Raw genomic sequence first — 57,671 nt, 5'->3', positions numbered from 1 at the left:
CGACCGGGCGAGCGCGGTCGCCTACGTCCAGGGCGCCGACACCCGCAAGAAGGGCTGGGAGGCCCTCAACCGGCCGTACGCGATGAGCGCGACCGGCTCCACCGGGATGTCGCTGTTCGCGCCCGAGTTCGACGCCGGGATCAGGGCGTTCACGCTGGGCCCGCAGGAGGCGCTGTACGACACGTTCGGGCAGGACGGGCGCAGCGCGCCGAGCGCCGCCTCCCTGGACGCGGCCCGTAAACTCGCCGCCGCGCTGAAGGGCAAGAGCCCGGCGGGCGACGACCAGTTGGCCGACTTCACGCTCCACCCGAGCAACGTCGAGGGCCCCTTCAACCCGACCACCTCCAGTGACGTCGCCCGTTACCTGCGCCAGGGCGGCTTCCCGGTGCAGGCGCCGGCCGCCGGCTCGCCCGAGTACCGCACCGAGGTCGAGACCCTCAAGGTCTCCTGGTCCGCCTGCGACAGCTGGAACCCCCAGGACCCGCGCCGCGTCCTCGCCCCGGTGACCGCCGACGCGTACGCCGAGTGGGAGCAGGAGTACACGGCCCAGGCCAAGCCGCGCGCCGACATCATGGCCGCCGAGACGGCCGCCGCCGCGCAGGCGCAGAAGGCCACCGACGCGATGATCGAGTCGATCGGCCAGGCGTGGCTGGCGGACCAGATCCTCACCTGGCAGAAGTTCTGGGCCGGCAAGCCCGCGAACGACCCGAACCGCCCCGCGAAGGCCCTGTTCACGCAGGCCGGCACCGACCTCACCAAGGCCCGCGACAAGGCCGCCGCCCAGGTCACCCTGGCCAACGCCGCCGTCACGGCCGCCAAGACCGCCGCCGACAAGGCGTCCGCCGCGCAGACCAGCGCGTACGCCATCGCCGACACCGCGAAGACGCCGCGCGGCCGGGGCCTGCTCTACGCCCAGCAGTCCGCGCAGGTCGTGAAGGCGTCGTACGCCGCGACCCAGGCCGCCGCGAAGGCCACGCTGACCGCGCTGAACGCGGCGAAGGCGACCGTCGCCGACAGCAAGGCGCAGCTCGCGCTGTCGCAGACGCAGGCGCACGCCATCAACACCGAGTTCCGGCGGGCCGCCGCCGAGGAGGCGGCGGCTCAGGCGAAGGCCGCCGCCGACGCGGCCGACGCGCAGGCCAAGGAGGCCGCCGCCAACGCGGCCAAGGCCAAGACGGCGCAGACCACCGCCGAGGCCGCCGAGAAGACCGCCCAGTCGGGGGCGGCGACCGCGAAGGCCGCCCGCGCGACCGCCGAGTCCGCGTCCGCGACGGCCCAGGCCGAGCACGCCAACGCGACGCGCGAGCGCGGCAAGGCACAGGCCGCCGAGGCACGCGCCCAGCAGGACGCGGCGACCGCGGCGACCGCACGCTCCGCCGCCGACGCCTCGGGCGCCACCGCCGAGGACGGGTACACGACCGCGATCGAGGCCCAGCAGCGGGCGTACGAGGCCAAGAACCGGGCCAAGGACGCCCAGCGCGACAAGCAGGCCGCGCTGTCCCGGGCCGCCGCGATGGAGGCCGCCGCAGCCGCCGCCGAGGGTACGGCCGCCGCGCAGGAGACACGGGCCGCGGCCACCGAGGCGCGGGCCGCCGCGAACACCGCGACCTCCGCCGCCGCGAGCGCCCAGCAGGAGGCCGCCACGGCGACCACGGCGGCCGTCGCCGCGCGCGCCGCGTCCGTCCGGGCCGACGCCGCCGCCTACCGGGCGGAGTCCGCCGCCGCGACCGCGCAGGCCGCCGCGCGGACCACCCACGCGGCAGCGGTCACCGCGCACGCCGCGGCCGCCACGGCGATCGAGGCGTCCAAGGCGGCGCAGAGGAACGCCGAGAACGCGGAGGCAGAGGCCAAGAAGGCCGCCGCGGCCGCCGTCAAGGCGCGCACCGAGGCGACCGCCGCCCGCTCCGAGGCCGACAGGACGGCGTCCTGGGCGGCCGTCACCGCCGGGTACGCGTACGCCGCCGCCGAACACGCCACCGCCGCCCGCGACTCGGCGGCCGAGGTGATCAAACCGGCCAACGAGGCGATCAACATCGGCACCGCGTACAAGGAGACCGACTCCTCCGCCGCGTACGCCGTCCTGATCGGCCAGACCTCGCTGACGCTCGCCGAGCAGCAGGCCGCCGCCGCGAAGGCCAAGTCCGACGACGCCGCGAAGGCCGCCGCCACCGCGAAGGCCCTCGCCGACAAGGCCGCAGCCGACGCGAAGGCGGCGGCCAAGGCAGCGGCGGCAGCGGCAGCCGACGCCGCCCGCGCCGCAGCGGCCGTCACCGCCGCCCGGGCCTCCGCGGCGGCCGCCGCCAAGTCCGCCGAGGCCGCGAAGAAGGCCGACGCGAACGCCCAGGCGTACGACGCCCAGGCCGGCTCCGACGCCTCCGCCGCCCAGTCCGCCGCGTACACCGCGCGCTCCGAGGCGAACGCCGCCGACGGCGAGGCCACCGAGGCCGAGCGGAACGCGGCCGGGGCGCGGGAGGCCGCCGCTGCCGCCGAGAGCGACGCGGCGAGCGCGCGGGCCACCGCGACCGAGGCCGAGAGCGACGCCACCGGCGCCGAGGCCGCCGCCAAGGACGCGCAGGGCTCCGCCAAGGACGCCGACGCCGCCGCCGACGCGGCCGAGGAGGAGTACCGCAAGCGGATCGAGGCGGACCGCGCGTCCACCGCGACCGGCGGCCCCGACACCGGGCCCGGCCTGAACGCGAGCGACGAGGCGCTGCTGCTCAAGGAGTGCGGGCAGTCCTGCGTGGACGACTACCGCGCCGCGAAGGCCCTCGCCTCGATGGACGTCATCGACTGGGTCAAGCAGAACGGCGCGGACATCCTCCTGGAGTTCATCGGCGAGAAGGACCTCAAGCGCTGCCTGGGCTCCGGCGACGTCGAGAGCTGCCTGTGGACCATCGTCAACGGCCTCGGCCTGGTCTTCGCCGTCGGCAAGCTCCCGGCGCTCGGCAAGGCGATCGTCAAGGTCAGCAGCGGCATCGCGAAGTTCCTGGACGACGTCGTCCAGGCCAAGCACACCCTCGACCGGCTGCGGAAGCTGCTGGAGACCCTGAAGAAGGGGCAGACGGTCGCGCAGTGCCTGCTGACCCTCGCGGACGCCACCGTGGGGTTCACCGCGAAGGCGGCGGCTGCTCCGGCCAAGTTCTGCATGAAGTCGGCGATCAACAAGGACAAGCGGCTGACGGACCTCGCCGAGCTGTCGACCAAGAACCAGCAGGTCCAGGCCGAGATGAACGACATGTTCAGGAAACTGATGGAGGGCAACCTGAACCCCGGCAAGCACACCAAGGGGCTTCCGGGCGCGGGGGGCGTCCAGTACGCCCGCGGCCAGAAGGGCGCGCGGCTGTTCTTCCGGGTGAAGGACGACACGATCGAGATCGTCGGCAAGTCCGACAAGAAGTACGAGACCAAGGTCATCGACAGGCTCAAGGAGCTGTATGGAAATTGAGGTCGACGAGCCGTTCTGGACCGTCCGGCGGCCCGCGCTCACCTTCAGGTTCACGCTGGGCGTGGGTGAGGAGCCCGAGACGCTCACGGACGGGGACGTGCTCATCGAAGGGCCCGGCGGCAAGCGTTGGTTCGCGGTTCTCCAGACGATGGACCTGATCCGCGAGATCATGGACCGCGAACGCGCCGCCGGCGATTCCCTGGGCGGCGCCTACTTCTGGACGAAGGGCCTCGTCATCGTCCGGGAACCGGGCATGGAGGGCATGATCAGGGCCGTCGAGGACCTGTACGACCACTACGGCGACCTCGACGACATCCTGCCCGTGATCACCCCCGACGAGGACGAGTGACCCGGCGCCCGCCCCCACCCCGGGGGCGGGCGCCCCTCATATCACCTTGAACCGCACCAGCGCCCCCAGCGTCACCGCCCCCGGCACCAACGGCACCCACACCGTGATCACCCGGTACGTCAGCACGACCGCCGTCGTCAGCGCCGGCGGCCCCCCCGCCGCCACCAGCGCGATCACCAGCGCCGCCTCCACCGACCCGATGCCGCCCGGCGTGGGCACCATCGCGACGGCCACGGTCGCCGCGAGATACGCGAGCGCCATGTGCAGAGCCGGCACCGGCAGCCCGAGCGCCCGCCCCACGGCGACGAGCCCGGCGGCCTGGAGCAGCGGGAAGGCCAGCGAACCGCCCCACAGCGCCAGCGCCCGCCCGGGACACGTGTGCACGGACCGCGCCTCGGTGAGAGCGGCCCGCAGGAACGTCACGACGGACGCGCGCAGCCGCCGTACGAAGGACAGCGCGACCCCGGTGACGGCCAGGCCGGCGGTGACGGCCGCGAGGAGCGGGCCCGCGTCCGTGTCGGGGAGGAGGGCGCCCAGGCGCAGGGCGCCGGGGAAGGCGAACAACAGGGCGGCCAGCAGGGCGACGCGGGCGACGCTCTCCGCGAGGAGGTACAGCGCGAGGGCAGCCGAGGAGCGGGCCGGCGGCACCCCGCACACGGTCATGAACCGGAGGTTGACCGCGCCCGCGCCGAGGCCGGTCGGCAGCAGGTGGTTGGCGGCGCCGGCCGCGAACTGGGTCGCCAGCAGCCGCAGCCGGGGCAGGCGCTCTGACACCGCGCCCTGCCGGGTGACGGCGGCGGCGACCCAGGTCAGACAGGTCGCCCCGGCGGCGGCGAGCAGCCAGGGCCACTCGGCGTCGTGGAGGTGCCCGAACCCCTCGGCGAGGACGTCACGGTGGCGGACCGCGACGACGGCGACGAGGACGACGGGGACCAGACAGAGGAGTTGGCGCAGGGGAAGGCGCCCGGGTGCGATGGGGACGGTCACGTCGGCAGAGCGTTTCCACCCCGGCACAACAGCGGGTTGCGGACGCGCGGACACCGCATGACGAACGCCCGGCACGCCCTTGACCTCAAGATTGGTCGAGGTCCTACGGTCGTCCCCATGAGCATGGAGATCACCGCCTGGGCGCAGTTGCAGAGCGCCATGTCGGCCCAGGCACAGTCCAAGAACCGCCCCTTCGACCGGGCCACCCTGCGCCGCATCGGCGCCTTCGCCCGCCCGCACCGCAAGAGGATCGCGCTCTTCGTCGTGCTCGGGATGGTGACCGCGCTCCTCGCGGTCGCCGGACCCGTCCTCGCCGGCCGCGTCGTCGACACGATCGTGTCGCACGGCGACCCCGCCACCGTCGTCCGCCTCGCCCTGCTCATCGCCGCCATCGCGATCCTCGAAGCGGCCCTCGGCATCCTAGGCCGGCGGCTCTCGGCGACGCTCGGGGAGGGACTCATCCTGGATCTGCGCACGGCCGTGTTCGATCACGTGCAGCGCATGCCGGTCGCGTTCTTCACCCGGACCCGTACGGGAGCGCTGGTCTCCCGGCTCAACAACGACGTGATCGGCGCCCAGCGCGCCTTCAGCAACACCCTCTCCGGCGTCGTCAGCAACCTCGTCACCCTCCTGCTCACACTCGCCGTCATGCTCACCCTGTCCTGGCAGGTCACACTCCTCGCGCTGGCCCTGCTGCCGGTGTTCGTGATCCCCGCCCGCCGGATGGGCGCGAAGATGGCCGGAATGCAGCGCGAGGCCGCGACCCTCAACGCCGCGATGGGCACCCGCATGACCGAGCGCTTCTCCGCGCCCGGCGCGACCCTCGTCAAACTCTTCGGCCGCCCCGAGGAGGAGTCCGCCCAGTTCGCCGAACGAGCGTCCCGCGTCCGCGACATCGGCGTCCGCACGGCCACCGCCCAGTCCGTCTTCATCACCGCCCTCACCCTGGTCTCCGCCCTGGCCCTGGCCCTCGTGTACGGCCTCGGCGGGCGCCTCGCCCTCGGCGGCACCCTGGAGCCCGGCGCCGTCGTCTCCCTCGCGCTGCTCCTCACCCGCCTGTACGCGCCGCTCACCTCCCTCGCGGGGGCGCGCGTCGAGGTGATGAGCGCCCTGGTGAGCTTCGAGCGCGTCTTCGAGGTCCTGGACCTGAAACCGCTGATCGAGGAGAAACCCGACGCCGGTGACCTCCCGCCCGGCCCGCTCTCCGTGGAGTTCGACGACGTCCGCTTCGGCTACCCCGCCGCCGACCGCGTCTCCCTCGCCTCCCTGGAGGAGGTCGCGGCCCTCGACACCCGGGGCGGCACGGAGGTCCTGCACGGCCTGACGTTCCGCGCGGAACCGGGCCGGACCGTCGCCCTCGTCGGCTCCTCCGGCGCCGGGAAGTCGACGATCGCGCAGCTCCTGCCGCGCCTGTACGACGTCGACTCCGGCGCCGTACGCGTCGGCGGCGTCGACGTCCGCGACGTCACCGCGCGCTCCCTGCGCGAAACCGTCGGCATGGTCACCCAGGACGGGCACCTCTTCCACGACACCGTCCGCGCGAACCTGCTCCTCGCCGCGCCCGGCGCGAGCGACGCCGACCTGTGGGACGCCCTGCGCCGGGCCCGCCTCGACACGCTGGTCCGGGACCTGCCCGACGCCCTCGACACCGTCGTCGGCGAACGCGGCTACCGGCTCTCCGGCGGCGAACGCCAGCGCATGACCATCGCCCGCCTCCTTCTCGCCCGCCAGCGCGTCGTCATCCTCGACGAGGCCACCGCCCACCTGGACAACACCTCCGAGGCGGCCGTCCAGGAGGCCCTGGCCGAAGCCCTCGCCGACCGCACGGCCCTGGTCATCGCCCACCGCCTGTCCACCGTCCGCACGGCCGACGTGATCCTCGTCCTGGAAGCCGGCCGCATCGTCGAACAGGGCACGCACGAAGGGCTGCTGGCGGCGGACGGACGGTACGCGGAGCTGTACCGGACCCAGTTCGAGGGGCGCGAGGAGGAGAACAAGACGGAGGCGGCCGTCGTGCGATGACGCGTCAGCACCCCGCCCGGGGCCCGAACGCCCCCTCCCACGCCCCCCGCGCCACCACGTCCCCGCACACCTCCACCAGCCGCTCCACGTCCCGCGCGTCCGTCGCCACCCCCATCGACGCCCGCACCGCCCCCTGCGCCTGGACGGTGAGCCGGTGGAGGTAGGCGTCGACGTCGGCCGGGTCCCCCCGCACGAGGGCCTCCCGGACCACCTCCGGCGTCATCCCGTTGGCCTCCTCGGCGACACCGGGATTGCAGAAGCAGCCGGTGCGCAGGCTGATCCGGGCCTCGGCGGCGGCCAGCTGGAGGACGCGTTCGTCGACGGGGGAGCCGTCGGGGCGCAGCAGGTTGAAGGCGACCGTGGGACCCCGGTCCTCGGTGGACAGGGGCCCCAGGACCCGGACCGCCGGCTCCCCGCCCGGGTGACGCAGGGCCGTGAGGCCCGCCAGGAGCCGCGCCGTGAGCCGGGTGACGTGGTGGTGGACGGCGTCGTACCCGATCGCGCGATGCCAGGCGACCGCCGCCGTCACGTCGGGCAGCGCCAGGAACGGGAGGGTGCCGTCCTCGAAGCCCTCCGGCGCGGGCGCGGGGAGGTGCCAGTCCGTGTGGGAGGACGAGGCGAGGACCGTGCCGCCCGCGAACCAGGGCCGGCGCAGCCCCGCCAGGGCGTCACGGCGGGCGACCAGGCAGCCCACGCCGGCCGGGAAACCGCTGATCTTGTACCAGGACAGCGCGACGAAGTCCGCCGGGACGGCCGTCAGGTCCAGCGGACCGCTCGGCAGATACGCGGCCGCGTCCAGCAGCACCCGCCACCCCCGGCGCCGCGCCTCACCCACCCACTCCAGCGGATGCCGCACGCCCGTCGCGTTCGACTGCGCCGGGAACGCGAACAGCCCCCGCCCGCCCGCCTCCAGACACGCCGTCACCGCCGCCGACTCCGTACGGAACCCCGGCCCCAGCGGCACCACCCGCACCGGGGCGCCCGCCCGGCGCGCGTACCGGCGCATCCCCAGCACCGAGTTGTGGTCGTCCCCGAGGAACACCAGCGGCGTACGGGGCCCGAACGGGTACGCCTCGGCGACCAGCCGCACGGCCGCCGTCGCGTTCGGCGTGAAGACGACTGTGTACGCCTCGGGCCCCTCCGGCGACGCCCCGCAGAACGCGAGCACCGCCTCCCGGGCCTCCTCCACCAGCCGGGTCGAGGCGAGCGAGGCCGGGCTCGCCGTGTGCGGATTGCCGTACACCCCCGAGGCGAGCCGGGCCGCGCTGCCCCGGATCAGCGAGAGCGGGGCCAGGGCCGCGCCCGTGTAGTCGAGATAGGCGTGGGCCGACGCGTCCAGATACGGGAATTCCCTCTCCCGCAGGGCATCGACCTGACACGAACGGTCCGCCACGGAAGTGGTCGGCATCTCGGAACCTCCTCACCCCGTTCCCGAAAATTCTTCCGAGAACGGGCCGATAAAACCCACGGAAAATGATCCGACGTGATGCAAGAAAGCATGGTCCGTATTTCGCCCCCTTCCGAGTGAAACATGCGCCGGGGAACACTCCGTCCAGCGGAAACGGGCCGTCGGCGGCCACCCGCTCGTGGCAACCTGCGACGCGGGAACGATAGGGACCATTATGGGCCGCGTTCCTTCGCCACGGACAAAGACAACGGTCCGCCCAGCCACTCCCTCCGCAATTCGAACCGGGACATCGCCATGCCGATCGATCTGCGCGCGGAACTCGAACCCCGCGTCGCCCGCCGACTGGACCAGCACCTGACGGACGTACGGGACTGGATGCCGCACGACCTCGTCCCCTGGTCCCTCGCCTGGGATTTCGACAGCTCCCCCTGGCACCCCGGACAGTCCCGGCTGCCCGAGCCCGCCCGCACCGCCCTCACGGAACTCCTCGCCACCGAGGAGGACCTCCCCCGCCGGCACGCGGCCCTCGCCGCCGTCTACGGCCACCGGGGCGCCTGGGCGCGCTGGCTGCACCGCTGGACCGCCGAGGAACAGCGGCACGCCACCGCCCTGCGCGACTACCTCCTCACCAGCCGCGCCGCCGACCCGGCGGAACTGGAGCGGGCCCGGCTGCGGACCCTGTGCGAGGTCCGCGGCGAACCCGCGCCCGACCTCGCCCGCGCCCTCGCGCGGCTCGCCGTCCGCGAACAGGCCGCCGCCGTCCGCTACCGGGCCGTCACCGACGTACCCGACTGCTGCGCCGCACTCCTCGCACGCATCGCCGACGACAAGGAACTCCACGCCCGCTTCCACCGTTCCCTTCTCGACGACGCCCTCCTGATCGCCCCCTCCCGCACGGCGACCGCGATCTGCGCCGAACTCCTCGCGCCCGAGCTGTCCGACGGGTACGGCCTCGGCGTCCACCTCGACCAGGTCGTCCGGCCCCTCCTCGGACACTGGAACCTGCCCGCACTGCCGGGACTCGACGCCGACGCGCTGCGCTACCTCGACGCGGTCGACGCGCTGCTCACCACCCGGCTGCCCGCGCCCGCCGAGCCGCCCCTCACCGTCGGCGGCCGGCCGTGACCGTGACCCTCCGCACCGGGCACACCGGCGACTACGACGCCGTCCGCGCGCTGCATGTGCGCTGCTCCGTCGCCACCCGGGCGCGGCGCTACCACACCGGGACGCCGCAGCTCACCCGCGGCGCGTGGGAGCGAATGAGCGCGCCCCGGGCCGGGTGCACGCTCCTCGCGACGCCCTTCGGCCTGCCCGAGCGGGTCGTCGCCGTCGGGCACCTCCTCTACGAACGCCACCCCGACGTCGCCGAGCTGGCCGTCCTCGTCGAGGACACCTGGCAGTCCCACGGGCTCGGCGGCGTCCTCTCCCGGCGGCTGTACGGGCTCGCCCACTTCATGGGCGTGCGCACCGTCGTCGCCTACGTCGCCGCCGACAACATCCGCGCCCGCCGCATGGTCCAGGGCCTCGCCCGCCTCGCCGGCGGCCACGGGCCCGACGTCCACCTGCTCTCCGACTCCGACGTCCTCGAAACAGTCCTGTCCTGACCGACCCCTCACCGACACGGAAGGTGTCCGATGGCCTCGCTCCGGCCTGCTCGCATGCTCACGGTCTGGTACGCGCGGGTGTTCCTGCGCTCGCTCCGGCATCTGGACCCGCGGGGGGTCCACCGGGTCAACGGGGTGTACACGCCCGGGGGGACGGGGGCGGGGGCGGAGACAGGGGTGAGGGGGCGGCTGCGGCCGGGGGAGGGCGGGGCGGCGGTGGCGGCGGTGCACACGGGGAGCGCCGCCGGGCAGACCGAATCCGCCTGCGGGCAGGCGGGGTTCTCCCCCGCGTCCCTCGCGCCTGGTGGTGACGAGATCCGGCTCGTGGTCGTCGGGGACTCCACCGCGCTGGGGATCGGGGTGGGGCATGCGGGGCAGGCGCCCGGGGCCGTGCTGGGTCAGTGGCTCGCGGAGGAGACCGGGCGGGCCGTACGGGTGTGGGTGTACGGGCGGTTCGGGGCCACGACGGTCTCGCTCGCCGGGAAGGTCGAGCAGGCGGCGCGGGTGCGGCCGGATCTCGTGGTCGTGCTCACGGGGGCCAACGACAGCCTGCTGCCGGTGCCGCTCGGGCGGGCCGCGCGGGCGCTCGGGCGGCATGTGCGGCGGCTCGTGGGGGAGGGGGCGGCCGTCGTCGCGGCGGTCAGCCCGGACGCCGGGTGCGGGGACGCGCTCCCCGGGCCGCTGGGCCGGTTCCTGTCGATGCGGTGCCGCCGGCTCGGGCGGCTCCAGGCACGCCACGCGCTCAGGGCGGGCGCGCGGATCGTGTCGTTCCGCGACGACGACTTCCGTACGCACCGGTCCCGGCTGATCGCCGACGACGGCTTCCACCCCTCCGCCGCCGGGTACGAACTCCACGCGGGACGCCTGATGCACGCCATGCTGGCGTCCCTCCCGGCGCCTCAACTCCCTGCGGTCCACGCGGCCCTGTGCCGACGCCGGCTCAACTCGCTGCGGGCGGCCGCACGGTGGATCGCGCGCACCCCCAACTCCCATGCGGCACCGGCCGCTTCGAGCGGCGAGTACGAGGTGCAGGTCCTCCCGCCGAAACGCCGGCGCCTGTGGAGGACGCCCGAGGGCGGGGTTTCACGCCGGCGGGCGGAGCGGAACAGGGCGGTGCACGCGGAGAGTTGAGGACGTCGGTGTTTCGGGGTGGCCGAGGGGCGGCGGCCCGGGGTGGTCGAGTGCGCCGGTGCCCCGAGAGGCGGGCGAGACGGCAGCTCCCGGGCCGCTCCTCTTGCCCGCACTTTCGTCTCGTCCCGGGCCGTGGGCCGAACCGGCAGCGTCCCGGGGCGGTTGAGGGCGCCGGCGTCCGGGGACGGCCGGGCTCGGCGGCAGCTCCGGATCCCTCGTCCCACCCGCACCTTCGTCCTGCGCCCGCCTTCGTCTCGCCCCGGCTGCCGGCTGGACCCGGTGACTCGTGGCTCCCTCACCTCATCCCGCCTTCGTTTCACCCCGAGCCTTCGGCCGAACCGGCGGCTTCCGGCCCTCTCACCCCACCCGCACCTTCCCCTCGCCCCGAGCCTTCGGCAGGGCCGGCAGTCCCCGGGCCCGGGACAGGCAGCCCTCCGGGTCGGGGTGGGTCTGGAGGGCCGGGAGGAGCAGGCGCCACATGTCGGTGACGGCTTCCTCGACGTCGGCGCGGCGGGTGAGGGCGTCGGAGACCGTGTGGGTGCCGAAGAAGGCGCCGATGACGGTGCGGGCGGCCCTGGGGATGTCGACGGCGGGGGAGAGCTCACCGGCGGCGCGGGACTGCGCGAGGATCTCGGCGACCGTGGTGATCCAGCCCACGAACGGCGGCGGCAACTGCGTGGAGATCGCGTGCCGTTCGTTCCACAGCCGGTTGCCCGCGCGCACGACGTGGTTGTCGCGGAACTCCCGGGCGACCTCGAAGCTCAGCAGGACGAGCCGCTCCAGGGCGCTGCCGTCGCGCTCCAGGCAGTCGGCGACGACGGGCGGCCAGTGCGTGAAGTGGGCCTCGACGACACTGCGCGCGAGGTCCTCCTTGCTGCCGAAGTGGAAATAGAGCGCCCCGCTCGTGTACCCGCTGGCACGCGCCACGTCGGAAATGCTCGTGCCCGCGTATCCGTACTCCTCGAAGAGCCGCGAGGCCGCGACGAGAACGGCCTTCCTGGTCGTCTCCGCGCGTTCCTGCATCCTTCGCCTCCGGGTCCTGGGAAAGCTCATCGGCCTTTCAGGTGATCTATAGGCGGTGGCGGGAAATGTCAGCAGCGACACGGCGAATCGTTGTTCTCATGATTTTATGTCTGAAACTCTTGTCGTTCCGCCCGCCGTCGCCGCAGTCCAGCAGACCTCTCAGGCCCCGGCCTGGGACCGCACGGTCTCCCGCCATCTGGTCCACCGCCGCTCGGTGGCCGAGGTCCTGCTCACGGACGCGCTCAGAGTCTCGGACACCCGCTTCCTGGTCGCCGCGCAGTGGCCGCTGCGCCACTCCACGTTCCGCCCCGACCCGGAGGGCCGCCACGACCCGGTGTTCGCGGCGGAGACGATCCGTCAGATCGGCCTGCTGATCCCCCGTCTGTTCCTGGGCAGCCCCCCGGAGACCCGCCTCCTCATCAGGACCGTGGGCTTCGCGCTCGACCCCGGCGCCGAACCCCGCGCGGCGTTCGGCGCGAGCGACGTCCTGTGCGAGGCCCGCCTCTCCGACGTCCGCCAAGTCCCCTCCCGCCCGGGCCCGTTGTCGCTGTCGATGCGGGTCGCGTTCTCCTGCGGCGGCGTCCCCTTCGGCCATGCGGAGGGCCGGCTGCGCACCCTGACCCCGCAGCAGTACGAGGCGCTGCGCACCGGCCGCGTCCAGTGCCCGCCCCTCGCGCCCGCCGGGGAGCGGCCCGCGCCCGCCGAGGTCGGGGTGGGCGGCGAGGGCGGGGTCCTGGTGAGCCGCGCCGCCGACGGCACCGTACGCGTCGATCCCGCCGATCTGAGTCACCCCCTCTTCTTCGACCACCCCAGCGACCACGTCCCCGGCATGGTGCTGCTGGAGTCCGCGCGGCAGGCCGTGTGTCTCGCGCTCGGGCGCGGGGCCCGGCTCCTCGGCGCGGATCTGACGGCGACCGGCTTCACGGAGTGGGCGCCCGCGGCGCGCGTCGAGTGCGTGCCGGGGGAGGGGAGTTGGGGGTTCAGGGTGGTGCAGGACGGGACGGCCACCGCGTCGGGGACGCTGGCCTTCGGGCGATGATCACCGTCGACTACGCTCGGCCCGTACCCCTCACACCGGGAGCGTGCCCATGAGTGACTTCGAGATCCGCGACGACCGTACGGCGGGCCGCCTGGAGGCGCTGCACGCGGACGGCGAACTCCTCGGCCACATCGCCTACTTCACGCTGGACACGCCCGAACCGGCCCTGGTCCCGGTGCACACGGTCGTGGAGCCGGCCCATGAGGGCAAGGGCGTCGCGGGCTCCCTGGCGGGGAGGCTGTACGAGATCGCCGCCGAGGAGGGCAGGAAGGTCGCCCCTCTCTGCCCGTACGTCGTCTCCTGGGCGGCCCGCCACCCCGACCAGGCCCCGCCCGCGAGCCCCGAACTCCTGCGCGCGGCGAAGGCGTGGCTGAAGGAGCACCCCGAGGCCCGCTGAGTGGCACGAGCGGGCCCTCATAAGGTCACCGCATGCGCCTCGCCCTCCTGCACACGTCCCCCGCCCACATCCCCGTCTTCGACGCCCTGCGCGACGAGCACCACCCCGCCCTGGTCCTGCGTCACCACGTGGACGAGAGCCTCCTCGCGCGGGCCCGTGCCGAGGGGCCGGAGGCGGTCGCGCCCGCGGTGCGGGAGGCGCTGGAGCGGGCCGTCGCGGAGGGCGTGGACGCGGTGCTGTGCACGTGCTCGTCGATCGGCGGGGTCGCGGAGGCGCAGGGCGAGGGGCTCGCCGTCCCCGTCGTCAGGGTGGACCGGCCGATGGCCGCCGAGGCGGTCGCCGCCGGGGACCGGGTCGTCGTCCTCGGGACGGTCGCCAGCACGCTGGAGCCGACCGCCGCTCTGGTGGCCGAGGAGGCGGGCGGGCGTCCGGTCGCCGTACGGACGGTCCTCGTCGAGGGTGCCTGGGAGCTGTTCGAGGCCGGGGACGCCGAGGGGTACGCCCGGGCGGTCGCGGACGCGGTGGACGCGGTGACGGACGCCGACGCGATCGTGCTGGCGCAGGCGTCGATGACCCCGGCGCAGGGGCTCGCCCGGACGCCGGTCCCGGTGTTCTCCAGCCCCCGGCCGGGGCTCGCGGCGGCCGCCGAGCTGTGCACCTGACCGATGTGCTTGAGAACACAAGTACTCGGCGATCAAGATCGTCCTAATATGAGCCTCAGATCCACTTGATGCCCTTTCAGGCCGCCCTCACCATGGCCCGAAAGACCGGACGAGGCGAGGCACATGACCCCCACACCCTCCCGACGCACCCTGCTCCAGGGCCTGGCCGCGGGCTCCGCCGTGGTCGCGTTCGACCCCTTCACCCGCACCTGGGCCGCGACCGCGCACAGCACCTTCGCCGAGGTCCCGCCCCTGGACGGCACCCTCCTCACCGACCCCGCCTCCCTCGCGGCGGCGGCCGACGACTACGGCCACATCGTGCACCGCACCCCGGCCGCCGTCCTGCGCCCCGGCTCGGTCGACGACGTCGTCAAGATGATCCGCTTCTGCAACACCCACGCCCTCGACGTCGCCCCGCGCGGCCAGGGCCACGGCACCTTCGGCCAGGCCCAGGTGCCGGGCGGCGTGATCATCGAGACGACCCCGCTGAACCACATCGGCACCCCCGCGCACGGCAAGGTCACCGTCGGCGCGGGCGCCGTGTGGATCGACGTCCTGCGCGCCACCCTCGAACACGGCCTCACCCCGCCCGTGTTCACCGACTACATCGAACTCTCCGTCGGCGGCACCCTCTCCGTCGGCGGCATCGGCGGCCAGACCCACCGGCACGGCGCCCAGGTCGACAACGTCCTCGCCCTCGACGTCGTCACCGGCGCGGGCGAACTGGTCCACTGCTCCCCGACCCGCCGCGCCGACCTCTTCCACGCCGTCCTCGCGGGCCTCGGCCAGTGCGCGGTCATCGTCTCCGCGACCCTGCGCCTGGTCCCGGCGCCCACCGCCGCGACGGTCCGCCACTACCTCCTCCCCTACACCGACCTCGACACCTTCCTCGCCGACCAGCGCACCCTCACCCAGGAGCGCCGCTTCGACTACGTCGAGGGCCAGGTCACCGCCGACAAGAACGGCGCCTTCACGGCGTACGTCCTGGAGGCGGTCTCCTACGACGCCGAGGTCCCGGAAGCGGCGCTGCTCGCGGGACTGTCGTACGACCCGGCGGGCGTGCAGCGGACCACGCCGACGTACTTCGACTTCGTCAACCGGGTCGGGCCGGTCGCCGAGGAGCTGAAGAAGTCCGGGATCTGGGCGTACGCGCACCCCTGGCTGAACCTGCTGGTCCCGGGCGAGCGGACCGCCGAGGTGACCCGGGAGATCCTCGCCGGGACCACCGCCGCCGACGTCGGCGCCGGGCTGATCCTCCTCTACCCGCTCGACCGCGCCCGCCTGCACGCACCCCTGCTGCCCATGCCGGACGACCCGGTTCCGTACCTGTTCGCGATCCTCGCGGCGACCCCGCCCGCCGACACGGCCACGGTCGACCGGCTCCTCGCCGCCAACCGCGCGGCGTACGAGCGGACCGCGGCGGCCGGCGGGACGCAGTACCCGGTGGGGTCCATCCCGTTTCGGCCGCAGGACTGGCGGACCCACTTCGGGGCGGCGTGGCCGCAGCTCGTGGCCGCGAAACGCACCTACGACCCCAAGGGCGTCCTCGTGCCGGGGCAGGGCGTCTTCGGCTGAAACGCGGTGACATGAGAGGAACCGATCGGGGTAGGACAGCGGCTGATTCGCGGTCTTGTCCTGGCCGGTTCCCTCCCCTTACTTTTTCCCCTCCTGACGCCTGTACAGGGGGTTCACCATGGCCGTACGCGGCCGGCACCGCCGATACCAGCCGACCCGGATCAACCGCGCCTCGCTCACCGTCACCGCAGGTGGCGCCGGGATGGCGCTGCCCCTCATAGGCGCCGGCACCGCGCACGCCGCCGACGTCCACACCTGGGACAAGGTCGCGGCCTGCGAGTCCTCGAACAACTGGCACATCAACACCGGCAACGGCTACTACGGCGGCCTCCAGTTCACCCAGTCCACCTGGGAGGCGTACGGCGGTCTGCGGTACGCGGGGCGCGCGGATCTGGCCACCAAGGACCAGCAGATCGCGGTGGCCGAGAAGGTCCTCAAGGGCCAGGGGCCCGGCGCGTGGCCGGTGTGCTCGGTACGGGCGGGGCTCACGCGGGGCGGGGACGCGCCGGACATCGACCCGGTGCCGGTGGCGCAGAAGAAGGCGGCCCCCCAGAAGGCGGCTCCGAAGAAGGCCGCCCCGAAGGCCGAGGCGCCCGACGTCCGGCCGCAGGCCACCCCGCAGTCCCGTGCCGGGCGGACCGAGATGTACACCGTCGTCCGCGGTGACACGCTCTCCGAGATCGCGGACGAGAAGGACGTCAGAGGCGGCTGGCGGGGGCTGTACGCCGCGAACCGGAAGACCATCGGCTCCGATCCGGACCTGATCATGCCGGGGCAGCGGCTGAGCCTGGACGGGAAGAAGACGCCCCGGGCCAAGGCTCCGGCGCAGACCAAACCGCAGACCAAGCCCCAGGCCAAGGCCAAGCCCAAGGCGAGCAAGCCGAAGCCGGCGTCGAGCGGGCGCGACGGCTCCCTCGTCGCCCCGGTCAACGCCGACACCGGCACCCGCTACCACGCCACGGGGTCGTCCTGGTCGAAGGGCTACCACACGGGCGTCGACTTCCCCGTCCCCACCGGGACCTCCGTCAAGGCGGTCGGTGCGGGCGAGGTCGTCACCGCCGGGTGGGGCGGCTCCTTCGGCTACCAGGTGGTCATCCGGCACGCCGACGGCCGCTACACCCAGTACGCCCACCTCTCGGCGATCTCCGTCAGGGACGGGCAGTCGGTCGCCACGGGCCAGCGCATCGGCCGGTCCGGGTCCACGGGCAACAGCACGGGCCCGCATCTGCACTTCGAGGTGCGGACGGGGCCCGGCTTCGGCTCGGACATCGACCCGGTGGCCTACCTGCGGGCCGGGGGCGTCAGGATCTGACCTTCGTGCGGTGCCGGTCGGGCCGTCTCAGGGCCAGTGACAGGCCGTCGTAGTAGAGCCGGTACGTGCCGTCCGCGAGGTGGGCGGCATCGGCCGGCACCCACGAGGGAGGACTGTCCGGCACCTGCACGGGGGGTGCCTTCGGCAGCTCCTTCGCCTGCGCGACGGGGAGTGCCTCAGGGAGCTCCTCATGGGCCGGAGCCGACTGTGCGGGCAGCTCCGGCAGGGGGCCGGCGCCGGTGTCCCGCCCCGGCTCGGCCGTCTCCTGCGCGTGCTCGCGGGCCAGCCGCTCGGTCGTCAGCAGGATCAGCCCGCCCGCCGCGACGACGCCGCAGCCGAGCGCGAGGGCGGTGCCCGTCGCGCCGTAGCGGAACGTCTCGCCGAACATCGTGATGCCGACGGCCGCCGCGACCACCGGGTTGACGACGGTCAGCGTGGACAGGGGGGCCGCGAGGCCCGCGCCGCGGTAGGACGCCTGGGACAGGAGCATCCCGGCGGTGGCGAGGACGCCGATCAGGGCCAGCGTGGGCACGTCACCCGCGGTGACGCCGCCCGACCAGTCCACGGCGACCGTCTTCGTGAACACCGACGACATGCCGAAGGCGATACCGGAGGCCGTCGCGAGGAGCATCGCGCGCACCGCCGGGTGCCGGTGCACCGCGCGGGCGGCGACCATCAGGGCGGCCACCGCGCCGGCCGTGGCCGTCGCGACCGCGATCCGCTCGGGCGTCGACAGGGACTGCGAGTCGGCGGCGCCGACCAGCGCCAGCAGGCCCGCGAGGCCGATCGTCGCCATCAGGGCGCCCCGCCAGGCCGTCGCCCCCGCGCGCTGCTTCACGAACAGGGCCGCCATCGGCAGCGCGAACACGATCGTCAGCGCGCCCAGCGGCTGCACCAGGCTCAGCGGGCCGTACGCCAGCGCCACCACGTGCAGCACCCCGCCCAGGCCGTTCAGCGCGACCGCGCCCCACCACGCCGGGCGGCGCAGCGGAGCGTACTGCCCGCTGGAGGCGCCCGGGGAGGAGAGCGCCACCTGTTCCTGCACGATCGCGCCCGCGGCGTACGCCACGGCGGAGATCAGCGACAGGACCACGGACAACGCGAGGGCGCTCATGAGCTGCTCCTCTGCGTGAGGCGGGGGCGCGGGGCCCGGCGCGGCGAACGGTCGGCCTTCATGTCAACAACGATGCCCTGTCGATCTGTTCCTGTCGTCGTACCTGAGCACTCATTGCGTCGTACTCCCGATGGAGTACGAAAGGACCACAGTCCACCTCAGGGTGGTGGTGCCGCAGTGTCGAGCCGAGTCTCCCTCTCCGGCCGTTCTTGGTACTACTGCTTTTCGTGGACCCCGAAACCGGCCTCGACCCCGCCCTCGCCGCCCTCCGCCCGCTCGGCGGCTTCTTCGTCCTGCGCACCCTCCTACCGGGGGCAGGAGACCCACTGCCGACCCTCGCCGACGCGTACGGAAGTCCCTCGTCGGATGTTTACGGACATCCGCTGATTTTCCGTGTCCGCAAGGTCGCCGAGAGTGTCCGCGCCCCCGAGGACCGGGTCGCCGCCTCCCTCGCCCACCAGTCCCTGGCCTCCCGCCTCTGGTCCGTCGCCCTGGGCTCCGCCGCCCTGTACGGCCGCCTCCCCGACCTCGACCCCGCCCTCCTGCGCTGGGACGCGGACGCCTCCGCCCCGGACGACCTGTGGCTCACGGAGGTCCGCCCGCGCCCGGTGGACGACCTCGCCGCCCTGGTCCTCGACGCCCACCTCGAACCGCTGGCCGAGGCACTGCACGCCCGCTTCCGGGTCGCCCCCGGCCTCCTGCGCGGCAACGCCGGCTCCGCCCTCGCCGGCAGCGCACGCCAGCTCATCCTCTGGGCCCGGCAGCACGGCCGCAGCGACGTGGCCGCCGGCACGCGCGCGCTCACCGCCCGCCTCTTCACCCACCCGCTCCTCGCCGGCACCGGCACGTTCACCGGACCCCGGTTCCGGCGCAGCAGCTGCTGCCTGTACTACCGGGTGCCCGGCGGGGGCCTGTGCGGCGACTGTTGCCTCGACGCTCTTCCCCGCGCGCCCCGTCTGGGTGACCATGAGGGCACTGGCCGCTGAGAAGGGGGCTTCGGTTGCGAGTGGGGCTGCTGACCCGCGAGTACCCGCCGGACGTGTACGGCGGCGCGGGCGTCCATGTGGAGTTCCTGGCACGGGAGTTGAGGCCGCTCGTCGACCTCGACGTGCACTGCTGGGGCGAGGGCCGTACCGACGGCGTGCTGCGCCACCGCCCCTGGCCGGTGCTCGACGGCGCGAACGACGCGCTGCGCACCTTCTCCGTCGACCTCGCCATGGCCGCCGGACTCGAAGGCCGCCAGCTCGTCCACTCCCACACCTGGTACGCCAACCTCGCGGGCCACTTCGCGAAGCTCCTGCACGGTGTGCCGCACGTGATGACCGCGCACTCCCTGGAGCCCCTGCGCCCCTGGAAGGCCGAGCAGCTCGGCGGCGGATACGCCCTGTCGAGCTGGGCCGAGCGCACCGCGATCGAGTCCGCCGACGCCGTGATCGCCGTCTCCGGCGCGATGCGCGAGGACATCCTCGCCTGCTACCCCGCGCTCGACCCCGCCCGCGTGCACGTCGTCCACAACGGCATCGACACCGCGCTGTACCGCCCCGACCACGGCACCGAGGCCCTCGTGCGCGCGGGAATCGACCCCGACCGGCCCTACGTCCTGTTCGTCGGCCGCATCACCCGGCAGAAGGGCGTCCCCCATCTCCTGCGCGCCGTACGGGACATCGACCCGCGCGCGCAGGTCGTGCTGTGCGCGGGCGCCCCCGACACCCCGGAGATCGACCGCGAGTTCCGGGAGCTGTACGAGGAGTTGAGCGGCGTCCGGGACGGCGTGCACTGGATCCCGAAGATGCTCCCGCGCCCCGAGGTCATCCAACTCCTCACGCACGCCGCCGTGTTCGTGTGCCCGTCGGTCTACGAGCCGCTGGGCATCGTCAACCTGGAGGCGATGGCGTGCGGGACGCCGGTCGTCGCCTCGCGGGTCGGCGGGATTCCCGAGGTCGTCGACCACGGGCGTACGGGACTGCTGGTCGATGTGGACGGTGACTTCGAGGCCGGGCTCGCCCGCGCGATCGACTCCGTGCTCGCCGATCCGGACGCGGCGCGCGCGTTGGGGGAGGCCGGACGGGTGCGTGCGGTGGGGGAGTTCGGGTGGGACGCGGTGGCCCGGCGCACTGTCGCGCTCTACGCGGAGATCCTCGAACAGGGTTGAGGCGACGCCCCGTTGGGCAATCAAGGGGAACCATAGGGTGAGGGGAGCGGCCATGCGTCGTGGTGGACCTTCGGTGCTCGGGATCGTCCTGGCGGGCGGTGAGGGCAAACGGCTGATGCCCCTGACGGCGGACCGGGCGAAACCCGCGGTCACCTTCGGCGGGACGTACCGGCTGGTGGACTTCGTCCTGTCGAACCTCGTCAACGCCGACATCCTGCGCATCTGCGTGCTGACGCAGTACAAGTCGCACTCGCTGGACCGGCACATCACCACCACCTGGCGGATGTCGAGCCTGCTCGGCAACTACGTCACCCCGGTCCCCGCGCAGCAGCGGCTGGGCCCGCGCTGGTACCTCGGCAGCGCCGACGCGCTGCTCCAGTCGCTGAACCTCGTCCACGACGAACGGCCCGAGTACGTCGCGGTGTTCGGCGCGGACCACGTCTACCGGATGGACCCACGGCAGATGCTCGCGCAGCACATGGAGTCCGGGGCGGGCGTCACCGTCGCGGGGATCCGCGTCCCGCGCGCCGAGTCCTCGTCCTTCGGGGTGATCACCCCGGGCAGCGACGGGCAGGTCGTCGAACGGTTCCTGGAGAAGCCGCTCGACCCGCCAGGGCTCGCGGACGACCCCGACACCGTGTTCGCCTCCATGGGCAACTACATCTTCACCACCAAGACCCTCATCGAAGCGCTCCAGCGCGACGCCGAGGACGAGAACTCCGTGCACGACATGGGCGGTTCGATCCTCCCGCAGCTCACCGCGCGCGGGGAGGCGTACCTGTACGACTTCAGCCAGAACCACGTCCCCGGCGAGACCAGCCGCGACCGGGGGTACTGGCGGGACGTCGGGACGCTCGACGCGTACTACGACGCGCACATGGACCTGATCGCCGAGCGGCCCGCGTTCAACCTCTTCAACCGGAACTGGCCCATCTACACGCACTCCGGCCAGCTCTCCCCGGCGCGCTTCAACGCGGGCGGCATGGCCAGCGAGTCGATCATCAGCGCCGGGTGCCTGATACGGGGGCAGGTCACGCGGTCCGTGCTGTCGCCGGGGGTCGTGGTCGACCCCGGGGCGGTGGTGCAGGGGGCCGTGCTGCACGACAACGTGCGGATCGGGCGCGGGGCCGTGGTGCGGGGCGCGGTGCTGGACAAGAACGTGGAGGTCCCGCCGGGGGCGACGATCGGGGTGAACCCGGAGCGGGACGGGGAGCTGTACACGGTGTCCAAGGGCGGGGTGATCGCGCTGGGGAAGGGGCAGATCGTGAGCTGAGGGGTGCGAGGGGCCGGAGTGGCGACTTAATCCGTTGTTAACTGAGCGTAGCTTGATCGTACTTGACCGTAATCGGTCGAACGGGTTTGACTGCTGCTCCACCCGTCGCCGACGCGAGGCAAGCCCTTGACTGCCGACCTGCTCGCCCCCCTCGACCTGGCGTTCTGGAACCTGGAGACCGCCGAGCACCCCATGCACCTCGGCGCCCTCGGCGTCTTCTCCGCGCACTCGCCCACCGCCGGCGCCCACGCCGCCGACCTCCTCGCCGCGCGCGCCGCCGGAGTCCCCGGCCTGCGCATGCGCATCCGCGACACCTGGCACCCCCTCTCCTTCGGCGCCGCCGTCCGCGAACCCGCCCCCTCCTTCGACCCCCTCCACCACGTCCTCCTCCATGCCCCCACCCCCGACTTCCAGGCCGAGGCGGGCCGCCTCATGGGGCGCCCCCTCGACCGCACCCGGCCCCCGTGGGAGGCCCACGTCCTGCCCGGCGAGGACGGGGTGACGTTCGCCGTCCTGTTCAAGTTCCACCACGCCCTCGCCGACGGCCTGCGCGCCCTGACGCTGGCGGCGGCGGTACTGGACCCGATGGAGGGCCCGGCGCCCCGCGGGCTGACCGCGCGCGAGGAGCCGCCGACGGGGGTACGCCGCCTGCTGAACGGCACGGTCGGGCTGGCCACCGCACTCCCCGCCCGCCTCCGCGACACCCTCTCCGGCGCCGGACGCGCCCTCGACATCGGCGCCTCCCTCGCCGTGTCCGGACTCGCCGTGCGCTCAAGCCCGGCCCTCACCTCCGACGCCACCGGCACCCGCCGTACCGCCGGGGTCGTCATCGACGTCGACGACGTGCACCGGGTGCGCAAGGCCGTCGGCGGGACCGTCAACGACGTACTGATCGGCGTCGTCGCGGGAGCGCTGCGGCGGTGGCTCGACGAGCGCGGGGACGGCACGGACGTCACCCCGCGCGCGCTCGTGCCGGTGTCCCAGCGCCGCCCCCGGACCGCGCACCCGCAGGGGAACCGGCTCTCCGGGTACCTCGTACGCCTCCCCGTGCACCAGCCGGAGCCCCTCGTGCGGCTGGCGGACGTACGGGCCGCCATGGACCGCAACAAGGACGCCGGGCCCGGGCGGGGCGCGGGGGCCGTCGCGCTGCTCGCCGATCATGTGCCGGCGCTCGGGCACCGGGTCGGGGGACCGCTGGCCCGGCAGGCCGCCCGGCTCTGGTTCGACGTCCTCGTGACCAGCGTGCCCCTGCCCGGGGTGGGGCTCAGGCTCGGCGGGCACCCGGTCGTCGAGGTGTTCCCGTACGCGCCCCTCGCGCGCGGGCAGGCCCTCGCGGTGGCCCTGTCCAGCTACCGCGGGCGCGTGCATGTGGGGCTCGTCGCCGACGGCGCCGCCGTACCCGATCTCGACCGGCTCGCCGCCGCCGTGACCGCCGAGGTGGAGACGCTGGTCACGGCGGCAGCGGCGGGTTTGGAGGACGGGCCGGGCGCTCCGTAGAATCACCCGTTCGAAAGCGGACGCGACCGGAGCGCCGCACGGCGAGTCGAGGAACACAGCGCGATGACGGTGACAGAGGACGGCGAGGTCGCGTACGGCCCCGGGATCGACCCCGAGCGGCTGGCCGTCTGCCTGAGCGTGCTGGACGAGCTGGACAAGATCGACGTCGACCACCCCGACGCGATCGCCGTACGCCGCGCCACCGCCGGCATCTACCGCACGGTCAAGCAGCGCCGCAGGCAGGAGCGCCGCGCCGCGAAGACCGCGCACGACAAGTCGGTCACCGAGGCCACCGCGACCGGCTCCGCGCAGCGCATCGACGACGAGACGGAAGGCATCCTGCCGTCCTCGGTCACCGAGGCGGGGAAGATCGCCGGAGTCCTCCAGCGCCCCCGCTCCTGCTACACCTGCAAGACCCGCTACGTCGAGGTCGACTACTTCTACCACCAGCTCTGCGCGGACTGCGCGGCCCTCAACCGCTCCAAGCGCGACGTCCGCGCCGACCTCACCGGCAAGCGCGCCCTGCTCACCGGCGGCCGCGCCAAGATCGGCATGTACATCGCGCTGCGCCTGCTGCGCGACGGCGCGCACACCACGATCACCACCCGCTTCCCCAAGGACGCGATCCGCCGCTTCACGGCGATGGACGACTCCGCCGACTGGATCCACCGCCTCGACGTCGTCGGCATCGACCTGCGCGACCCCGCCCAGGTCGTCGCCCTCGGCGAGCGCATGACCGAGGCCGGCCCCCTCGACATCCTCATCAACAACGCGACCCAGACGGTACGCCGCCTGCCGTCCGCGTACGCCGCCCTCGTCGACGGCGAGTCCGCGCCGCTGCCCGCCGGGGAACTCCCCGCTTACCACGTCATCGGCGCCTTCGGCTCCGGCGCGGTCGACGGCATCGCCGCCCTGCCGCTGGGCTCCTCCGGCAGCTCCGGCATCGACGCGCAGCAGGTCGCCGACCTCGCGCTCGTCGCCGGGAACGCGAGCGTGGAGCGGCACCTCGACGGGACCGCCATCGACGCGGGCGGGCTCGTCCCCGACGTCGTCGACACCAACACGTGGGTCCAGTCCATCGAGCAGATCTCGCCGGTCGAGCTGCTTGAGACCCAGCTCTGCAACTACACCGCCCCGTTCATCCTCATCAGCGCGCTGCGCCCGAGCATGGCCGAGGCCGCGCGCAAGGCCGTCAGCAAGCGGGCCTACGTCGTCAACGTCTCGGCCATGGAAGGGGTGTTCAACCGCGGCTACAAGGGCGCCGGACACCCCAACACCAACGCCGCCAAGGCCGCGATGAACATGGTCACCCGGACCAGCGCCGAGGAGATGTTCCGGACCGACGGCATCCTCATGACGTCCGTCGACACCGGCTGGATCACCGACGAACGGCCCCACTACGACAAACTCCGCCTCGCCGAGGCCGGGTTCCACGCGCCGCTCGACCTCGTCGACGGGGCGGCCCGGGTGTACGACCCGGTCGTGCGGGGCGAGGCGGGCGAGGACGTGTACGGGGTCTTCCTCAAGGACTACGCGCCCGGCAAGTGGTAGGGGTCAGCCCCGCCGGGAGTCGGGTCCTGGCGTGGCCCGCAGCAGGTCCGCGCCCAGCGGTGTGAGGGCGTGCAGGACCGTGTTGGCGTGCCGGGTCGTCGTGGTCAGGCCCGCCTCGCGCAGGGTGCGGGCGTGCTGGCTGGCCGTCGGCGCGGTCGTGCCGAGGCGGCGGGCCAGCTCGCCCGTCGTACAGCCGTCCTCGATGAGCCGCAGGCAGGCGGCCCGGGTGGGGCCCAGGAGGTTGGCCAGGCCCCGCGGGCCCGCCGTGTGGTCGGGGACGATCCACCAGCCGGGGGCGCGGGGGACCGGGTAGACCAGGACCGGCGGCGCGGCGGGGCCGGCCAGGGTGACCGGCAGGCGCCAGGCGAACACCGAGGGGATCAGGACCAGGCCCCGGCCCGCCGGCCGCAGATCGCGTTCGCGCGGGTGGTCGACCTCCAGGACCGGTGGCCGCCAGCGCACGGTCGGGGCCAGACCGGTCAGCAGGGCCTCGTGGCCGCCGTCCAGGACGGCGCGCGAGCGCAGGGCCCGCTCCGCGTCGACCAGGGCCCGGATCCGCGGCCAGTAGGGGGCCACGGCGGTGCGGTGGTAGGCGTGCAGGGCCTCCGCCACCGGTCTCAGCGCCTCCGGGGCCGCATCCCGGTCGTCACGCAGGAGGCGGCCGGGCGCGGTGGCCGGCCCCGTCTCGATGCCCCGGGACGCCTCGGCGCGGGCCAGGAAACCGGCGAAGTCGCCCACCGGAGGCGCCAGCGTGCGCAGCACCCGGACGTGGGCGGGCGGCAGCCGGCTCAGCCCCGCGCGCACCTGGGCCCGCCACGGGTCGAACACCGCACGCCCCTGCGAGGTGCCGAGCCGCACGATGCTCAGCACCGTCTCCCACAGCGGGTCGGGCTCCCGTACGAAGCGGATCCGGGCCAGGTCGTCCGAGGTGAAGTGCACCCGAAGCACCATGCGGTCAGTCTCTCCGGCTCATGCGCCGCTGACCAGCGTTTTTAGGCCACCGCCGAAGAACGTGGCGGCTCGTTCGCGGGCCGGTCCAGGGTGGAGCCCCGGCACATCGCCGCCTGCCACGACGACGGAACAGGACGGGTGAACCGACATGGGACGTACGGAACCTTCCCGCAGGGCCTTTCTTCCCCGGCGCAGAAGCGTGCTTCTCGGGGCGCTCGGCGCCGCCGCGACGACCGCCCTGGCCGCCCGGCCGGCGTCCGCCGCCGCGCGCTACCCGCTGGTCACCCGGGCCGGCTGGGGCGCGGACGAGTCGCTGCGGTTCGCCGCCGACGGCACCGAGAAGTGGCCGCCGGAGTACTACCCCGTCCAGACCCTCAGCGTCCACCACACCGCCGACGGCAGCACCGACCCGGACCCGGCCGCCCGGGTGCGCGCGATCTACCGCACCGACACCATCACCCAGGACTACGGGGACATCGGCTACCACTACCTCATCGACGCGAACGGCCGTGTCTACGAGGGCCGTTGGTCCGGCACCGACGGCACGCCCGCCCACGACGCCGCCGGGCGCCTCGTGACCGCCGCGCACATCGGGGGCTTCAACTCCGGCAACGTCGGGATCGCGCTGCTCGGCACGCTGACCACCACCCCGGCGTCGGCCGCCGCCCGCGCGAGCCTCGTCCAGCTCCTCGCGGAACTCGCCGCCCGGCACACGATCGACCCGCTCGCCACCGTCCTCTACCGCAACCCGGTCAGCGGCGTCACCCGGACCGTCCCGACGATCAGCGGGCACAAGGACTGGGCGGCGACCCAGTGCCCCGGGACCCTGCACGCCGAACTGCCCGCGCTGCGGCGGGAGATCGCGGGAGTGATCGGGGGCTGAGGCCGGCGTTCGTAGGATGAGGGCCGGCCACGCCGGCCGGAACGGACTGTGCCGGGTCGGCGGAGCGTCCAGGCCGACCACGCCGGCCACGTTGACCCGAACGGACCCCAGGTGACGCCCAGTACGAGTGCCCGGCTCCACTCCACCGTGGACGCCCTGCGGGCCGCCCTCGCGGACAGCCCCGACCTGCTCACGTCCACACTCGGCGCGACCATCGACGAGGCGACCGCCGAGGCCGCCCGCGCCGACGGAGTCCCCGCGGAGTTCCTCGACTTCTGCCGGGTGCTGGACGGCGCGAGCTGCGGCCCCTCCGTCCAGCTCTTCGGCCTCGCGGAGGCCCGGGCGCACCAGTTCTACTGCACGCCGATCGTCGACTCGCCCCTGGACCTGTCCCCGGCGAAGCTCTACTGCGTCGGCCTCGTCCTCGAAACCCCCGTCTACCTGGACCGCGCGACCGGCGCGGTCCTGGGCATCCCCCTCGAACACCGGGAGTGGCCGGACGCGGAACGCTTCGATCAACTGGCGTCAGGAGTACCGGAGTTCTTCCTGGAGCGGCTTGCCGCACCGGGGTACCGGCAACTGGCCCTGGTGGACGAGGAGTCGGTGGAGTACGACGGCTGGCTGACGCTGCTGGGCAGGGCCGGGATCACCGCCGCGTGACCGGTCGCGCTCAGTGCGACTCCCGGCTCACCTCGCTCCCGCTCGACCCCACCAGGAAGTCCAGGTCGGCGCCGGTGTCGGCCTGGAGGACGTGGTCGATGTAGAGGCGCTCCCAGCCGCGCCGGGGCGTCGCGTACGCCGCTGTGGTCGCCTTGGGCGGTTCACGGAGGGCGAGTTCCTCGGCGGGGACGTCCACGTCGATACGGCGGGCCTCGACGTCGAGTTCGATGACGTCGCCGGTGCGGACCAGGGCGAGGGGGCCGCCCGCCGCCGCTTCGGGGGCCACGTGCAGGACGACGGTGCCGTACGCGGTGCCGCTCATGCGGCCGTCGCAGATCCGGACCATGTCGCGGACGCCCTGCTCCAGCAGCTTCTTCGGCAAGGGCATGTTGGCGACCTCCGGCATGCCCGGATAGCCCTTGGGGCCACAGCCGCGCAGGACCAGGACGGAGTCGGCGTCCACGTCGAGGCCGGGGTCGTCGATGCGGGCGTGGAAGTCCTCGACGGAGTCGAAGACGACGGCCCGGCCCCGGTGGCGCAGCAGGTGCGGGGAGGCGGCGGCCGGTTTGATCACCGCCCCGTCGGGGGCGAGGCTGCCGCGCAGGACGGCGATCCCGCCCTCGGCGACGAGGGGTTCGGCGCGGGGACGGATCACCTCGGCGTCCCAGACCGCCGCGTCGTCGAGGTACGACACCAGGGGTTCGCCGGTGACGGTCAGCGCCGTCGGGTCGAGCAGCTCCCGCACCTCGCGCAACACCGCGAGCAGCCCCCCGGCGCGGTGGAAGTCCTCCATCAAGTACCGCCCGGCGGGCTGGAGATCGACCAGCATCGGGACGCGCGACCCGATCCGGTCGAAGTCGTCGAGGGTCAGGTCGATCCCCAACCGCCCGGCAATCGCGAGGAGATGGACGACCGCGTTGGTGGAGCCGCCGGTCGCGGCGAGGGCGACAATCGCGTTGTGGAAACCCGCCTTCGTCAGGAAGGTCCCGGGACGCCGGTCGGCGGCGACCATCTCCACCGCCAGCTTCCCCGTCCCGTGGGCGGCTTGGAGGAGCCGGCTGTCCGGCGCCGGGGTGCCCGCGACACCGGGGACGACCGTCCCGAGCGCCTCGGCGACCAGCGCCATCGTGGACGCCGTACCCATCGTGTTGCAGTGGCCCTTGCTGCGGATCATCGCCGACTCCGAGCGGGTGAAGTCGCGTTGGGAGAGGGTGCCCGCGCGGACCTCCTCCGACAGCTTCCACACGCCGGTCCCGCAGCCCAGCAGGGCGCCCTGGAAGGTGCCGTTGAGCATGGGGCCGCCAGGGACGACGACCGCGGGGAGGTCGACCGAGGCGGCGGCCATGAGGAGGGAGGGGATCGTCTTGTCGCAGCCGCCCAGCAGGACGACGCCGTCGATGGGGTTGGCCCGCAGCATCTCCTCCGTCGCCATCGCGGCCATGTTCCGCCACAGCATCGCCGTCGGCCGCACCTGCGTCTCGCCGAGCGACACGACGGGCAGGTCCAGCGGGATGCCCCCGGCCTCGTAGACGCCGTTGCGGACGGACGCGGCGACCTCGTCGAGGTGCGCGTTGCACGGCGTGAGGTCGGAGGCGGTGTTGGCGATGGCGATCTGCGGGCGGCCGGTGAACGCGTCGTCCGGGACTCCCCGGCGCATCCACGCCCGGTGGATGTAGGCGTTGCGGTCCTGGCCCTCGTACCACTGAGCGCTGCGGAGCGTCACGATGAAGCGCCTTCCAATAATCGACACGCAGGTCTAATCTTTGGAACGCCATGGAGCATACGCAGACCTACGACGGACCGACAGACCCGGGAGCCGACCGGCTCGTGGGCTCGGACCGGGTGCTCGCGGTCCTCAAGGAACTCTCCCGCCACCCGGACGGCGTCGGCCTCGACGAGCTGACGCGCCTGATCGGCAGCCCCAAGCCGACCGTGCACCGCGCCCTGAGCGCCCTGCGCCGCGCCGGCCTCGCCGACCAGGACGCCCCCGGCCGGTACGTCCTGGGGGACGAGTTCCTGCGCATGGCGTTCGCCCACCACGAGGCCCGCCCCGACCACGTCCGCGTCCGCCCGGTCCTCGAAGCCCTCGCGCGGCGCTTCGGGGAGACCGCGCACTACGCCGTCCTCGACGGCCACGAGGTCGTCTACCGCGCCAAGGTCGACCCGCCCACCGGCGCGGTCCGCCTCACCTCCACGATCGGCGGCCGCAACCCCGCCCACCTCACCGCCGTCGGAAAACTGCTGCTGGCAAGGGAGTTGACGACCCTCGCCGCCGTCGAGGCGTGGATCGGCGACCGCACCCTGGAGCGCCGCACCCCCAAGAGCCGCTGTACGGCGGACGAGCTGCACGCCGAGCTGGCCGCGACCCGGCGGCGCGGCTACGGCCTCGACGACCAGGAGAACGAGACCGGCATCCACTGTCTCGCCCTGCCCGTGTACCTGACCTCGCCGTCCACCCCCTCGGGCGCGGTCAGCGTCAGCGCGCTCGCCTACCGTTCACCGCTCGCGACGATGGTCGACGCCCTCGACGACATCCGTGCCCTGCTGCCGAGTTGACCCCTCAGGAGACGAACCCCATGCACCTCATGCGCATCGGCGCCCCCGGCGCGGAGAAGCCCGTCGCCCGCATCGACGACGACACGTACGTCGAACTCGCCGACGTCGTCACAGACTTCGGCGAAGGCTTCTTCGGCGGCGGCGGAATCGACCGCATCCGCCCGGTGGTCGCCGAACGTGTCGCGGCCGGCCGGGTCTCCCGCTTCGCCGGAGAACGCATCGGCGCCCCCATCGCCCGCCCCCACCAGATCCTCTGCATCGGCCTCAACTACCGCGACCACGCGGCCGAGTCGGGCATGGCCGTCCCCGACGAGCCGATCCTCTTCACCAAGTCCCCGAACACCCTGATCGGCCCGGACGACGACGTCCGCATCCCGCGCGGCTCCACCAAGACCGACTGGGAGGTCGAACTCGGCATCGTCATCGGCAAACGCACCGGCTACCTCGACTCGGTGGACGACGCCCGCGACGCGATCGCCGGGTACGTCGTCGTCAACGACGTCAGCGAGCGCGCCTTCCAGCTGGAGCGCGGCGGCCAGTGGGCCAAGGGCAAGTCCGCCGAGACCTTCAACCCGGCCGGACCCTGGCTCGCCACCGCCGACGAGATCGACGACGTCCTCGCCCTCGACATGTGGCTCGACGTCAACGGGCAGCGCCGGCAGACCGGCAACACCAAGACGATGATCTTCGACCCCTACTTCATCGTCCACTACCTCAGCCAGTTCCTCACCCTGGAGCCCGGCGACCTCATCAACACCGGCACCCCGCCCGGCGTCGGCATGGGCCTCACCCCGCCCGTCTACCTCCAGCCCGGCGACACCGTCGAACTCGGCATCACCGGCCTCGGCACCCAGCGCCAGCACGTCATCGCGCCCCGCTGATGCGCGCGTTCGTCCTCACCGCCCCGGGCGCCTACGAGGTCGCCGACCTCCCCGCGCCCGAGGCGGCACCCGGCGAGGCCGTCGTCGACGTCGAACGCGCCGGGGTCTGCGGCACCGACGTCGAGTTCTACACCGGCCACATGGCCTACCTCCACCAGGGCCACGCCAACTACCCGCTGCGCCCCGGCCACGAGTGGTGCGGACGCGTGTCCCAGGTAGGCCCCGGCGTCGACCGCTCCTGGCTCGGCCGCCGCGTCATGGGCGACACCATGCTCGGCTGCGGCGACTGCCGCCGCTGCCGACGAGGCCACCAGCACGTCTGCGACCGACGCCAGGAAGTCGGCGTACGCGGCGGCCGGGCGGGCGCCCTCGCCGAACAACTCGCCGTGCCCGCGAGCTCCTTGCACGCCCTGCCGGACGAAGTCGACGCCGAGCTGGGCGCGTTGGTGGAGCCCGGCGGCAACGCCCTGCGCGCGGCCCGCGCGACCGGCGCCGGACCCGACGACCGGGTGCTGGTCCTCGGGCCGGGCACGATCGGCCTCCTCACGGCCCTGTTCCTGCGGGCCCAGGGCGCGGAGGTCCACATCCTGGGCGTCACCCCCGAGTCCCTGGCCTTCGCCCGCACTCTCGGCTTCACCCACGTCTGGCAGTCCGTCCCGGACCTGCCGTACGACGCCGTCGTGGACGCCTCGACGGCCACCGAACTCCCGGCGCGGGCACTGGAGTTGGTGGAGCCGTCCGGGAGGCTGGTGTACATCGGGCTGGCCCGGGAACCCAGCCTGATCGACACGCGGACCCTCGTCCTCAAGGACGTCACGGTGACCGGGATCCTGTCCGCGTCACCGGGGCTCGACGCGGCGATCACCGCCTACGTGGAGGGAGTTGTCGACCCACGGCCGCTCGTCGCCGCGACCGTGGGGCTCGACGATGTGGGGGCCGTCCTCGGGGGCAAGCGCCCCGTGGAGAGCGGCCCCGGGCCCAAGGTGCTGGTGGATCCCGCGCGTTAGAGCGCGGCCGCCGCGCTGTGCAGGTTCTTCGCGGCCAGCGCCAGCCCCTCCGTCTGGGAGTAACTCGCGTCCTCGTGCTCGATGTTGACCGCCATGTCCGGGTCGACCTCCGCGAGGGCGCACAGGAACTCCGTCCAGAACGGCACCTCGTTGCCGACGCCGACCGCGACGAACTTCCACGCCGGGTCCTGGGGCCAGGAGTTGCACCAGAAGCCGTACCCGGTCGGCACCTTGCCGGGCGCGTCCGCCGGGACCCGGGTGAACGACGTGTCGAGGACGCCCCGGATGCCGGCGCCGGGGCACAGCGCGGCGTCCTTCGCGGCGGCGTGGAAGACCAGCGGGCCCAGCCACCTGACGGACGCGATCACGTCCATGCCCTGCCACATCAGGTGCGAAGGGTCCATCTCGGCGCCCACATGGGTGAGTTGGCCCTCGTCCACCAGCCGTTTCAACGTCACCGGCGAGAAGACGACGTTGTGCGGATGCATCTCGATCGCGACCCGCACCCCGTTCTCCCGGGCCAGCGCGTCGATCTCCTTCCAGAACGCGACGGCCACACCCCACTGGTAGTCGAGGACGTCCATGTACACGCCGTCCCACGGATTCACCACCCACGACGGGTACTTGGCGTCCGGATCCGACCCCGGCGTGCCCGACATCGTGACGACGTGCCGCACCCCGAGCAGCCCCGCCAGCCGGATTGTCCGCCGCAGGTCGTCCGCGTGCTTCGGACCCACCCCCGGCAGCGGGTTCAGCGGATTGCCGTTGCAGTTCAGACCGGTCAGCTCCATCCCCCGCTGAGCGAACACGGCGAGATACTCCGCGCGGGCCTTCTCGGAGGACAGCAGCAGGTCCACCGGGCAGTGCGGGGAGGGGATGAAACCGCCCGTGTTCACCTCGACGGACGTCAGGCCGTTCTCCTTCAGGACGTCGAGGGCGTCGGCCAGCGGACGGTCGTGCAGACAGGCGGTGTAGGCGCCGAGCTTGAGAGCCATGTGCGTAACTCCTAGGAGAGGACGGGGACGTCGACGGAAGCGCCGTCGAGGCGGGAGGACTCGACGACCGCGCGGATGATCTCCATCGTCCGCAGCGCGTCCGCGAACGAGGCACAGGCCGGGAGGGGTTCGGCAGCACCCGCGACCTGGTCGAGGAACGCCCGAGCCTGGTACGTGAAACTGTCGCCGTTCGCGACGCCGACCCCCGGCGCCTCCATCGGCACCCCGCCCGCGAAGTAGGGCAGTCGGGGTCCGGCGACGACCTGCCGGGCACCCCGGGTGCGCGCCTCGGGCTGGGCGTCGTCGAAGAGGTACTCGGCCGGCCGGTGCTGGTCGAACGCGGCCCGCCCGCCCACGCCCACGACGTCGAACGCGAGCCCGTTCGGCAGCCCGAAACCGGTCCGCGTCACCGAGAACGTACCGACCGGCCCCGACGCGAACCGGGCCGTGAACGACGCCGTGTCCTCGTTCCCGACCTCCCCGAACTCGTCCGACACAGGAGCCGCGTTGTGCCCGACGACCGCGCCCAGCGGCAGCGGCCGCTTCGTGATCTGCGTCGACAGCGAGGCCCCCGACACCGACGCGATCGGCCCCGCGACGTACTCCGCGACGTCGATGATGTGCGAGCCGACGTCCCCGAGCGCACCCGACCCGGGCCCGCCTTGGAACCGCCAACTCAGCGGCCCGGCCGGGCTGGTGGCGTAGTCGCACCAGTAACGCCCGCTGAACAGCGTCAGATCGCCCAATTCGCCCGCGCGCACATGCTCCCGGATCCCGGCAATCGCGGGCGAGCGCCGGAACGTGTACCCGACGGCCGTCACGACCTCCGCGCCCCGCTCCAGCTCGGCCATCGCCCGCGCGTCCTCGACCGACCCCGCGAGCGGCTTCTCGCACAGCACATGCTTCCCGGCCGCGACCAGCGCCTCGGCGATCGGCCGGTGAAGGTCATTCCCTACGACGATGCTGACCGCGTCGATCGACGGGTCCTCGGCGACCGCCTCCCAGCTCGGCAGCGCCCGGTCGAAGCCGTAGCGGCGGGCGGCGTCCTGCGCCAGCGCCGTGTTCGCGTCGGCTATCGCGGCGAGCCGGACCGGGGGGAGACCGGCGCCGAACACGGTGTTGACGTTGCGGTATCCGGCCGCGTGACTGCGCCCGGCCATCCCGGCGCCGATGACGGCGACGGAGAGGGGCTTGTCGGTCATTGAGGGTTCCTTAGGTAGAAGAAGCAGAGCACCCCGCATGTTCTGGAGCGCTCTATTGAAGCGCTTTAAGAAAGGGCCTGGGAAGACCCGGCCAGCAACTCCGCGATCCGCTCCCGCATGAACACCGACGACTCCCGCGCCCGGTCCTCCCACGCGAACACGCACGCCGTCAGCGTCCCGTCGAACCCGTTCGCCCGCAGCGCCGTGAACAGCTCGTCGAAGTCCACCTCGCCCTGCCCGATGTCCAGATGCTGGTGGACCCGGGCGGCGGTGCCGGGCGGGTTGAGGATGTACCGGTTGCCGGAGGACGCCGTGTGGTCGAGGACGTCGGCCAGGTGGACGTGGGTGAGGAGGCTGCCCGCGTGCGCGATGATGCCGGGCGCGTCGTCGCCGATGTGGAAGGTGTGCGGGGCGCAGTAGAGGAACGTGACGTTGGGGTGGTTCACACCCCGGATCAGGTTGACCGCGTCGTACCCGTTCTCGATGAAATCGTCCGGGTGCGGCTCCAACGCCAGCTTGATTCCCTCGCGTTCGAGCAGCGGGAGCAGCTCGTCCAGGGACTTCCAGAACTGGGCCTCGCTGCGGTCCGGGTCCTCGGGGCGGCCGTTGAACTCGGAGATCATGCTGTCGACGCCCAGGTCGGCGGCGATCTGGATCGACCGTTTCCAGTAGCGGACGGCGGCCTGACGGGCGTCCTCGTCGGGGCCCGACCAGCGGAACAGGGGGAGCAGGGAGGAGATGCCGACGCCGGCCGCGTCGAGGGCCTTGCGGAACCCGCGGACCGTCGCGTCGTCCACCCGGGGGTGGCGGAAGAAGGGGATGAAGTCCTCGCGGGGTGACAGCTCGATCCAGTCGTATCCCAACTCGGCGACCACACCCGGGAGTTCGAGCAGCGGAGTGTCGCGGATCATGTAGGGGTCGAGAGCGATCTTCATGAGGGGGTGCCTTCCGGGATCAGTGCCACGTGGTCCGACCCGTGCTGGAGGGGGCGTTGGAGGGTACGGCCGAACGGGACCGCACTCATCAGCGCGTGCCCTTCGCGGCGAACGCGGCGACCTTCTCGACGTTGGTCTTGTCGACGAACGCCGGACCGGTCAGGACGGGCGCCTCCCCGCCGCCGCTGGAGTTGCCGTTGTTCTTGTAGAGCCACAGCGCGTCGACCGCCAAGTAGCCCTGTAGATAGGGCTGTTGGTCGACGGCGAACTCGATGCTGCCCTTCTGGACCGCGGCGACCAGCTCCTTGTTGAGGTCGAAGGTCGCGATCTTCGCCTTGGACCCGGCCTCGGACACCGACTGCACGGCCGTCAGCGCGATCGGGGCGCCGAGGGTGACGACCTGGTCGATGGACGGGTCCTGGCGGAGCTTGGCGGTGATCGTGGACTTCACGGACGGCATGTCGGTGCCGTTGACGTTGAGGATCTCGGTCTGCCCGCCGAAGGTCTTCTTCACCCCGGCGCAGCGCTCTTCGAGGTTGACGTCGCCCTGGGACTGGATGACGCACAGGGCGCGCTTGGCGCCGGTACCGTCGAGGCGCGTGCCGAGGGCCTGGCCGGAGACGGACTCGTCCTGGCCGAAGAAGGAGAGCAGGCCCTGCTGCTTCCAGACGGCGAGGCCCGCGTTGAGGCCGACGACCGGGATGCCGGCCTGCTCGGCCTTGGCGACGACGGCCTTGAGGGCGTCCGGCTTCGCCAGCGTGACGGCGATGCCGTCGACCTTCTGGTCGATCGCGTTCTGCACCAGGTTCGCCTGGTCGCCGGCCGTCTCGTCGTTCGCGTGGACCAGCTCGACGTTGTCCTTCGCGGCGGCGGCCTCGGCGCCCTTGCGGATCGTGTCCCAGAACGTGTCGCCGGACGGGGCGTGGGTGACCATCGCGATCTTCATCCGGGGAGTGTCGGCCTTGCCCGCCGAGGCGTTCCGGGCGCTCTCCTCGGCCTTCTTGCCGCCGGAGGCGCTGGAGCAGCCTGCCAGCGTGAGGGCGGTCACGGCCGCCATCGTGAGGGCGAGTCTGGGGCGCGGTCGGGATGTCCTGACAACTTAAAGCGCTTTAAGTGCTGGTACTATCGGCCTGGCTCCGGCAGGGTGTCAAGGGTGGTGTAGGGGTCGGATTCCGGTAGCGGGAGGCACAGGTGGAGAACGGCAGGCGCCCCCGGCTGGAGGACGTCGCCGCGAAGGTCGGCGTCTCCACGGCCTCGGTGTCCCTCGTGCTGCGCGGCGTCCCCGGCCCCAGCGAGCGCACCCGCCAGCGTGTCCTGAAGGCCGCCGCCGACCTCGGCTACCAGGTCGACCGCACCGCGAGCACCCTCGCGAGCAGGCGCTCCCGGCTCCTCGGCGTCATGGTCGACATCCACAGCCCGTACCACGCGGAACTCGTCGAGCACCTGCACGACGCCGCCGAGGAGGTCGGCTACGACCTCGTCCTCAGCACCCTCACCCGCACCCGCGACGAGAACACCGCCACCCGCACCCTCCTCGCCTTCCGCAGCGAGGCCCTCATCCTGCTCGGCCCGACCTCCCCCGCCGAGACCCTCGCCGCCCTCGACGCGCAGGCCCCCGTCGTCGCCGTCGGCCGCCGCATCACCGGAGCCGCCCTCGACGTCGTCCGCACCGCCGACGACGGGGTCGGCCAGATCGTCGACCACCTGGTCGGGCTCGGCCACCGGGACATCGTGTACGTCGACGGCGGCAAGGGCGTCATCGCGACCGACCGGCGCCGGGGCTACCGTACGGCGATGCGTCGGCACCGGCTCGACGGGCGGATCCGGGTGCTGTCCGGCGACCACACGGAGGAGGCGGGGGAGCGGGCGGCTCGGCAGCTGCTCGCCGGGGGCGAACTGCCCACGGCTGTCGTCGCGTTCAACGATCCGTGCGCGATCGGCGTCCTGACGGGCCTGACGCGTGTGGGAGTCGACGTGCCGGGTCGGGTCTCCGTCGCCGGATACGACGACGACACGCTGTCCAGGCTGAGCTGCTTCAACCTCACGACCGTCAGCCAGGGGGCGCGGGAGCAGGCGAGGCACGCGGTGACGGCCGCCGTCGAGCGGCTCGACCAGGGGCGGACGGTGCCGCGCGAGGTCGTGCTCACGCCGCGGCTCGTGGTGCGGGGGTCGATCGTCCGGGCGGTCTGAAGGGGCGGCTCTGGATGGAGCGCTCTGTGCGGGGGATCAGGCGGGGGGAGTGGGGGCGGTGTCTGGGGGGTCTTCCGTGCGGGCAGGGGATCCGAAGGCGTTCGGTATGTCCGCGAGGTCCATGCGGACCCCGGGTTCCAGACGAGTGTTCTCGGCCATATCGACGATGCGCCGGGCCAGTTCGAGTACGACCCTCTCGTAGGTGTTGCGAAACGACGTGAGTTTGATGAGTCCGTACAGGCCGTACTCCTGGTATCTCCGGGGTAGTTCGGGGCCGATGGACTGCACCTCGCTTACCACGCGCGGGATCTGACGGGGTGGCACGGGTGTCCACAGAGCCGGGACGATCGCGCTGGCCCAACCGGGCTGCCCGTTCCGCCAGCGCGCCTTGCGCTGCATGAAAGCCCACCATTCCCTGCCGCACCAGGAGCTGGCGAAGTAGCGAGGCGACAGGAGCGGCACGAACACCCGGCAGTTGGCGAGCGCGTCGGCCACCTCGTCGCTCCAGATCCTCCCTGCCGTGATCGACTGGTCCATGAACCCGGCGGTGCCTGGCTCCACCACGGTCAGGTTCCGGATGTGGCCGGTCAGGTCGTGGAAGAGGCGTTGGACCCAGATGTTCGGGTCACTGTGGTCGCGGAGGTGGAGGTGGGGGTAGCTCAGGAAGAAGTACGGCTGCCCTGAACTCGGAGTCGGGATACGGGCTTTGCGCGCCGACCGATACTGCACGGCCAGCTCGGGTCGCCCCGCCTCCTCAGCCAACTCCACAAGCACCCCACGCACTTCGTCCTCAGCCCCCCGCACCTCCCCCGCCCGCACCAGCAACTCCGCCACCCGCTGCACCCCCACCACCCCCTGCCCCACCGCCTCCTCCACCCAGTCCAGCGGCGGCACCCCCAACGCCTCCACCACCCCCTCCAACGCCCGCACCAGCGACCCCAACGACACCTGCCGCCCGGCCCCTTGAGTCCACCGCGCCCCCATCCTCCCCAGCGGCAGATCCCCCCGCGCCCGCAACGCCCCCTGCGGATCGGCCACCACCGCGGCCCCGTCCCCGTCCGACGGATGCCGCCCCGCCAGATACCGCGTCACCTGATCCCGGGTAGCCCGCTCCTCCGACCTCCGCACCAACTCCCGCAGCACCTCGGCGACTTCGGGAGGGTAGGTGAACGCCCGCCGGTTCCACGGCAACGCCTCGTGCGGCAACGGATCGGCCCCGTCCGGCAGGACCGGCGCGTACGGCGCCAGCATCCCGGAGAGGAACACCTCGGCGAGATGCTCGGGCCCGGAGTCCGGTACGGCCGACCGCTGCACGAGCCGCATCAACGGCACGGTCAACGCGGTCCCCGCACAGGCGAGGTGCGCCGCGAGCCGTCGAGCCTCGTCGGAGGCGCCGGAGAGGAAGTCCTCCAGGGCGTCTTCGACGGACTCCCCGAGAGCCGCCGCCACCCCGTGAGCCTCCCCCCGGCCCTCAACTCCCTCGCCCCCACCCCGCCCTCCAAGCCCGTCAGCCCCACCCCGACCCCCGAGCCCGGCACGGTCTCCCCACCCCGCGACCCCCGCCACCTCCCCGCCGGCCACCACCTCAAGCTGCCCGGCGTCATAGAAATGCAGCGCCACTTCCCCGGCCGGTGCCCCCACCAACCGTGCCCAGGCCCGCGTGGATGTCCCCCGCATCACATCCACCACCGGCACCGGCGTCTCCGGCACCGGCAACACCCCCCGTCCCAACTTCGGGTGCCGCACCCGGAGTTGGTGGTTCGCGACAGCCGCCCGCGCGGCGGAGGCCATCAGGCGGACCGTCGGCAGCCCGGTGCCCGCCCAGGTCTCGACGGGCAGGACGTGGAAGACGGCGGTGGGCCCCTTGAGCGCCCACCCCGTCACAGCCCGCTGCACCGCCCCGGTCCGCCACTGATACCCGACCCCGTCGGTGAGGACGACCAGCAGCGTCCGCTCCCCGGGCCCGGGATGCGCGGGCGGCGCCCCCTGCCGGTACGGCTCCGCGGTGACCCGGGGCCCGGCGGGGTCGTCGGTGTCCATGCCGAGCAACCGGATCCGCCGGAACGCCCGCAACCGGTGCAGCTCCTGGTGGAGTTCGCGCGCGGCGTCGTGCCACACGGCCATCGACACCCCGTCGTCGACGACGAGCGTGAGATCGAGCAACGGCTCGCGCGCGGGCGCGAGGACGACGTCCCGGAAGCCGTCGGCGATCGCCGTGACCGTCGCCCGGACGTCGAGCCGCAGCGCCGTACGGGACCGTACGGAGGACCGCAGGGGCCGCAGTGACCGGGCGAGCGCACGGGCGTCGGGCAGCGCCCGGGGTGTGGGCAGCCGGGTGGGGGAGACGGCCGTGGCGGCGCCGTCGCTCCAGTCGGCGGCGGCGTAGAGGGTACGGGCCGCAGCGGGCCCGGAGTCGTCGGGCCCCCGCCCGCCGCGCTCGCGCCCCGACGCCCGCGCGCCGCCCGTTGGCACGGCACCGTCCGCCGAGGCCGCCAACCCTTGAAAAGGCGTACGCGGATGGGCCGCGAGCCAGAGGATGTCGGCGAGTTCCTCGGGCGTCGCGTCGTACCCGGCGGCGGCGAGCGCCGCGTGCAGGAGGTCGATCACGGGGCGGGGTCCGTGCCGTCGAGGGGCCGCAGCACCGCCCGCAGGACGTGCGGTTCGAGGCGTACGGTGCTCAGCCGCAGGTGGATCGCGTTGAGGAGCTGGTCGGTGGCGAGCCGTCCGCCGCGCCCGGCGTCGTCGAACTCGGCGATCATCTGCTCCACCTTGGCGACCGTCTCGGCGTCGGCCCCGGTGAACTCGGCCCCGAACTGGGCGCGTACGACGTCCTTGAGGTGGTCGGGGCCGGGGTCGCGCAGGTCGAGGCGGACGCAGCGGCGCAGGAACGCGGGCGGGAAGTCGCGCTCCCCGTTGCTGGTGATGACGACGACCGGGAACTCCCCGCAGTACACCCACCCGTCCACGACGGTCGCCTTCGGCGGGGGCCCGGCGTCCTCGGGGGCCCGGTAGGGCACGGGCCGGGTGACGGCGACCTGGGCCTCCCGGTCGCCGCTCTCCTCGGAGCTGCGGCTCAGCTCCGGGATCTCGAAGGCGCCCTCCTCGAACACGGTCAGCAGGTCGTTCGGCAGGTCGATGTCGCCCTTGTCCAGCTCGTCGACCAGCAGGACGCGCGGGGCGCCGGGCGGGGCGGCGAGCGCGGTGCCGAGCGGCCCGAGGGAGACGTACCGCTGCACGGGCGGGGTGCGGGTCGGGTCGGCGGTCGCGTCGCGCAGCCGGGCCACCGCGTCGTACCGGTAGAGGGCGTCGGCCAGGACCGAGCGGGAGTTGACGGCCCAGTGCAGGACCTCGCCGAGGCCGAGGTCGTCGGCGAGCGCGTGCGCCAGCGACGACTTGCCGACCCCGGGGAAGCCGGTGACCAGCAGCGGGCGGCGCAGGTGCAGGGCGGCGTCGACGACGGCGGCGTCCTCGGGGCGGATCACGTACGCCGGGCGGGCGGGGCGCTCGGCGCCGAAGCGGCGCCAGGGCGGGCCCTTCGGCAGCGGCACGGGCAGGGTGTCGTGCGGGTGGCGGAACAGCCCGCCGGGGGAATCGGCGCTGGTCACGGGCGTGGTGTCCTTCCGGGAACGCGGGGGCGCGGCCGAGGGGGCAGCCGGCCGGGGTCGTCCCACAGCAGCACCAGGCCGGGCGGGGCCCCGTCCCGGTCGCCGCGCAGGTCGCGGACCTCCTCGGGCAGCAGCCGGGGGTGGACGCCGGTCCGCAGCTCACTGAGGTCGCCGCCCTGCCGTACGCCGTCCACCCGCCGGTGCCAGGTCATCACCGGCACCCCGGCCTCCGCGCAGTACGCCACGGCGGGCACGAACTCCCGGCAGTCACCGGAGAGTTCGACACACCCCACGTCGGGCCGGGCGGCGAGCGCGGACCGCAGCCCCGGCAGGTCCCCGGCGTCCCGCCGCAGCCAGTGGTGGTCGCCGGCCGCCCCGTCGCTCCCGCAGGCCAGCCAGCGCCGCTCCCACGGCGTACGCCGCCCCACGCACCGCACGACGACGGTCGCGACCTGCCCGAGCGGCGTGTTGTCCGTGCCCTGGTGGCGGACCGGTATCCGCTCGACCTGAAGCTCCAGCTGTCCGTGCGGCAGGAAGAACTCCACCCCGAGGTCGCGGCGCGCGTCGAGGAGCGGCTCGACCAGCTCGGCCAGCGTGAGCTGGGTGCGCCGCCAGTCGGCCGTACGCGCCCCCGGCAGCCGCTGGGGGCGCGGTTCGGCGGGGTCGACGAGCCAGGCGGCCGGCGTGTAGCGGCCGTCGCCGGTCGGCGCCTCGGGGTCGTCGACGTCGAGGCGGACCAGCAGCCACGCCTTGCCCCCGTGCCGCCGCGCGGCCTCCTGCCGTACCGCCGTCAGCCGGGCCCTCAGCGCCCCCGTGTGGCCGGTGCGGTGCGCGACGTCCGCGCTCCAGCGGATCAGGCCGCCGCCGTCGCCGGTGCGCTCCTGCGCCTCGGCCGCCAGGAGCGACGTGAAGCGCAGCAGGGGCGGCAGCGCGATGTCCTTGCCGCAGCCGGCGGCCTCCAGGGAGCGCAGCAGCGCGTCCGTGCCGTCGGCCGCCGTGGCGTGGTGGCGCAGCCGCCGGTCGTACAGGGCGGTCGCGCGCGCGTCCGGGAAAGCGGCCAGGAGCGCGGTGAGGCGGGTGTGCTCCTCGTGGGTGAGGAACTCGTTGGGCCGCAGGTCGCGGCCGGCCGCGCGCAGATCGCCGGGCAGCAGGTCGACGAGGGTGGGGACGCCGTGCGGGGTGCGGGCGGCGGCGGTCACGATCTGCCGGGCCGTCGGCTCCCCGGCCCCGTCGCTCACCGGCACCACCACCGGCGCGCGTTCCGCGAGCCGCGCGGCGCACGCCGCCCGCGCCGCCCCGTCCGCCAGCACCTCGTCGAGCAGCCCGGCGAGCGCCACCTCCTCGGCCGTCGGCGGCACCAGGAACTCGCCCGACACGGCCGTACGCCCGTCCCAGTTACGGCGCGACAGGCTCGGCTTCTGCGCGGTGAGCCGCTTCTCGCGCAGCGCCGCGAACTCGGCGTCGACCCGGTCGCTGACCCGGTGCAGGTCGGGCAGGACGTCATGGGTGCCGTCGTCGAGGAAGCGCAGCAGCGTACGCGGGAACAGGCTCGCGGCCTCGCCCGGCGCCCAGTCCTCCGGCCGGGCCACCTGGGCCCGCTGGCCGGTGCTGCACGCGTGCAGGACGAACAGCCCGCGCTCGGTGACCCGGGGGCTGTCGGTGACCACGCCGACCCTGCTCAGGCCGCCCCCGCGCGGCTGGTTCTGACAGGCGTTCAGCGCGACCGCCACCTTCGGCACGCCCCGCCCCTGCCGGGCCCCGACCCGGGTCGACCGGAGGGCGAGCTGGAGCGCGTCCACGTCCACGACGTACTTCGTCGCCGGGGTGCTGTCGGCGAGGACGAGGACATGGCTGCCGCTGGTGTCGACCAGGCCGTGCCCCGACCAGAACACCCACAGCAGCTCGGCCTCCAACTCCGCCATCCCTTCGAGGAGATGCCGGGCGACCGCGCCCGAGGACGCCTCCCGCCGGGGGACCGGCGCCGGGTGGTCCGGGTCGAGCGGGGACGCGAAGAGGGTGACGTTGCCGGCGGGCACCCCGCAGCCGTCCACCAGCCACGACACGAACGCGTACGCGTCCGCGCACGGGCCCCGGACGTCCCAGTCGGGGTCCTCGTGGGCCTCGACCGCGACGACCAGCGCGTGGGTGCGGCGCGGGTCAGGCACCGAACAGCTCCCGCTCCAGCGCGCGGTACAGCGGGGCGTGGTCCCAGTACGCGGAGTGCGCGCGCAGCAGGGGGCGGCGGGTGTCGACGGCGACGTCCCTGACCCGGTCCGCGCCGAACACCGGGGCGGCGACGTGCGCCAGCGGGTCGCGGGGGTCGTACACGTTGATCCAGTGCCGGGGGAACGACGCGGGCAGCGGGTCGCCGACCGACAGGGAGTGCAGGGCGTCCAGTTCGTACAGGAACGGAGCCTGCGAGCCGACCGTGACCAGCGCCCGCACCCGGTCGCCGAGGTCCTCGGTGGCCAGCAGGTCGACGCAGGCGATGCCGCCGAGGCTGTGCGCGAGCAGTACCACGGGCGGCGCCGCCTGCTCGACGGCCTCCCGGATGTGCCGGCGCAGCCCCTCGCCCCGCGCCTGGTAGCGCAGGATGTCCCCGATCGGCGGCGCCGCCTGCGCGCTCAGCTTCGTACGGCTCCTGCGCACCCGCCACGACGCGGCCCACTCCGTACCCCGCCAGAACGGCAGCCACACCGGGCGCGTGACGTCGGAGACGACGCCGAGCGCCGCTCCCGGCTCGTTCAGCGCCCGCAGCACCGCGCCGAGCAGCTCCTCCACCCCGCGCCCGTCGAGGCTCGCGCCCGCCGCGTCCCAGCGCGGGTCCGCCGCGGCGAGCGCCGAGGCGACCACGGCCCGGGCGGTGACCTGACGGACGGTCGTGACCTGCGCCGTCGTCTCCCGCAGCAGCTCCGCCAGCGCCTCGCCGACCTCACGGGCCGCCTCGGCGACGTCCTCGGGGAGGAGACCGTGCGCCTGCGCCGCCTGCCGTACGGCGGGGTCCTCGGCCAAGTCCGCGAGCAGCGGGGAGAGTTCCTCCACGGGGGTGAGGGCGCGCGGCGGTACGTACGCGCCGGCGCCGCGCTCGTCCTCCTCGGCCAGCAGCCGGAGTTCGGCCAGCGGGTCGGCGTCCAGGAGGCTCCAGGACGCGAGCCGGACGTCCTCACGCGGACGCGTCGGCAGCGAGGCGCCGGACAGGTGGAGGCGGGCGCCGTGCTCCTCGCCCCAGAAGCAGGGTACGAGCGTCAAGTCACGGTCCAGCCGGGCGAGTTGACGGGAGACGAGGGTGAACAGGGAGGTGTACCCGTCCTCGCGCACACCCGTTCCGTGGACCAGAACAACGCTCGTCATCGCGCCCCCCGCGGCTGGTTCCCGGGGTCAGTGTGGCAGAGGCGGGGTGGGGGCGAACCCTGTTGTGCGGATCGGAGCGGTTTCGGGCGGGGGGTTCCGGGATTGATTTCTACAGTGCTGTAGATTTTGCCTCGGGTTTACCGGGGTGGTCCCGGAGCCGGTGACGAGAGAGCGAGGTGGCCCATGTCCGTCGACATGACGAAGGGTCAGCGGATCAGCCTGGACAAGCCGGACGGCGGCGCGCTGACGTCCGTACGCATGGGGCTCGGCTGGCGGGCCGCCCGGCGCAAGGGGTTCCTGGCGAAGCTCGCGGGGCCCAAGGAGATCGACCTCGACGCGTCCGCGCTGCTCTTCGCCGACGGGCAGCTCGCCGACGTCGTCTTCTTCCAGCACCTCGTCAGCGACGACGGGTCCGTACGGCACCTCGGCGACAACCTCACCGGGGGGAGCGGGGCGGGCGGGGACGACGAGGTCGTGCTCGTCGACCTCGGGCGGGTGCCGGGGCGCGTCGACCAGATCGTGTTCACCGTCAACTCGTTCACCGGGCAGACGTTCGCCGAGGTCGAGGACGCGTTCTGCCGGGTCGTCGACGAGGTCACCGGCGGCGAGCTGGCGCGCTACACGCTCAGCGGGGGCGGGGCGTACACCGCGCAGATCATGGCCAAGCTGCGGCGCGGCGGCGGGAGTTGGCAGGTCGAGGCGATCGGGGAGCCGGCCACGGGGCGGACGTTCCAGGACCTGCTGCCCGCGGTCTCCGCGCACCTGTGAGGCGGGCCGGCCTGCTCGGTGGGGCAGGCCGGCCGGGCGGGGTCAGTCGCGGGAGTTGCCGAACAGCAGGCGGTAGCCGACGAGCAGGACCAGTGAACCGCCGATCGCCGCGCCCCAGGTGTACAGGTCGAAGAAGTCCTTCACCACCGGCCGGTCCAGGAACTTCGCGGAGAGCCAGCCGCCGATGAAGGCACCCGCGATCCCGATCAGGGTGGTGCCGATGAAGCCGCCCGGGTCGCGGCCGGGCAGCAGGATCTTGGCGATCGCTCCGGCGAACAGGCCCAGGATGATCCAGCTGATGATGCCCACGGTGACCTCCGTAAGGGGCGGCGAAAGGGGGACGCCGCCGGCGTTCAAGGTTTGCGTACTTGCGCAATCCTACGAATAACTCCGGCGTCCTGACCAGCACTTACCGTCCCTGGTGCCGCCCCGTCGAGGTTCTGTCACGAGATCAGGACAATGCGTCGCGGATCCGGTGTCTTCGGCGTGAGCGTGGACATCAGCGCCGATGCACACGCCGGAACGGCCGGTGTCATACCTGAGGAGGAGGCGGGGCGGTCCGGCTGGTGCCGTCGCACCAAGCCCAAGTGCCAGTAAGGGCACGATGCTCGGCAGGGGTGCCGAGGGCGAACCTGGCAGGGTCCTCGCACCTCGACTTGGAGAGACCGCTTCCGTGGCTACCTTTCTCTACCGCATGGGCCGCACGGCCTTCCGACGACGCTGGCTGGTGGTGCTGCTCTGGGTCGCCCTGCTCGGCGGCCTCGGCGCGGGAGCCGTGAGCGCGCCCGCCGCCGAGGACAACGGCACCTCGTTCATGCCCGGCATCGAGGCGCAGAAGGCGTTCGACCTGATCGGCCAGCGCTTCCCGGGCCGCGACTCCAACGGCGCCAGTGCCCGCATCGTGTTCGTCGCGCCCAAGGGCGAGAAGGTCACCGAGGGCGGCAACAAGGTGGCCATCGACAGGCTCGTCACGGAGGCCGGCGACGTCTCCAAGGTCGAGCAGGCCGTCAGCCCCTTCGCCGCCGGGGCCGTCAGCAAGGACGCGACGACCGCGTACGCACAGATCACCTACAAGGTGAAGTCCGACGACCTCACCGACGCCGACAAGGCCGCCCTGGAGAAGGCCGTCGACCAGGCCAGGGACTCCGGGCTGACCGTCGAGGTCGGCGGCAACGTGCTCGGCTCCCAGCCCGCAGCCGGGGGCTCCGCCGAGGCGATCGGCGTCGCGCTCGCCGCCGTCGTCCTGCTCATCACCTTCGGCTCCCTCGCGGCGGCCGGACTCCCGCTGCTCACCGCGCTGGTCGGGGTCGCCGTCAGCATGGCCGCGATCATGGCCGTCGGCAGCCTCTTCGGGCTCACCGCGACCACCGGCACCCTCGCCACGATGCTCGGCCTCGCCGTCGGCATCGACTACGCCCTGTTCGTCGTCTCCCGCTACCGCGAGGAGCGCGCGGGCGGCAAGCAGCCCGCCGAGGCCGCCGGGATCGCCGTCGGTACGGCCGGCAGCGCCGTCGTGTTCGCCGGGCTGACCGTCGTCATCGCGCTCGCGGGTCTCTCCGTCGTCGGCGTGCCGATGCTCACGAAGATGGGGCTGTGCGCGGCCGGCGCGGTCGTCGTCGGGGTGCTGGTCGCCCTGACCCTCGTACCCGCCCTCCTCGGCATGTGGCCCAACGCGACGCTCTCGCGCAAGGCCCGCCGGAACAAGGCACGCCAGGCGTCCTCGGAGAACGGCGGTTCGCGGTGGGCGCGGTTCGTGCTGCGGCGGCCGGTGCCCGTGCTGCTCGCCTGCGTCGCCGGGCTCGGGGTCGTCGCCGTTCCCGCCGCGCACCTCGAACTCGGCATGCCGGGCGACGAGGCGAAGCCGGCCTCGACGACCGAGCGGCGTGCCTACGACGACCTCGCCGAAGGGTTCGGGCCCGGCTTCAACGGGCCGCTGACCGTCGTCGTCGACGCCAAGGGCGCGGACGACGCGAAGGGGGCCGCCGCAGAGATCGCCGCGAAGATCGAGGACACGAAGGGCGTCGTCTCCGTCTCCGCACCCCGCTTCAACCAGGCCGGTGACACCGCCCTGTTCTCCGCAGTGCCGTCGACCGGGCCCAACGACGAGGCCACCAAGGACCTCGTCCAGCACATCCGCGCCGAGCGCGCGGCGGTCGAGAAGGAGACCGGCGCGACCTTCGAGGTCACCGGCACCACGGCCATGAACATCGACGTCGCCCAGGCCCTCCAGGACGCCCTCGTGCCCTACCTCGTGGTGATCGTCGGGCTCGCGCTGGTCCTGCTGCTGCTCGTGTTCCGCTCGATCCTCGTCCCCGTGAAGGCCGCGTTCGGGTTCCTGCTGTCCGTGCTCGCCTCGCTCGGCGCCGTCGTCGCCGTCTTCCAGTGGGGCTGGGGCGCCTCCCTCATCGGCGTCGAGCAGACCGGGCCCATCATGAGCCTCATGCCGATCTTCCTCGTCGGCATCGTCTTCGGCCTCGCCATGGACTACGAGGTGTTCCTCGTCGCCCGCATGCGCGAGGCGTACACCCACGGCGAGTCCGCGCCGAACGCCGTCGTCAGCGGCTTCCGGCACAGCGCGCGCGTCGTGGTCGCCGCCGCCGTCATCATGATCGCCGTCTTCTCCGGCTTCATCGGAGCCGGCGAGTCCATGATCAAGACGATCGGCTTCGGCCTCGCGACAGCCGTCCTCTTCGACGCGTTCGTGGTCCGCATGGCACTGGTCCCGGCGGTCCTCGCCCTCGTCGGGGACAAGGCGTGGTGGCTGCCCGGCTGGCTCGCGCGGGTACTGCCCCGGGTGGACGTCGAGGGGACCGGGCTGCGGGCCGGGGAGCCGGAGGAGGTACGGGAGAGCGAGGCTGTGAGGGTCTGAGGGGCGGGGAGGGGCCCCGGAATCCGGACGGGGCCGCGTCCCCCGCCGTCCCCGTCCTGTCCGTCTGACAGCATGATTCCTCCGCCCCTTCCCCTCCCGCCCTTCCTTCGGAGAACCCCGTGAACACCCGGCGCCCGCACGCACCCGCCGCCGACGTCTGGCTGATGGCGTTCACCATCGCCTGCGGCGTCACCGGGATCGTGGTGAGCGCCGGGTGGCGGTTCGGGGACGGGCACATGCTGCCCGCCGCGATCCTCGCGACCGTCGCCGGGGTCGCCCTGCCCTGGCGGCATCAGCGGCCCCTCGCGGTCGTCACGCTCACCACGGTGTGCGCGATGTGCCAGGGCCTGCTGGGCATGCTGATCACCCCGCTGCTGACGGCCCCGATGACGGTCGCGCTGTACTCCGTCGGCGTCCGCGAGGACGTCAGGGTCCGGCGGACCGCCGCCCTGATCTCCGGGCTCGGCATGGCGGCGAGCGGCATCGCGCTGACCCTGCGCGACCACGAGTTCTTCCTCACCGTCGTCAACCCCGTCTCCTGGGCCCTCCTGCCGGTCGCCTTCGGCAGCTACGTCCAGGTCCGCCGCGCGCTCGCCGCCTCCCGCGCCGAACAGGCCGAACGCGCCCGCGAGGAGGAGGCCCACCGGCGCGTCATCGAGGAGCGGATGCGCATCGCCCGCGAACTCCACGACGTCGTGGCCCACCACCTCGCCCTCGCGAACGCCCAGGCCAGCACCGCCGCCCACCTCGGGCGCAGCAACCCCGAGCAGGCGTTCGCGATCCTCGACCAGCTCTCCGGCACGACGGCCTCCGCGCTGCGCGAGCTGAAGGCGACCGTGAGCGTCCTGCGCCAGAAGTCCGACGAGGAGAACCTCGCCCCGGCACCGGGCCTCGCCCGCCTGCCCGACCTCACGGCGGCCTGCGCGGCGGCGGGCGTACGGGTGGAGGTCGTCGTCGACGGCGAGACGCGGGACCTGTCACCCGCCGTCGACCTCACCGCGTACCGCATCGCGCAGGAAGCCCTCACCAACGTCACGAAACACGCGGCCGTCCCCGAGGCGGAGCTACGGCTCGCCTACACCGACCGGTACCTCACCCTGACCGTGCGCAACGCGCTCGCCGGACCGCAGCGGGCCGCGCCCGGACGCGGTTACGGCCTCACCGGCATGCGCGAACGCGCCCTCTCCGTCGGCGGCACCTTCCACGCCGGACGCCGGCCCGACGGCGGCTTCGAAGCCGCCTGCACCCTGCCCCTGCACCACCGCGACCCCGACGAAGGCAACGCCCCATGACCACGCGCGTCCTCCTCGCCGACGACCAGGCGCTCCTGCGCGCCACGTTCCGCATCCTCGTCGACTCCGACCCCGGCATGACCGTCGTCGCCGAGGCGGCGGACGGGCGCGAGGCGGTCGACCTGACCCGCGAACACGCGCCCGACGTCGTCGTGATGGACATCCGCATGCCGGGTACGGACGGCCTCGCGGCCACGGCGGAGATCTGCGCCGACCCCGCCCTCGCCGCCACCCACGTCCTCATCCTCACGACCTTCGAGGACGACGAGAACGTGGCCCGGGCCCTGCGCGCGGGCGCGGGCGGCTTCCTCGGCAAGGACGTCGGCGCGGACGTCCTCCTGGCGGGCATCCGCACGGTCGCCCTGGGCGAGTCCCTCCTGTCTCCCACGGCCACCCGCACCCTGATCACCCGCTTCCTGACGACCCCGGACCCGGCCGAGGCCCTGGCCCCTCCGGCCCTCCTCACGACCCTGACCGACCGCGAACGCGAGGTCATGTCGCTCGCCGCGCTCGGGAAGTCCAACACGGAGATCGCCGAACAGCTGGTGCTGAGCCACCTGACCGTCCGCAGCCACATCCAGCGGGCGATGACGAAACTGCACGCCCGGGACCGGGCCCAACTGGTCGTCATCGCCTACCAGTCGGGGCTGGTGGAGGCGCGTCCGCCGGGCAGGTGAGACGACGAAGGCTCCCGTGCCGCCGGCACGGGAGCCTTCGTCGGCCGTGGGCGGCTAGCCGTCGGCCTCGCTGAGCTGCTGGACGAGTCCGACGAACTGCGCCGCGGTGGAGTGGCCGTAGAACTGCCTGGGCGAAACCCTGGGCAGGTTCTGTTCCCGCATCTCGGCGAGGATTCGGGTGACCAGGAGTGAGTTGCCGCCGAGCGCGAAGAAGTTGTCCTGGAGGCTCACCGGGGTGTTGAGCTGCTTGCTCCAGATGCGCAGGACGGTGTCGGTGACGCTGCTGGTGGCGGGTTCGGGGGCGTCGAGCGGCTCGGCCGCCGCGGTACGCGGGTCGGGCAGCCGGGCGGTGTCGGGTTTCCCGTTGATGGTCAGCGGGATCTCGGCGACCGGGGTGATCGTCGCGGGCGTCATGTAGTCGGGAAGGGTGGCCTTGGCGTGCGCGGACACGGGTGCGAGGTCGGCGGTGGCCTCCAGGACGACGTACGCGTCGATCCGGCTGCCGGCCGGGTCGTCGGGATCGTCGCGGTTGACGACGACCGCGGCGGCGGTCACCTGGGGTGCGCCCAGCAGTACGGTGCGGATCTCGTCGAGTTCGATGCGGTGGCCGCGGATCTTGACCTGGTTGTCGAGCCGGCCGAGGTGGTCCAGGCGCCCGTCGGGGTGGAGCCTGCCCTTGTCGCCGCTGCGGTAGATCCGTTCGCCGGTGGACTCGTCGAGGACGAACCGTTGCCCGGTCAGTTCGTGCCGGCCCAGGTATTCCCTGGCCACTCCGGCGCCGCCGACGTAGATCTCGCCGGAGGGGCCGGGCGGCAGGACCCGCCCTTGTCCGTCGCGGATGGACACCGACCACCCCGGCAGCGGGCGGCCGACCGACCGTGAGCCGGTGACGACCTCGTGCGGGGTGATCGTCTGGGCGGTGACGTGCACGGTGGTCTCGGTGATGCCGAACATGTTGACCACGCGGCAGCCGGATGCCGGATGGCGGGTGAACCAGGGCGCCAGCATGCGCACGTCCAGCGGTTCGCCGCCGAAGACGACCAGCCGCAGGGCCAGGTCCCGGCGGACGCGCTGGTCGGTGCGGACGAGCTGCGCGAACGCGGACGGCGTCTGGTTGAGCACGGTGACGCGTTGCTCGGCCAGCAGGGCGTAGAACTCCTCGGTGTCCCGGGTGGTCCAGTAGGGCACCACGACCAGGCGGCCCCCGGTGAGCAGGCACCCCCAGATCTCCCAGACGGAGAAGTCGAAGGCGCTGGAGTGGAACAGCGTCCAGGTGTCGCCGGGGCCGAGGGCGAAGTCCCCGGTGGTGGCGTGCAGCAGCGCCAGCACGTTGCGGTGCGGCACCACCACACCCTTGGGCGTGCCGGTCGAACCGGAGGTGTAGATGACGTAGGCGGGGTTCTCGCCCCCGTCGTCGGTCCGTGCACCGGCCGCCGTCCGGTCCGCCGCCGCTCCGGTCAGTTCGCCCGGGGACAGCAGCCGGGTCCCGGGGACCGCGGGGAAGTCCGGTGCGGTGGTGATGACGACGGGCATGTCCGCGTCGCGGGCGGTGAAGCCCAGGCGCTGCTGCGGGTAGCGGGGATCCATCGGCACATACGCGCAGTCCGCCTTGAGCACGCCGAGCAGGGTGACGACCAGGTCGGCGTCCCGTTCCAGGCAGACACCGATCCGGCTGCCCGGCGCGATGTCCAGTGCGCGCAGACCCGCGGCCACCGCGTCGGCCCGCTCGTCCAGCTGCCGGTAGGTCAGCTGCTCCTCGCCGGCCAGCAGGGCCACGGCCTGCGGCTGCTTGGCGGCCATCTCCTCGAAGGCGCGGTCGATCCGCCCCCGCACGGGGGCGCCGTCGCCTGCTTCGCCGGCCCGCAGGACCGCCGCCCGCTCGGCTCGCGGCAGCAGTTCCAGCTCGGACAGCGGCCGGTGTGCCGCGCTGTCCGCCAGCTGCTCGGCCAGGTGGGCCACGTGCGCGCCGAACTGCCGCGCGATGGAGGTGTCCACGATGCCCTGGTCGAACCGGCAGGTCGCGCGTGACGAACCGGGGTCGAGCTGGACGGTGAGCGGGAAGACCGGCACCAGGCAGGCCGTGTAGCTCCCCTCCTCGAACGCCGGGCTCAGGACGACCCCGGCCGGCGGCGGCTCGTGGGGTGTGACCGGTGCCTGGTCGAAGCGGTGCAGGAAGTCCGCGACCGAAGCGCGCGGCTGCTCGTCCAGCGGGTAGGCGCGGATGTGTTCGGCTGTGCCGTCGGCCAGGTCCAGCACGCCCAGTTCCGTGCGGTCCTCGCCGCTGTACCGGCTCACGGCCAGGGCTATCGCGGGCAGCAGGAACGGTTCAGCTTGTCCGGTGAGGTCGATCTGCACGCTGCCGGTGACCCCACGCAGCCGCGGATCGCCCAGACCCCAGTCGAGGCGTCCGCGGTGCGCGGGGCCGGGCCGGGTGGCGGCGGGCCAGGCCGGCAGGCTGTCGCCGGACCCGTCCAGCAGCAGCCGGGCGATCCGCCGCAGCGCCGCCGGCGGGATCACCGCGCGGACGGCCACCAGGACCAGGTCCGTGGTTCCGTCGAGGTAGTTCAGGGCCACGGCCCGCAAGGGCGGGCCGTCCTGGTGGATCGGCCGCAGGGACTCGGCACGCCGGCGCTCCTGGGCGGCCGGCTCGTCGGCGCCGGCCGGCACCGGGGTCTGCCAGACCTGGACCGGCTCGGGCAGCGCCTCGGACAGCAGGCGCCGCGGATCGGCTGTGCCGGGCAGCCGCAGTACGAGGCTGTGGCAGCCGGCGGCGAGTTCTTCGATCGTCGGTGTCGTCACGGGTGGGACCTCCTGGTCATCGGGACGTGAAGCCGCCGTCCACGGTCACCACGCTGCCGGTGACCTGGCGGGAGTCGTCCTCCGCGAGCCACAGCGCCGCGTTCGCGATGTCGGACGGTTCGATCAGCGCGTTCATCGGCTGGTCCCGGACGAAGATCTGTTCGTGCTCGGCGACCGGGACCTCCAGCGACCGGGCGATCTCGGCGAGCATCCGCCCCTCCATCACCGGCTCGTCGCGGACCGAGCCGGGGCACAGGGCGTTCACCCGGACCTGCATCGGGGCGTAGTCCAGGGCCGCGGCCTTGGTCAGTCCGATCAGCCCGTGCTTGGCCGCGACGTAGCTCGCGAAATGCCGGTATCCGACCGTGCCCGCGGTCGAGGACACGTTGATGATGCTGCCGGACCTGCGGTGGACCATCACCGGTGCGACCGCTTTCATCATCCGCCAGGCGCCGGAGAGGTCGACGTCGAGCATGAGCGACCACTCCTGCTCGGTGATGTCGTGGGCGATCTTCCCGGAGGGCGAGGCGATTCCGGCGTTGTTGACCAGTACGTCCACCGTGCCGAACCGGTCCAGCGCCTGATCGACCGCCTGCGCGCACTGCCGGGCGTCGCGTACGTCGACGGCGGCCGTCACGGTCGCGGCGCCCGCGCGGCGGCACAGGGCCGCGGTGTGTTCCAGCTGGCCGGCGGAGCCGAGCGGGTAGGGCACGTCGGCCAGGTCCTGCGTGATGTCCAGGAGCAGCAGGTCGGCGCCCTCGTCGGCGAACCTGAGCGCGCAGGCACGGCCGAGGCCGCGGGCCGCGCCGGTGATGATCGCGGTCTTGCCGGTCAGGCGCATGCCGGGCTCCCGGCTATCACCTGCAGCACCCGTTCGGCCTCGTCGACCAGGTACATGTGGCCACCGGGCAGTTCCTGGTAGGTGAACGGCCCCCGTGTCACCTCGGCCCAGCGTTCGGTCTGCTCCCGGGAGACGAGTTCGTCGTGCTCGCCGCGCAGGGCGGTGACCGGCACCGAGAGCGGCTCGGTGCCGGTCACCCGGTAGTTCTCGTGCAGTTCCACGTCGGCGCGCAGGGTCGGGAGCAGGACCTCGACCATGTCGGGATCGTCGAACGCCTCGTGCCGGTAGCCGGCGAACCGCTGCACCCCGGCCAGGAACTCCTTGTCCGGCAGGCCGGTCGCCCGTTCGGTCCGTCCCTCGTGCGGCGCCGGTGAGCCGCTGACGAACAGGTGGCACAGCCCGGGGTGGCCCGTCCGCTCCAGTTCCCTGGCGATCTCGTAGGCGAGCACCGCGCCGAGGCTGTGCCCGAACAGGGCGACGGCCGCTCCCGTACCGGTGGCGGACGTGATCTTAGGCGTCAGTTCGGCAACCGCATCGGAAACTTTGGTGAAAGGATCGTCAAGAAATCGTTCCTCACGACCCGGCAACTGGACCGGAAGTACCGTGATTTTTGGTATGTCTGACTTCGCCCATTCCCGGAAGAAGGCGGCGCCACCTCCGGCGAATGGCAGACAGGCGAGAAAGAGCGGCTGTGTATCCACGGTCCCCCAACTTTCCTCATCGTTGACGACGGGGAGTGTAACCCATGATCAACAGTAGTTGATCTTGCCCTGACTTGAGTAGTTCCGGGGTGTCCGAGAGTGGAACCGAAGTTTCCGCATTGATTGGTTTGGATCGCGAACTCCCTTGTCCGAAAGCCCAGTTGGTGACGCGGTTTCGGCCGCCCGGGGCCCTCGATCGCACGTCGGGCCGACGTCGGCCGCGGCGAAGCCCATATGCCCTTATGGATCGAATGCCGCAACAAAAGCAGACAAAAATCGACCGTGGAGGCGTGCCGGAGCCGGGATGTGAGCGGACGTCAGACGTCTGATGGATGATGCATCCACTTTCGGTGGTGATCTTGAAACCGCGGAGTCGGCGTCGTTATAGTCGCTGCCGTTGTGGAGCACCACGCTTGCCGATCGAGAGAGTTGACGGGGTTCATGAGGCTGAGCGGTTTGATGACTTCTTCGTGCGGGGCGATATTCGCCGACCATGGAAACGGACGACGCCAGGATGTGATCCGGTGAGCACTCGCCAGCCCGCAGCGACCCGGACCGAGCAAATTCTTGCTGAAATCTGGTGCGACGTCCTCGAAATCGATGACGTCGGAGTGACCGACAACTTCTTCGAAGTCGGCGGGTACTCGATGCTCATGCAGATGGTGCGTGCACAGATCGCGGAGCGTCTCGATATCCGGCCGACCCTGCCGCAGCTTTTCATCCACTCCACGATCCGGTCCTGCGCCGCCTTCCTCGACGGATCGGCACCGGCACAGGAACCCGTCGCGGCCGCCCCGGAGAAGGCCGAGATCCCGGCCCCCGCGGACCCGGAGGCCGACTGGCGCGACACGGACATCGCCGTCATCGGACTGGCCTGCCGCTTCGCCGACGCGGAGGGGCCCGACCAGTTCTGGGACAACCTCGTGTCCGGCGTGGACAGCATCAGCCGTTTCCCCAAGAAGAGCTTCCTCACCCCCGGCGGCAGCACCAAGGAATACGTCCCGGCGGGCGGGCTGCTGAAGACACCGGAGTGGTTCGACGCGAGTTACTTCGGATACACCCCGCGTGAGGCCCTGCTCATCGACCCCCAGCATCGGATCCTGCTGGAGTGCTCGCTCGAAGCGGTCGAGAGCGCCGGCTACGACCCGGACCGATTCCCCGGACTGATCGGCATCTACGCCGGCTCCAGCCTGTCCACCTACACGGAGACGATGCGGGCCAGGCAGCAGGAAGACGCCACGATCACCAACTGGGACATCCTGACCGGCACCACCAGCGACTACCTGGCCAGCCGCGTCGCCTACAAGCTGGGCCTGCGGGGACCGACGACCAACGTGCAGGCGGCCTGCGCGACCTCGCTGTACGCCGTGCACTTCGCCGCACGGGCACTGTTGTCCGGGGAGTGTGACCTGGCACTGGCCGGCGGCACCTCGGTACGGCTGCCCGCCGCCCTGGACAACTACCGGGTCGGCGGAATCACCTCACCCAGCGGCACGTGCAGCCCGTTCGACGCGGCCGCCGACGGGGTGATCGGCGGCCAGGGCTGCGGCATGGTCGTGCTCAAGCGGCTGTCCGACGCCATCGCCGACGGCGACCACGTCCACGCGGTCCTGCGTGGTTCCGCGGTCAACAACGACGGCAGGGACCGTGCCGGGTTCACCGCCCCCGGAGTACGCGGGCAGGTCGAGGTGATCAGGGCCGCCCAGCAGGTCGCGGGCGTGACGCCCTCCTCCATCACCTACGTCGAGGCACACGGCACCGGCACCCGGGTGGGGGACCCGATCGAGATCGCCGGGCTGAACCACGCGTTCGCCGACGGGGAGCCGCGTGAACAGCCGTGCCTGCTCGGCTCGGTCAAGGCCAACATCGGGCACACCGATGCCGCCGCCGGCATCGCCGGGTTCATCAAGGCGGTGCTCGCCGTGGAACACGGGGTCATCCCCCCGAGCCTGAACTACCGCGAGCCGAACCCGGACATCGACTTCGCGGCGGGCCCGTTCACCGTCGTGACCGAACCCACGCCGTGGGAGCCTGCCGGGCTGCCGCGCCGGGCGGGTGTCACCGCGCGCGGCCTGGGCGGCGGCAACGCGCACGTCGTACTGGAACAGCCGCCGGTGCCCCGGTCCAGGGAACACAGCGCGCAGGACCAGGTGCTGGTGCTGTCCGCGCACACTCCGGCCGCCCTCGACGAGCTGACGGCACGTGTCGCCGGCCACCTGACCGATCACCCCGAGACCGAACTCCGGGACGTCGCGTGGACGCTGCAGGTCGGCCGCCGGCTGCACGGCCACCGCCGCTACGCGGTGGTGCGGGACACGCAGGACGCGCTCCAGGTGCTCGGCGGGAACGCCCCCGGCCGACTGATCTCCGGCGACCACGCCCGGGACGGGCGGTCTGTGGCCCTGCTGGTGTCCGAGACGGCCTCCTGGCAATCGGTACAGCGATGGACCGAGCTCGGCCTGAAGTCGGATCTCACCCTGACCCCGGACAGCAGCGACGCCCAGCTCCAGGCCGCTCTGGACACGCCGGGCCGGGTGTTCCTGGAGATCGGCGACTCGCAGCTCCTCACGCGGCTGCGGGAACAGCCGCAGTGGACGCCGGACCACCTCGCCATCACGGTCACCGACCCCCTGGCGGCCTTGGGCGAGCTCTGGCTCGCCGGGCTGCCGGTCGACTGGGCGCGGGCCCACGCGGAGCAGCCGCGCAGGGTGCCCCTGCCCGGCTACCCGTTCCAGCGCCAGCGCTACCTGCTGGAAGCGGGACCCACCGCACAGCCGTCGGCGCCCACCACGGACCCCGCACCCGCCGCGGACGCCGGGATGGAGACCGAACAGGCGGTGTCCATGCTGTTCAGCCAGATGCTCGGCCTGCCGAACGTCGACCCGGACGAGAGCTTCTTCGACCTCGGCGGGGACTCGCTGGTCGCGCACGAACTGCTGGGCCAGCTCGAACAGCTCCTGCCGGTGGAGATGGAGATCCGCGCGATGTACCTCGCGCCGTCGGTGCGTGAACTCACCGCACTGATCGAGGAGCAGATCCGTGACGCGTCGGCGGCGCCGCGTGGCTGACGTACGTGTGATCACGCGCCCCGCACCGCACGCCTCCGTCGCCACCCTGTACTGCTTCCCGCACGCGGGCGGGGCGGGCGGGGAGTACGCGCGGTGGGTGGCGCACACGCAGGGCTTGCGGCTGGCGGCCGTCCAGCCGCCCGGCCGGGCCCACGATCTCAAGCAGTCGGCGTTGACCTCGATGCCGGAACTGGTGAGCGAGATCCTCGCCCAGGTGGAATTCACCCCACCGTTCGCCCTGTTCGGACACAGCCTGGGCGCGCTGGTCGCGTTCGAGGTGGCCAGGGCCCTGCAGCCGAAGCCGCTGCGGCTCTTCGTCTCGTCGTGTCCGTCCCCGGCGCTGCTCACGAACTCGTCGTCGCTGCACCTGCTCGACGACACCGAGCTGCACGCCGAGATCGAACGGCGCTGGGGCCCGCTGCCCGCGGCGGCCACCTCCGACAAGGAACTGCTCACCGCCGCACTGGCCTGCTACCGCGCCGACCTCCAGGTGCTGGAGACCTACGAGTACGTGCCGGGTCCCCGGCTGCACAGCCCCGTCACCGCCATCGTCGGCGACGAGGAGCCGAACGGCGAGGCGTGGACGGAAGGGTGGCGCGACCAGACCGACGGAGGCTTCGAGTCGTCCGTGCGGCCAGGAGGGCACTTCCACACCCGGCAGGACACCGAAGGTCTGGTCGGACTGCTCACCGACACGGTCCGGTCCGACCTGATCCGAGCCGTCCGGGACGAGCCGTCCGACCTGACCCGAGCCGGGCGCGTCATGAACCGCTGAGAAGGCCCGACCCACCCATGAGCGGCGGTCGTTCCCACGACGACCGCCGCTCGCCACAGGCATTCACCGTGATCCAGCTCGGGCAGGCATGTCGACCTGCCCGAGCTGGATCGCTCTGCGCAGA

The 57,671-nt window shown here is 73.0% G+C and carries 46 protein-coding genes (1 of these 46 only partly in view); 28 read left to right on the top strand and 18 right to left on the bottom strand.

The window, feature by feature from the left end:
- Both ACLZOT_RS22205 and ACLZOT_RS22200 read left to right on the top strand, forming a co-directional pair.
- A protein-coding gene (locus ACLZOT_RS22205; protein WP_416970748.1) for a hypothetical protein crosses the window boundary here: on the top strand, positions 1 to 3,445 show its 3' portion. The gene continues 320 nt to the left of window position 1, outside the view; the window shows 3,445 of its 3,765 coding nt (coding positions 321–3,765); its start codon lies beyond the left edge, outside the window; its stop codon occupies positions 3,443 to 3,445.
- The gene (locus ACLZOT_RS22200; protein ID WP_416970747.1) at positions 3,435 to 3,794 is read left to right on the top strand and encodes a hypothetical protein; all 360 of its coding nucleotides are present in this window, start codon (positions 3,435 to 3,437) and stop codon (positions 3,792 to 3,794) included. Before ACLZOT_RS22205 ends, ACLZOT_RS22200 begins: the two co-directional genes overlap by 11 nt.
- A 36-nt stretch (positions 3,795 to 3,830) precedes the next feature.
- On the opposite strand, the gene ACLZOT_RS22195 is transcribed toward ACLZOT_RS22200, so the two are convergent.
- The gene (locus tag ACLZOT_RS22195) at positions 3,831 to 4,781 is read right to left on the bottom strand and encodes a lysylphosphatidylglycerol synthase transmembrane domain-containing protein (RefSeq protein ID WP_416970746.1); all 951 of its coding nucleotides are present in this window, start codon (positions 4,779 to 4,781) and stop codon (positions 3,831 to 3,833) included.
- 123 nt (positions 4,782 to 4,904) lie between these two features.
- On the opposite strand from ACLZOT_RS22195, the gene ACLZOT_RS22190 reads away from it, so the two are divergent.
- Positions 4,905 to 6,803, top strand: a complete 1,899-nt coding sequence (locus ACLZOT_RS22190) for an ABC transporter ATP-binding protein (protein WP_416970876.1) — start codon at positions 4,905 to 4,907, stop codon at positions 6,801 to 6,803.
- 4 nt (positions 6,804 to 6,807) lie between these two features.
- Here ACLZOT_RS22190 and ACLZOT_RS22185 read toward each other — a convergent pair whose 3' ends face one another.
- Positions 6,808 to 8,211 (bottom strand): aminotransferase class V-fold PLP-dependent enzyme, encoded by a 1,404-nt coding sequence (locus ACLZOT_RS22185; protein ID WP_416970745.1) that lies wholly within the window; start codon positions 8,209 to 8,211, stop codon positions 6,808 to 6,810.
- A 294-nt stretch (positions 8,212 to 8,505) separates the two neighbouring features.
- On the opposite strand from ACLZOT_RS22185, the gene ACLZOT_RS22180 reads away from it, so the two are divergent.
- From ACLZOT_RS22180 to ACLZOT_RS22170, 3 genes are read left to right on the top strand one after another with little or no spacing between them, the layout of a single operon-like run.
- Positions 8,506 to 9,336 (top strand): acyl-ACP desaturase, encoded by an 831-nt coding sequence (locus ACLZOT_RS22180; protein WP_416970744.1) that lies wholly within the window; start codon positions 8,506 to 8,508, stop codon positions 9,334 to 9,336.
- A complete protein-coding gene (locus ACLZOT_RS22175; RefSeq protein ID WP_416970743.1) occupies positions 9,333 to 9,815 on the top strand; it encodes a GNAT family N-acetyltransferase in 483 nt (160 codons plus the stop codon). The genes ACLZOT_RS22180 and ACLZOT_RS22175 overlap by 4 nt, the downstream gene beginning before the upstream one ends.
- A 30-nt stretch (positions 9,816 to 9,845) precedes the next feature.
- Entirely contained in the window at positions 9,846 to 10,946 is a 1,101-nt protein-coding gene (locus ACLZOT_RS22170) for an SGNH/GDSL hydrolase family protein (protein ID WP_416970742.1), read from the top strand.
- Between the two features lie 357 nt (positions 10,947 to 11,303).
- Here the strand turns inward: ACLZOT_RS22170 and ACLZOT_RS22165 are convergent, their stop codons facing one another.
- Positions 11,304 to 11,969 (bottom strand): ScbR family autoregulator-binding transcription factor, encoded by a 666-nt coding sequence (locus ACLZOT_RS22165; RefSeq protein WP_416970741.1) that lies wholly within the window; start codon positions 11,967 to 11,969, stop codon positions 11,304 to 11,306.
- Positions 11,970 to 12,075: 106 nt separating this feature from the next.
- Between ACLZOT_RS22165 and ACLZOT_RS22160 the strand changes: the two genes are divergently transcribed.
- The 5 genes from ACLZOT_RS22160 to ACLZOT_RS22140 all read left to right on the top strand — a co-directional run bounded on the left by ACLZOT_RS22160 (position 12,076) and on the right by ACLZOT_RS22140 (position 16,954).
- Positions 12,076 to 13,008, top strand: a complete 933-nt coding sequence (locus ACLZOT_RS22160; RefSeq protein WP_416970740.1) for a ScbA/BarX family gamma-butyrolactone biosynthesis protein — start codon at positions 12,076 to 12,078, stop codon at positions 13,006 to 13,008.
- A 49-nt stretch (positions 13,009 to 13,057) separates the two neighbouring features.
- Positions 13,058 to 13,405, top strand: coding sequence for a GNAT family N-acetyltransferase (locus tag ACLZOT_RS22155; RefSeq protein WP_416970739.1), 348 nt, complete (start codon positions 13,058 to 13,060; stop codon positions 13,403 to 13,405).
- Positions 13,406 to 13,437: 32 nt separating this feature from the next.
- Positions 13,438 to 14,067, top strand: coding sequence for an aspartate/glutamate racemase family protein (locus tag ACLZOT_RS22150; protein ID WP_416970738.1), 630 nt, complete (start codon positions 13,438 to 13,440; stop codon positions 14,065 to 14,067).
- Positions 14,068 to 14,190: 123 nt separating this feature from the next.
- A complete protein-coding gene (locus tag ACLZOT_RS22145) occupies positions 14,191 to 15,642 on the top strand; it encodes an FAD-binding protein (RefSeq protein WP_416970737.1) in 1,452 nt (483 codons plus the stop codon).
- 118 nt (positions 15,643 to 15,760) lie between these two features.
- On the top strand, positions 15,761 to 16,954 hold the full coding sequence (locus ACLZOT_RS22140; RefSeq protein ID WP_416970736.1) for a transglycosylase family protein: 1,194 nt from the start codon (positions 15,761 to 15,763) through the stop codon (positions 16,952 to 16,954).
- On the opposite strand, the gene ACLZOT_RS22135 is transcribed toward ACLZOT_RS22140, so the two are convergent.
- Positions 16,944 to 18,068, bottom strand: coding sequence for a DMT family transporter (locus ACLZOT_RS22135; RefSeq protein WP_416970735.1), 1,125 nt, complete (start codon positions 18,066 to 18,068; stop codon positions 16,944 to 16,946). The genes ACLZOT_RS22140 and ACLZOT_RS22135 overlap by 11 nt on opposite strands.
- A gap of 227 nt (positions 18,069 to 18,295) precedes the next feature.
- Between ACLZOT_RS22135 and ACLZOT_RS22130 the strand changes: the two genes are divergently transcribed.
- The 5 genes from ACLZOT_RS22130 to ACLZOT_RS22110 all read left to right on the top strand — a co-directional run bounded on the left by ACLZOT_RS22130 (position 18,296) and on the right by ACLZOT_RS22110 (position 24,541).
- Entirely contained in the window at positions 18,296 to 19,054 is a 759-nt protein-coding gene (locus tag ACLZOT_RS22130; protein WP_416970734.1) for a (2Fe-2S)-binding protein, read from the top strand.
- A gap of 14 nt (positions 19,055 to 19,068) precedes the next feature.
- Positions 19,069 to 20,220, top strand: a complete 1,152-nt coding sequence (gene glgA / locus ACLZOT_RS22125; protein ID WP_416970733.1) for a glycogen synthase — start codon at positions 19,069 to 19,071, stop codon at positions 20,218 to 20,220.
- Between the two features lie 52 nt (positions 20,221 to 20,272).
- Entirely contained in the window at positions 20,273 to 21,493 is a 1,221-nt protein-coding gene (gene glgC, locus ACLZOT_RS22120) for a glucose-1-phosphate adenylyltransferase (RefSeq protein WP_416970732.1), read from the top strand.
- A gap of 126 nt (positions 21,494 to 21,619) precedes the next feature.
- Positions 21,620 to 22,990 (top strand): wax ester/triacylglycerol synthase family O-acyltransferase, encoded by a 1,371-nt coding sequence (locus ACLZOT_RS22115; protein ID WP_416970731.1) that lies wholly within the window; start codon positions 21,620 to 21,622, stop codon positions 22,988 to 22,990.
- A 63-nt stretch (positions 22,991 to 23,053) separates the two neighbouring features.
- Positions 23,054 to 24,541 (top strand): SDR family NAD(P)-dependent oxidoreductase, encoded by a 1,488-nt coding sequence (locus ACLZOT_RS22110; protein WP_416970730.1) that lies wholly within the window; start codon positions 23,054 to 23,056, stop codon positions 24,539 to 24,541.
- Positions 24,542 to 24,544: 3 nt separating this feature from the next.
- On the opposite strand, the gene ACLZOT_RS22105 is transcribed toward ACLZOT_RS22110, so the two are convergent.
- Positions 24,545 to 25,492 carry an ArsR/SmtB family transcription factor gene (locus ACLZOT_RS22105; RefSeq protein WP_416970729.1) on the bottom strand — a complete coding sequence of 316 codons (948 nt, stop codon included), beginning with the start codon at positions 25,490 to 25,492 and terminating at the stop codon, positions 24,545 to 24,547.
- Between the two features lie 199 nt (positions 25,493 to 25,691).
- On the opposite strand from ACLZOT_RS22105, the gene ACLZOT_RS22100 reads away from it, so the two are divergent.
- Together ACLZOT_RS22100 and ACLZOT_RS22095 are read left to right on the top strand one after the other, a co-directional pair.
- The gene (locus tag ACLZOT_RS22100; RefSeq protein WP_416970728.1) at positions 25,692 to 26,375 is read left to right on the top strand and encodes a peptidoglycan recognition family protein; all 684 of its coding nucleotides are present in this window, start codon (positions 25,692 to 25,694) and stop codon (positions 26,373 to 26,375) included.
- Between the two features lie 111 nt (positions 26,376 to 26,486).
- Positions 26,487 to 27,035 (top strand): hypothetical protein, encoded by a 549-nt coding sequence (locus ACLZOT_RS22095; RefSeq protein WP_416970727.1) that lies wholly within the window; start codon positions 26,487 to 26,489, stop codon positions 27,033 to 27,035.
- 10 nt (positions 27,036 to 27,045) lie between these two features.
- Here ACLZOT_RS22095 and ACLZOT_RS22090 read toward each other — a convergent pair whose 3' ends face one another.
- Positions 27,046 to 28,758, bottom strand: a complete 1,713-nt coding sequence (locus ACLZOT_RS22090; RefSeq protein WP_416970726.1) for an IlvD/Edd family dehydratase — start codon at positions 28,756 to 28,758, stop codon at positions 27,046 to 27,048.
- A gap of 50 nt (positions 28,759 to 28,808) precedes the next feature.
- On the opposite strand from ACLZOT_RS22090, the gene ACLZOT_RS22085 reads away from it, so the two are divergent.
- From ACLZOT_RS22085 to ACLZOT_RS22075, 3 genes are read left to right on the top strand one after another with little or no spacing between them, the layout of a single operon-like run.
- Positions 28,809 to 29,591 (top strand): IclR family transcriptional regulator, encoded by a 783-nt coding sequence (locus ACLZOT_RS22085; RefSeq protein ID WP_416970725.1) that lies wholly within the window; start codon positions 28,809 to 28,811, stop codon positions 29,589 to 29,591.
- Positions 29,592 to 29,611: 20 nt separating this feature from the next.
- Positions 29,612 to 30,472, top strand: a complete 861-nt coding sequence (locus tag ACLZOT_RS22080; protein ID WP_416970724.1) for a fumarylacetoacetate hydrolase family protein — start codon at positions 29,612 to 29,614, stop codon at positions 30,470 to 30,472.
- The gene (locus tag ACLZOT_RS22075; RefSeq protein WP_416970723.1) at positions 30,472 to 31,479 is read left to right on the top strand and encodes a zinc-dependent alcohol dehydrogenase; all 1,008 of its coding nucleotides are present in this window, start codon (positions 30,472 to 30,474) and stop codon (positions 31,477 to 31,479) included. The genes ACLZOT_RS22080 and ACLZOT_RS22075 overlap by 1 nt, the downstream gene beginning before the upstream one ends.
- Here the strand turns inward: ACLZOT_RS22075 and ACLZOT_RS22070 are convergent.
- From ACLZOT_RS22070 to ACLZOT_RS22055, 4 genes are all read right to left on the bottom strand, one after another.
- Positions 31,476 to 32,474, bottom strand: coding sequence for a sugar phosphate isomerase/epimerase family protein (locus ACLZOT_RS22070; protein WP_416970722.1), 999 nt, complete (start codon positions 32,472 to 32,474; stop codon positions 31,476 to 31,478). The genes ACLZOT_RS22075 and ACLZOT_RS22070 overlap by 4 nt on opposite strands.
- Before the next feature lie 11 nt (positions 32,475 to 32,485).
- On the bottom strand, positions 32,486 to 33,676 hold the full coding sequence (locus ACLZOT_RS22065; RefSeq protein ID WP_416970721.1) for a Gfo/Idh/MocA family protein: 1,191 nt from the start codon (positions 33,674 to 33,676) through the stop codon (positions 32,486 to 32,488).
- Between the two features lie 65 nt (positions 33,677 to 33,741).
- Entirely contained in the window at positions 33,742 to 34,611 is an 870-nt protein-coding gene (locus tag ACLZOT_RS22060; protein ID WP_416970720.1) for a sugar phosphate isomerase/epimerase family protein, read from the bottom strand.
- A gap of 88 nt (positions 34,612 to 34,699) precedes the next feature.
- Positions 34,700 to 35,668 carry a substrate-binding domain-containing protein gene (locus ACLZOT_RS22055; RefSeq protein ID WP_416970719.1) on the bottom strand — a complete coding sequence of 323 codons (969 nt, stop codon included), beginning with the start codon at positions 35,666 to 35,668 and terminating at the stop codon, positions 34,700 to 34,702.
- Between the two features lie 134 nt (positions 35,669 to 35,802).
- On the opposite strand from ACLZOT_RS22055, the gene ACLZOT_RS22050 reads away from it, so the two are divergent.
- Positions 35,803 to 36,801, top strand: a complete 999-nt coding sequence (locus ACLZOT_RS22050) for a LacI family DNA-binding transcriptional regulator (protein WP_416970718.1) — start codon at positions 35,803 to 35,805, stop codon at positions 36,799 to 36,801.
- 36 nt (positions 36,802 to 36,837) lie between these two features.
- Here the strand turns inward: ACLZOT_RS22050 and ACLZOT_RS22045 are convergent, their stop codons facing one another.
- The 4 genes from ACLZOT_RS22045 to ACLZOT_RS22030 are packed head-to-tail and all read right to left on the bottom strand — an operon-like array spanning position 36,838 to position 43,757.
- The gene (locus ACLZOT_RS22045) at positions 36,838 to 39,408 is read right to left on the bottom strand and encodes a TIR-like protein FxsC (protein ID WP_416970717.1); all 2,571 of its coding nucleotides are present in this window, start codon (positions 39,406 to 39,408) and stop codon (positions 36,838 to 36,840) included.
- Complete coding sequence (locus ACLZOT_RS22040; protein WP_416970716.1) at positions 39,405 to 40,406, bottom strand: AAA family ATPase; 1,002 nt, start codon at positions 40,404 to 40,406, stop codon at positions 39,405 to 39,407. The genes ACLZOT_RS22045 and ACLZOT_RS22040 overlap by 4 nt, the downstream gene beginning before the upstream one ends.
- Complete coding sequence (locus tag ACLZOT_RS22035) at positions 40,403 to 42,571, bottom strand: hypothetical protein (protein WP_416970715.1); 2,169 nt, start codon at positions 42,569 to 42,571, stop codon at positions 40,403 to 40,405. The genes ACLZOT_RS22040 and ACLZOT_RS22035 overlap by 4 nt, the downstream gene beginning before the upstream one ends.
- A complete protein-coding gene (locus ACLZOT_RS22030; RefSeq protein ID WP_416970714.1) occupies positions 42,564 to 43,757 on the bottom strand; it encodes a hypothetical protein in 1,194 nt (397 codons plus the stop codon). Before ACLZOT_RS22030 ends, ACLZOT_RS22035 begins: the two co-directional genes overlap by 8 nt.
- A 183-nt stretch (positions 43,758 to 43,940) precedes the next feature.
- Between ACLZOT_RS22030 and ACLZOT_RS22025 the strand changes: the two genes are divergently transcribed.
- The gene (locus tag ACLZOT_RS22025; protein ID WP_416970713.1) at positions 43,941 to 44,525 is read left to right on the top strand and encodes a TerD family protein; all 585 of its coding nucleotides are present in this window, start codon (positions 43,941 to 43,943) and stop codon (positions 44,523 to 44,525) included.
- Positions 44,526 to 44,567: 42 nt separating this feature from the next.
- Here the strand turns inward: ACLZOT_RS22025 and ACLZOT_RS22020 are convergent, their stop codons facing one another.
- On the bottom strand, positions 44,568 to 44,834 hold the full coding sequence (locus ACLZOT_RS22020; RefSeq protein ID WP_416970712.1) for a GlsB/YeaQ/YmgE family stress response membrane protein: 267 nt from the start codon (positions 44,832 to 44,834) through the stop codon (positions 44,568 to 44,570).
- Positions 44,835 to 45,198: 364 nt separating this feature from the next.
- Between ACLZOT_RS22020 and ACLZOT_RS22015 the strand changes: the two genes are divergently transcribed.
- The 3 genes from ACLZOT_RS22015 to ACLZOT_RS22005 all read left to right on the top strand — a co-directional run bounded on the left by ACLZOT_RS22015 (position 45,199) and on the right by ACLZOT_RS22005 (position 49,363).
- On the top strand, positions 45,199 to 47,394 hold the full coding sequence (locus tag ACLZOT_RS22015; RefSeq protein ID WP_416970711.1) for an MMPL family transporter: 2,196 nt from the start codon (positions 45,199 to 45,201) through the stop codon (positions 47,392 to 47,394).
- Positions 47,395 to 47,513: 119 nt separating this feature from the next.
- Complete coding sequence (locus tag ACLZOT_RS22010) at positions 47,514 to 48,686, top strand: sensor histidine kinase (RefSeq protein ID WP_416970710.1); 1,173 nt, start codon at positions 47,514 to 47,516, stop codon at positions 48,684 to 48,686.
- A complete protein-coding gene (locus ACLZOT_RS22005) occupies positions 48,683 to 49,363 on the top strand; it encodes a response regulator transcription factor (RefSeq protein ID WP_416970709.1) in 681 nt (226 codons plus the stop codon). The genes ACLZOT_RS22010 and ACLZOT_RS22005 overlap by 4 nt, the downstream gene beginning before the upstream one ends.
- Positions 49,364 to 49,417: 54 nt before the next feature.
- Here the strand turns inward: ACLZOT_RS22005 and ACLZOT_RS22000 are convergent, their stop codons facing one another.
- The 3 genes from ACLZOT_RS22000 to ACLZOT_RS21990 are packed head-to-tail and all read right to left on the bottom strand — an operon-like array spanning position 49,418 to position 53,704.
- Positions 49,418 to 52,162: an amino acid adenylation domain-containing protein gene (locus ACLZOT_RS22000; protein WP_416970708.1), complete on the bottom strand. Its 2,745-nt coding sequence runs from the start codon at positions 52,160 to 52,162 to the stop codon at positions 49,418 to 49,420.
- Between the two features lie 16 nt (positions 52,163 to 52,178).
- A complete protein-coding gene (locus ACLZOT_RS21995) occupies positions 52,179 to 53,003 on the bottom strand; it encodes an SDR family oxidoreductase (RefSeq protein ID WP_416970707.1) in 825 nt (274 codons plus the stop codon).
- Positions 52,994 to 53,704 carry a thioesterase II family protein gene (locus tag ACLZOT_RS21990; RefSeq protein ID WP_416970706.1) on the bottom strand — a complete coding sequence of 237 codons (711 nt, stop codon included), beginning with the start codon at positions 53,702 to 53,704 and terminating at the stop codon, positions 52,994 to 52,996. Before ACLZOT_RS21990 ends, ACLZOT_RS21995 begins: the two co-directional genes overlap by 10 nt.
- Positions 53,705 to 54,036: 332 nt before the next feature.
- Here ACLZOT_RS21990 and ACLZOT_RS21985 point away from each other — a divergent pair, with 332 nt between their 5' ends.
- Positions 54,037 to 56,772: a beta-ketoacyl synthase N-terminal-like domain-containing protein gene (locus ACLZOT_RS21985; protein ID WP_416970705.1), complete on the top strand. Its 2,736-nt coding sequence runs from the start codon at positions 54,037 to 54,039 to the stop codon at positions 56,770 to 56,772.
- Positions 56,744 to 57,547: a thioesterase II family protein gene (locus tag ACLZOT_RS21980; RefSeq protein ID WP_416970704.1), complete on the top strand. Its 804-nt coding sequence runs from the start codon at positions 56,744 to 56,746 to the stop codon at positions 57,545 to 57,547. The genes ACLZOT_RS21985 and ACLZOT_RS21980 overlap by 29 nt, the downstream gene beginning before the upstream one ends.
- Positions 57,548 to 57,671 lie beyond the last annotated feature (124 nt).

This window comes from Streptomyces sp. 4F14 (genome assembly GCF_048159485.1).
Lineage (GTDB): Bacteria > Actinomycetota > Actinomycetes > Streptomycetales > Streptomycetaceae > Streptomyces.
The sequence above is the reverse complement of the archived record's forward strand: the minus strand, read 5'-3'. Positions and strand labels throughout refer to the sequence as shown.

Coding starts and splice junctions, on each gene's coding strand:
- ACLZOT_RS22200 (WP_416970747.1), top strand. CDS start 3,435: ATGGAAATTGAGGTCGACGAGCCGTTCTGGACCGTCCGGCGGCCCGCG.
- ACLZOT_RS22190 (WP_416970876.1), top strand. CDS start 4,905: ATGGAGATCACCGCCTGGGCGCAGTTGCAGAGCGCCATGTCGGCCCAG.
- ACLZOT_RS22185 (WP_416970745.1), bottom strand. CDS start 8,211: ATGCCGACCACTTCCGTGGCGGACCGTTCGTGTCAGGTCGATGCCCTG.
- ACLZOT_RS22180 (WP_416970744.1), top strand. CDS start 8,506: ATGCCGATCGATCTGCGCGCGGAACTCGAACCCCGCGTCGCCCGCCGA.
- ACLZOT_RS22170 (WP_416970742.1), top strand. CDS start 9,846: ATGGCCTCGCTCCGGCCTGCTCGCATGCTCACGGTCTGGTACGCGCGG.
- ACLZOT_RS22165 (WP_416970741.1), bottom strand. CDS start 11,969: ATGCAGGAACGCGCGGAGACGACCAGGAAGGCCGTTCTCGTCGCGGCC.
- ACLZOT_RS22160 (WP_416970740.1), top strand. CDS start 12,076: ATGTCTGAAACTCTTGTCGTTCCGCCCGCCGTCGCCGCAGTCCAGCAG.
- ACLZOT_RS22155 (WP_416970739.1), top strand. CDS start 13,058: ATGAGTGACTTCGAGATCCGCGACGACCGTACGGCGGGCCGCCTGGAG.
- ACLZOT_RS22150 (WP_416970738.1), top strand. CDS start 13,438: ATGCGCCTCGCCCTCCTGCACACGTCCCCCGCCCACATCCCCGTCTTC.
- ACLZOT_RS22145 (WP_416970737.1), top strand. CDS start 14,191: ATGACCCCCACACCCTCCCGACGCACCCTGCTCCAGGGCCTGGCCGCG.
- ACLZOT_RS22140 (WP_416970736.1), top strand. CDS start 15,761: ATGGCCGTACGCGGCCGGCACCGCCGATACCAGCCGACCCGGATCAAC.
- ACLZOT_RS22135 (WP_416970735.1), bottom strand. CDS start 18,068: ATGAGCGCCCTCGCGTTGTCCGTGGTCCTGTCGCTGATCTCCGCCGTG.
- glgC (WP_416970732.1), top strand. CDS start 20,273: ATGCGTCGTGGTGGACCTTCGGTGCTCGGGATCGTCCTGGCGGGCGGT.
- ACLZOT_RS22110 (WP_416970730.1), top strand. CDS start 23,054: ATGACGGTGACAGAGGACGGCGAGGTCGCGTACGGCCCCGGGATCGAC.
- ACLZOT_RS22105 (WP_416970729.1), bottom strand. CDS start 25,492: ATGGTGCTTCGGGTGCACTTCACCTCGGACGACCTGGCCCGGATCCGC.
- ACLZOT_RS22085 (WP_416970725.1), top strand. CDS start 28,809: ATGGAGCATACGCAGACCTACGACGGACCGACAGACCCGGGAGCCGAC.
- ACLZOT_RS22080 (WP_416970724.1), top strand. CDS start 29,612: ATGCACCTCATGCGCATCGGCGCCCCCGGCGCGGAGAAGCCCGTCGCC.
- ACLZOT_RS22075 (WP_416970723.1), top strand. CDS start 30,472: ATGCGCGCGTTCGTCCTCACCGCCCCGGGCGCCTACGAGGTCGCCGAC.
- ACLZOT_RS22070 (WP_416970722.1), bottom strand. CDS start 32,474: ATGGCTCTCAAGCTCGGCGCCTACACCGCCTGTCTGCACGACCGTCCG.
- ACLZOT_RS22065 (WP_416970721.1), bottom strand. CDS start 33,676: ATGACCGACAAGCCCCTCTCCGTCGCCGTCATCGGCGCCGGGATGGCC.
- ACLZOT_RS22060 (WP_416970720.1), bottom strand. CDS start 34,611: ATGAAGATCGCTCTCGACCCCTACATGATCCGCGACACTCCGCTGCTC.
- ACLZOT_RS22055 (WP_416970719.1), bottom strand. CDS start 35,668: ATGGCGGCCGTGACCGCCCTCACGCTGGCAGGCTGCTCCAGCGCCTCC.
- ACLZOT_RS22030 (WP_416970714.1), bottom strand. CDS start 43,757: ATGACGAGCGTTGTTCTGGTCCACGGAACGGGTGTGCGCGAGGACGGG.
- ACLZOT_RS22025 (WP_416970713.1), top strand. CDS start 43,941: ATGTCCGTCGACATGACGAAGGGTCAGCGGATCAGCCTGGACAAGCCG.
- ACLZOT_RS22005 (WP_416970709.1), top strand. CDS start 48,683: ATGACCACGCGCGTCCTCCTCGCCGACGACCAGGCGCTCCTGCGCGCC.
- ACLZOT_RS21995 (WP_416970707.1), bottom strand. CDS start 53,003: ATGCGCCTGACCGGCAAGACCGCGATCATCACCGGCGCGGCCCGCGGC.
- ACLZOT_RS21985 (WP_416970705.1), top strand. CDS start 54,037: ATGATGCATCCACTTTCGGTGGTGATCTTGAAACCGCGGAGTCGGCGT.